Source organism: Methanothermobacter defluvii, assembly GCF_003385755.1.
Taxonomy (GTDB): Archaea; Methanobacteriota; Methanobacteria; order Methanobacteriales; family Methanothermobacteraceae; genus Methanothermobacter; species Methanothermobacter thermautotrophicus.
Window position 1 is genome coordinate 964,293 of the sequence record NZ_QREL01000001.1, and the last position, 57,671, is coordinate 1,021,963.

The 57,671-nt window shown below is 46.0% G+C and carries 51 protein-coding genes and 1 pseudogene (1 of these 52 only partly in view); 18 read left to right on the forward strand and 34 right to left on the reverse strand.

The genetic code is table 11. The features are described from left to right. Nucleotides 1-704: 704 nt before the first annotated feature. The 9 genes from C7452_RS05055 to C7452_RS05095 are packed head-to-tail and all read right to left on the reverse strand — an operon-like array spanning nucleotide 705 to nucleotide 10,299. The gene (locus C7452_RS05055; protein ID WP_115892425.1) at nucleotides 705-2,786 is read right to left on the reverse strand and encodes a DUF6541 family protein; all 2,082 of its coding nucleotides are present in this window, start codon (nucleotides 2,784-2,786) and stop codon (nucleotides 705-707) included. Next, nucleotides 2,783-3,970 (reverse strand): glycosyltransferase family 4 protein, encoded by a 1,188-nt coding sequence (locus tag C7452_RS05060; protein WP_170130296.1) that lies wholly within the window; start codon nucleotides 3,968-3,970, stop codon nucleotides 2,783-2,785. Before C7452_RS05060 ends, C7452_RS05055 begins: the two co-directional genes overlap by 4 nt. Nucleotides 3,971-3,975: 5 nt before the next feature. Next, the gene (locus tag C7452_RS05065) at nucleotides 3,976-5,412 is read right to left on the reverse strand and encodes an alkaline phosphatase family protein (protein ID WP_170130297.1); all 1,437 of its coding nucleotides are present in this window, start codon (nucleotides 5,410-5,412) and stop codon (nucleotides 3,976-3,978) included. Nucleotides 5,413-5,417: 5 nt separating this feature from the next. Then, entirely contained in the window at nucleotides 5,418-6,098 is a 681-nt protein-coding gene (locus C7452_RS05070) for a nucleoside/nucleotide kinase family protein (protein ID WP_115892428.1), read from the reverse strand. Beyond that, nucleotides 6,076-7,086, reverse strand: coding sequence for a glycosyltransferase family 4 protein (locus tag C7452_RS05075; protein WP_115892429.1), 1,011 nt, complete (start codon nucleotides 7,084-7,086; stop codon nucleotides 6,076-6,078). The genes C7452_RS05070 and C7452_RS05075 overlap by 23 nt, the downstream gene beginning before the upstream one ends. Then, the gene (locus C7452_RS05080) at nucleotides 7,083-8,210 is read right to left on the reverse strand and encodes a glycosyltransferase family 4 protein (RefSeq protein ID WP_115892430.1); all 1,128 of its coding nucleotides are present in this window, start codon (nucleotides 8,208-8,210) and stop codon (nucleotides 7,083-7,085) included. Before C7452_RS05080 ends, C7452_RS05075 begins: the two co-directional genes overlap by 4 nt. Before the next feature lie 12 nt (nucleotides 8,211-8,222). Continuing rightward, nucleotides 8,223-9,389 carry a glycosyltransferase family 4 protein gene (locus C7452_RS05085; RefSeq protein ID WP_115892431.1) on the reverse strand — a complete coding sequence of 389 codons (1,167 nt, stop codon included), beginning with the start codon at nucleotides 9,387-9,389 and terminating at the stop codon, nucleotides 8,223-8,225. 41 nt (nucleotides 9,390-9,430) lie between these two features. Next, on the reverse strand, nucleotides 9,431-9,613 hold the full coding sequence (locus C7452_RS09180; RefSeq protein WP_115892432.1) for a hypothetical protein: 183 nt from the start codon (nucleotides 9,611-9,613) through the stop codon (nucleotides 9,431-9,433). Next, nucleotides 9,610-10,299 (reverse strand): glycosyltransferase family 2 protein, encoded by a 690-nt coding sequence (locus C7452_RS05095; protein ID WP_115892433.1) that lies wholly within the window; start codon nucleotides 10,297-10,299, stop codon nucleotides 9,610-9,612. Before C7452_RS05095 ends, C7452_RS09180 begins: the two co-directional genes overlap by 4 nt. A gap of 217 nt (nucleotides 10,300-10,516) precedes the next feature. On the opposite strand from C7452_RS05095, the gene C7452_RS09185 reads away from it, so the two are divergent. The 3 genes and pseudogenes from C7452_RS09185 to C7452_RS09195 all read left to right on the forward strand — a co-directional run bounded on the left by C7452_RS09185 (nucleotide 10,517) and on the right by C7452_RS09195 (nucleotide 11,693). Further along, nucleotides 10,517-10,684, forward strand: a complete 168-nt coding sequence (locus C7452_RS09185) for a hypothetical protein (RefSeq protein ID WP_245942849.1) — start codon at nucleotides 10,517-10,519, stop codon at nucleotides 10,682-10,684. Nucleotides 10,685-10,789: 105 nt separating this feature from the next. Further along, nucleotides 10,790-11,104: a hypothetical protein gene (locus tag C7452_RS09190; protein ID WP_245942850.1), complete on the forward strand. Its 315-nt coding sequence runs from the start codon at nucleotides 10,790-10,792 to the stop codon at nucleotides 11,102-11,104. Between the two features lie 41 nt (nucleotides 11,105-11,145). Next, nucleotides 11,146-11,693: pseudogene (locus C7452_RS09195) on the forward strand (D-glucuronyl C5-epimerase family protein). 25 nt (nucleotides 11,694-11,718) lie between these two features. Here the strand turns inward: C7452_RS09195 and arsB are convergent. Beyond that, nucleotides 11,719-12,783 (reverse strand): ACR3 family arsenite efflux transporter, encoded by a 1,065-nt coding sequence (gene arsB, locus C7452_RS05105; protein WP_115892434.1) that lies wholly within the window; start codon nucleotides 12,781-12,783, stop codon nucleotides 11,719-11,721. Nucleotides 12,784-13,128: 345 nt separating this feature from the next. On the opposite strand from arsB, the gene cmr1 reads away from it, so the two are divergent. Genes cmr1 through C7452_RS05135 form a run of 6 tightly spaced genes read left to right on the forward strand, consistent with a single transcriptional unit; the run spans nucleotide 13,129 to nucleotide 19,589 of the window. Further along, the gene (gene cmr1 / locus C7452_RS05110; protein WP_115892435.1) at nucleotides 13,129-13,866 is read left to right on the forward strand and encodes a type III-B CRISPR module RAMP protein Cmr1; all 738 of its coding nucleotides are present in this window, start codon (nucleotides 13,129-13,131) and stop codon (nucleotides 13,864-13,866) included. Continuing rightward, nucleotides 13,863-14,648 carry an RAMP superfamily CRISPR-associated protein gene (locus C7452_RS05115; RefSeq protein WP_115892436.1) on the forward strand — a complete coding sequence of 262 codons (786 nt, stop codon included), beginning with the start codon at nucleotides 13,863-13,865 and terminating at the stop codon, nucleotides 14,646-14,648. The genes cmr1 and C7452_RS05115 overlap by 4 nt, the downstream gene beginning before the upstream one ends. Further along, nucleotides 14,623-17,478 carry a CRISPR-associated protein Csx11 gene (locus C7452_RS05120; RefSeq protein ID WP_245942851.1) on the forward strand — a complete coding sequence of 952 codons (2,856 nt, stop codon included), beginning with the start codon at nucleotides 14,623-14,625 and terminating at the stop codon, nucleotides 17,476-17,478. Before C7452_RS05115 ends, C7452_RS05120 begins: the two co-directional genes overlap by 26 nt. Beyond that, nucleotides 17,471-18,334 (forward strand): type III-B CRISPR module RAMP protein Cmr4, encoded by an 864-nt coding sequence (gene cmr4, locus C7452_RS05125; protein WP_010875964.1) that lies wholly within the window; start codon nucleotides 17,471-17,473, stop codon nucleotides 18,332-18,334. Before C7452_RS05120 ends, cmr4 begins: the two co-directional genes overlap by 8 nt. Next, nucleotides 18,321-18,686 carry a hypothetical protein gene (locus tag C7452_RS05130; RefSeq protein WP_202943319.1) on the forward strand — a complete coding sequence of 122 codons (366 nt, stop codon included), beginning with the start codon at nucleotides 18,321-18,323 and terminating at the stop codon, nucleotides 18,684-18,686. The genes cmr4 and C7452_RS05130 overlap by 14 nt, the downstream gene beginning before the upstream one ends. Before the next feature lie 3 nt (nucleotides 18,687-18,689). Continuing rightward, a complete protein-coding gene (locus tag C7452_RS05135) occupies nucleotides 18,690-19,589 on the forward strand; it encodes a hypothetical protein (RefSeq protein WP_115892437.1) in 900 nt (299 codons plus the stop codon). Nucleotides 19,590-20,054: 465 nt separating this feature from the next. Here the strand turns inward: C7452_RS05135 and C7452_RS05140 are convergent, their stop codons facing one another. Both C7452_RS05140 and C7452_RS05145 read right to left on the reverse strand, forming a co-directional pair. After that, nucleotides 20,055-20,255, reverse strand: coding sequence for a type II toxin-antitoxin system HicA family toxin (locus C7452_RS05140; protein ID WP_211305655.1), 201 nt, complete (start codon nucleotides 20,253-20,255; stop codon nucleotides 20,055-20,057). Beyond that, nucleotides 20,242-20,517, reverse strand: a complete 276-nt coding sequence (locus C7452_RS05145; protein ID WP_245942868.1) for a type II toxin-antitoxin system HicB family antitoxin — start codon at nucleotides 20,515-20,517, stop codon at nucleotides 20,242-20,244. Before C7452_RS05145 ends, C7452_RS05140 begins: the two co-directional genes overlap by 14 nt. Before the next feature lie 464 nt (nucleotides 20,518-20,981). Here C7452_RS05145 and C7452_RS05150 point away from each other — a divergent pair, with 464 nt between their 5' ends. Further along, nucleotides 20,982-25,067: a cobaltochelatase subunit CobN gene (locus C7452_RS05150; protein ID WP_115892440.1), complete on the forward strand. Its 4,086-nt coding sequence runs from the start codon at nucleotides 20,982-20,984 to the stop codon at nucleotides 25,065-25,067. A 215-nt stretch (nucleotides 25,068-25,282) separates the two neighbouring features. On the opposite strand, the gene C7452_RS05155 is transcribed toward C7452_RS05150, so the two are convergent. The 7 genes from C7452_RS05155 to C7452_RS05185 form a co-directional block, all read right to left on the reverse strand. After that, nucleotides 25,283-25,627 carry an STAS-like domain-containing protein gene (locus C7452_RS05155; protein ID WP_115892441.1) on the reverse strand — a complete coding sequence of 115 codons (345 nt, stop codon included), beginning with the start codon at nucleotides 25,625-25,627 and terminating at the stop codon, nucleotides 25,283-25,285. Nucleotides 25,628-25,720: 93 nt separating this feature from the next. After that, nucleotides 25,721-26,485 (reverse strand): ATP-binding protein, encoded by a 765-nt coding sequence (locus C7452_RS05160; RefSeq protein ID WP_115892442.1) that lies wholly within the window; start codon nucleotides 26,483-26,485, stop codon nucleotides 25,721-25,723. A 148-nt stretch (nucleotides 26,486-26,633) separates the two neighbouring features. Then, nucleotides 26,634-27,986 (reverse strand): MATE family efflux transporter, encoded by a 1,353-nt coding sequence (locus C7452_RS05165; RefSeq protein ID WP_115892443.1) that lies wholly within the window; start codon nucleotides 27,984-27,986, stop codon nucleotides 26,634-26,636. Then, the gene (locus tag C7452_RS05170) at nucleotides 27,983-28,423 is read right to left on the reverse strand and encodes a MarR family transcriptional regulator (protein WP_115892444.1); all 441 of its coding nucleotides are present in this window, start codon (nucleotides 28,421-28,423) and stop codon (nucleotides 27,983-27,985) included. The genes C7452_RS05165 and C7452_RS05170 overlap by 4 nt, the downstream gene beginning before the upstream one ends. Before the next feature lie 79 nt (nucleotides 28,424-28,502). Further along, entirely contained in the window at nucleotides 28,503-30,611 is a 2,109-nt protein-coding gene (locus C7452_RS05175) for a DEAD/DEAH box helicase (protein WP_115892445.1), read from the reverse strand. Nucleotides 30,612-30,661: 50 nt separating this feature from the next. Beyond that, on the reverse strand, nucleotides 30,662-31,897 hold the full coding sequence (locus tag C7452_RS05180) for a BREX system ATP-binding domain-containing protein (RefSeq protein WP_115892446.1): 1,236 nt from the start codon (nucleotides 31,895-31,897) through the stop codon (nucleotides 30,662-30,664). Between the two features lie 10 nt (nucleotides 31,898-31,907). Continuing rightward, nucleotides 31,908-32,621: a hypothetical protein gene (locus tag C7452_RS05185; RefSeq protein ID WP_115892447.1), complete on the reverse strand. Its 714-nt coding sequence runs from the start codon at nucleotides 32,619-32,621 to the stop codon at nucleotides 31,908-31,910. 196 nt (nucleotides 32,622-32,817) lie between these two features. Between C7452_RS05185 and C7452_RS05190 the strand changes: the two genes are divergently transcribed. Next, on the forward strand, nucleotides 32,818-35,007 hold the full coding sequence (locus C7452_RS05190) for a hypothetical protein (protein WP_245942852.1): 2,190 nt from the start codon (nucleotides 32,818-32,820) through the stop codon (nucleotides 35,005-35,007). Here the strand turns inward: C7452_RS05190 and C7452_RS05195 are convergent, their stop codons facing one another. From C7452_RS05195 to C7452_RS05205, 3 genes are all read right to left on the reverse strand, one after another. After that, nucleotides 35,008-35,433, reverse strand: a complete 426-nt coding sequence (locus C7452_RS05195; protein ID WP_048060792.1) for a YkvA family protein — start codon at nucleotides 35,431-35,433, stop codon at nucleotides 35,008-35,010. Nucleotides 35,434-35,509: 76 nt separating this feature from the next. Further along, a complete protein-coding gene (locus tag C7452_RS05200) occupies nucleotides 35,510-36,940 on the reverse strand; it encodes a helicase HerA-like domain-containing protein (RefSeq protein ID WP_238374269.1) in 1,431 nt (476 codons plus the stop codon). Nucleotides 36,941-36,968: 28 nt separating this feature from the next. Continuing rightward, on the reverse strand, nucleotides 36,969-37,988 hold the full coding sequence (locus tag C7452_RS05205) for a DNA double-strand break repair nuclease NurA (RefSeq protein WP_147299764.1): 1,020 nt from the start codon (nucleotides 37,986-37,988) through the stop codon (nucleotides 36,969-36,971). A 149-nt stretch (nucleotides 37,989-38,137) separates the two neighbouring features. Between C7452_RS05205 and C7452_RS05210 the strand changes: the two genes are divergently transcribed. From C7452_RS05210 to C7452_RS05225, 4 genes are all read left to right on the forward strand, one after another. Further along, nucleotides 38,138-38,527 carry a nucleotidyltransferase domain-containing protein gene (locus C7452_RS05210; protein WP_010875944.1) on the forward strand — a complete coding sequence of 130 codons (390 nt, stop codon included), beginning with the start codon at nucleotides 38,138-38,140 and terminating at the stop codon, nucleotides 38,525-38,527. A 10-nt stretch (nucleotides 38,528-38,537) separates the two neighbouring features. Continuing rightward, nucleotides 38,538-38,999: a type VII toxin-antitoxin system HepT family RNase toxin gene (gene hepT / locus C7452_RS05215; RefSeq protein ID WP_010875943.1), complete on the forward strand. Its 462-nt coding sequence runs from the start codon at nucleotides 38,538-38,540 to the stop codon at nucleotides 38,997-38,999. A gap of 228 nt (nucleotides 39,000-39,227) precedes the next feature. Further along, entirely contained in the window at nucleotides 39,228-40,187 is a 960-nt protein-coding gene (locus C7452_RS05220) for a M28 family metallopeptidase (protein ID WP_158296317.1), read from the forward strand. Nucleotides 40,188-40,255: 68 nt separating this feature from the next. Continuing rightward, entirely contained in the window at nucleotides 40,256-40,801 is a 546-nt protein-coding gene (locus tag C7452_RS05225; RefSeq protein WP_010875941.1) for a hypothetical protein, read from the forward strand. 89 nt (nucleotides 40,802-40,890) lie between these two features. Here the strand turns inward: C7452_RS05225 and C7452_RS05230 are convergent, their stop codons facing one another. The 4 genes from C7452_RS05230 to C7452_RS05245 form a co-directional block, all read right to left on the reverse strand. After that, entirely contained in the window at nucleotides 40,891-41,304 is a 414-nt protein-coding gene (locus tag C7452_RS05230) for a pseudomurein-binding repeat-containing protein (protein ID WP_245942853.1), read from the reverse strand. Nucleotides 41,305-41,684: 380 nt separating this feature from the next. After that, nucleotides 41,685-44,321, reverse strand: a complete 2,637-nt coding sequence (locus tag C7452_RS05235; protein ID WP_115892452.1) for a DNA-directed RNA polymerase subunit A' — start codon at nucleotides 44,319-44,321, stop codon at nucleotides 41,685-41,687. Nucleotides 44,322-44,350: 29 nt separating this feature from the next. After that, entirely contained in the window at nucleotides 44,351-45,670 is a 1,320-nt protein-coding gene (locus C7452_RS05240) for a zinc ribbon domain-containing protein (RefSeq protein ID WP_115892453.1), read from the reverse strand. A gap of 302 nt (nucleotides 45,671-45,972) precedes the next feature. Further along, nucleotides 45,973-46,338, reverse strand: coding sequence for a hypothetical protein (locus C7452_RS05245; RefSeq protein ID WP_115892454.1), 366 nt, complete (start codon nucleotides 46,336-46,338; stop codon nucleotides 45,973-45,975). 260 nt (nucleotides 46,339-46,598) lie between these two features. Between C7452_RS05245 and C7452_RS05250 the strand changes: the two genes are divergently transcribed. Continuing rightward, nucleotides 46,599-47,030, forward strand: coding sequence for a hypothetical protein (locus C7452_RS05250; protein WP_115892455.1), 432 nt, complete (start codon nucleotides 46,599-46,601; stop codon nucleotides 47,028-47,030). Between the two features lie 141 nt (nucleotides 47,031-47,171). Here the strand turns inward: C7452_RS05250 and C7452_RS05255 are convergent, their stop codons facing one another. Further along, nucleotides 47,172-47,696: a DUF6653 family protein gene (locus tag C7452_RS05255; RefSeq protein WP_245942869.1), complete on the reverse strand. Its 525-nt coding sequence runs from the start codon at nucleotides 47,694-47,696 to the stop codon at nucleotides 47,172-47,174. Between the two features lie 89 nt (nucleotides 47,697-47,785). Then, nucleotides 47,786-49,471, reverse strand: a complete 1,686-nt coding sequence (locus tag C7452_RS05260; protein ID WP_115892457.1) for a sensor histidine kinase — start codon at nucleotides 49,469-49,471, stop codon at nucleotides 47,786-47,788. Between the two features lie 542 nt (nucleotides 49,472-50,013). Here C7452_RS05260 and C7452_RS05265 point away from each other — a divergent pair. Continuing rightward, nucleotides 50,014-50,460: a hypothetical protein gene (locus tag C7452_RS05265; RefSeq protein WP_115892458.1), complete on the forward strand. Its 447-nt coding sequence runs from the start codon at nucleotides 50,014-50,016 to the stop codon at nucleotides 50,458-50,460. A gap of 37 nt (nucleotides 50,461-50,497) precedes the next feature. Next, entirely contained in the window at nucleotides 50,498-51,007 is a 510-nt protein-coding gene (locus tag C7452_RS05270; RefSeq protein ID WP_115892459.1) for a hypothetical protein, read from the forward strand. Between the two features lie 67 nt (nucleotides 51,008-51,074). On the opposite strand, the gene C7452_RS05275 is transcribed toward C7452_RS05270, so the two are convergent. From C7452_RS05275 to C7452_RS05300, 6 genes are all read right to left on the reverse strand, one after another. Further along, entirely contained in the window at nucleotides 51,075-52,568 is a 1,494-nt protein-coding gene (locus tag C7452_RS05275) for a hypothetical protein (protein WP_147299767.1), read from the reverse strand. A 6-nt stretch (nucleotides 52,569-52,574) separates the two neighbouring features. Further along, on the reverse strand, nucleotides 52,575-53,588 hold the full coding sequence (locus C7452_RS05280) for a hypothetical protein (RefSeq protein ID WP_010875927.1): 1,014 nt from the start codon (nucleotides 53,586-53,588) through the stop codon (nucleotides 52,575-52,577). Next, nucleotides 53,578-54,186 (reverse strand): 4Fe-4S single cluster domain-containing protein, encoded by a 609-nt coding sequence (locus tag C7452_RS05285; protein WP_115892461.1) that lies wholly within the window; start codon nucleotides 54,184-54,186, stop codon nucleotides 53,578-53,580. Before C7452_RS05285 ends, C7452_RS05280 begins: the two co-directional genes overlap by 11 nt. A gap of 67 nt (nucleotides 54,187-54,253) precedes the next feature. Then, nucleotides 54,254-54,853, reverse strand: coding sequence for a formylglycine-generating enzyme family protein (locus C7452_RS05290; RefSeq protein WP_147299768.1), 600 nt, complete (start codon nucleotides 54,851-54,853; stop codon nucleotides 54,254-54,256). Beyond that, nucleotides 54,819-55,874, reverse strand: coding sequence for a hypothetical protein (locus C7452_RS05295; RefSeq protein WP_170130298.1), 1,056 nt, complete (start codon nucleotides 55,872-55,874; stop codon nucleotides 54,819-54,821). The genes C7452_RS05290 and C7452_RS05295 overlap by 35 nt, the downstream gene beginning before the upstream one ends. Continuing rightward, on the reverse strand, nucleotides 55,871-57,671 hold the 3' portion of the coding sequence (locus C7452_RS05300; RefSeq protein WP_115892464.1) for an AAA family ATPase. 50 nt of this gene lie beyond the right edge of the window; the window shows 1,801 of its 1,851 coding nt (coding positions 51-1,851); its start codon lies off the right edge, out of view — the gene reads right to left on this strand; its stop codon occupies nucleotides 55,871-55,873. Before C7452_RS05300 ends, C7452_RS05295 begins: the two co-directional genes overlap by 4 nt.

Sequence of the window (57,671 nt, forward strand, 5' to 3'; positions counted from 1 at the left end):
CAAGCATAAAATCTAACAGGAGTGAAGGCAGCATCAATTAATGCCCTTTATTTGCTTGAAGACCTTCCGAACTCGGGTGGATCACTTCACTAATACGTCTAATGCATTTATTGTTCATGAACACCCGGCTTGAATGAAGTTACATATCACACTACGTTCCAGAGAATATTACTGACTGAAATGATAATCTGAAGTGTACGTCCACAAAGCTGAATCAAAGATTAAAGGTAGATGAAGGACTGCTCGGGGACTAGGAGAAGAGGAACCATATGAATAGGTTTATATTAACATAATAAGTAGCTAGGACCCCCAGACACGACAGAAAGAACGCAATATCCATCATAAAGAAACAAAAAAACAGGCAATAAGATTCTGCATAGACAAAGAATTCGACTAGAAGAAATACATGGAAATAACTAAAAAGCAAACATGAAACGCCAAAACGTAAAGAAAGGCAAATATGGAATTGAAATACTATATATATCAATAAAACCATTACAGCCCTAGAAAAATAGAACATTAGATCAGAAAAAAAGAAATATTCAGAGACAATAACAGCAGGATACAGACTAAACCTCAATAATTCAAAAACTAACCCATTTATCTCACAGGCACTTAAAAGCACCATATTAAGTAAAACATGATTTCTAAACCGTATAGACTAAAGTAATTTGACTATAAAATCTCCATGAAGTATTTGATAATCACATTACAATAAAAACTTTAGCACCCCTACTATCATAGATAAGGCTTTTACTATCAATCAAATAAATTTTTTTCATCGGTTCCACATTATGCATTTTGACGCTCCCTTTAACAAACTTTGGAGGTTCTGTAGGGCAATCCTTGAATACCAGACCTTCATATAAATTAACATGTCTTAGATATATGTAATCTCCAGTCTCGGTGTTTGTCCCATTAAAGAATTGTGGATCTCTCTTAGGAATGTCATTGAAACCATAGATTATCCTCGAAAATGTCAGGGCATCACCATGAATAACTGAACCTTCATTGTAATGGTAATTAAGCCACCTCGAAGCGGCGACTTCACTGTCATATATGAATGTCTCATAGTGTCTTTCACCGGAACCATCATAGGAGTAGGAGTAGGGTATACCATAGAAATGATAGTTGAGGTAGTTTGTGCATGAGAATAGAAGGATGAGCAGGACAATGACTGAGGGAATCCTCCATCTCTCTTTTCTTATAAAACCCGTCAACGCATCAACACCAATAATGAAAAGTGGCGCAAGTATTACAAGTAACTGTGTGAAGAGGCGTGTCCCCCCATAACCCCGGGATAAAAAGGGGAGAGCAATGAATGATACAAGAATAACCATGCAGATAATGACAGCGGCAAGGTATTCCCGTCCCTTACGGTATTCAGGTTTAAGTATAACTGCAAGTGCACCGACTCCAATTGTGGCAAAGATGATGTCATGGACAACTGTGCTCAGAAGGTTAGGGAGACTGGAAATCCCTATTCCAACAACTGCAAGTTCAGAGTTATTCCGCATATCTGCTGCGAAAAAGTCGGACATGCTCCTTATGGTCTCTGTGAAAAACGAGACCGCTGATTTGAATGGTGCACCTGTGACCTGCGCATACCATGCAAATAGAATAACGAAGAAAAGCACAGCAAGGGATGCTGCGAAGAATTCACGGGAATTATCAGGAACTTTAAATCTTTTCATTACCCTGACGAGGAGTGGTGTTATGGCTGCAATGAAAAAGAAAACATAGGCTGTTGTGTAATGTGAGAGAATCGTTCCAACCATAAAAATAACTAAAAGTAGTTTCTTATGGGTCCGCCTCATGTCCCCTGTGAGGACCATGATGGCTGCTGCGAAAAAAACAAGGGCTATGAGCTGCCTGACCCATCCGAGTATATAAATGAATGAAAACTGGAAGATGAATAGAAGGGCAGCATAGAATCCGTAATCACTCCTTTTGAGTATCCTCTCTGATATCAGATAGACTGCCAGTGCCATGAGGGTCCCTATGAAACCATAGTAAAACTTGAAGATGTAGACAGCAGGAACTTTAAGGAGGACCTTATAGACTACTGGGAGAACTGTGACGGAGAGACAGGCATTGTATGCATCATATAATCCGAGATGCATGTCCCAGTGACGGTTCATAAGGGCCATTTTAAACAGGACGAACTCGCCATGTATATCCCTCCCAATTAGATAATTTGATGGCAGACCATTCATCAGGAGCAGGGAGAGAGAGATGCTGAATAAAGCGACTGGATATGTGGCGGGCCCAATCCTTTTCTTGAAAACTTCTAAAAGGGTTATGTAGACTGGTATGGACAGGAGAACAAGTAAGAGTAATATGTTAACAGAGTATTTATTCATTAGATAGGATCCAGTAACCGTTAGGATAGGGAAAAAGAGGGATGAGAGCGCAGGAAATAGATTGCCCTGAGTTTTAAACTGTATTGGTTCCTCCCCCCTGAAATAATAGATTATCATCAGCACTAGGAGGAGAATATTGAGGGCTAAAGATATGGGCAGGAGTGAAAGTGGTCTCCTTATGAGGGGATAGAAGCTGTTTATGATGAGTCCCGTTATCATTAAGAGGAATATGCTGAGAGATGCTGCAATAACAGAACCCTCAATGAACTCAAGCCTTAGCCTTAAAATACCAATAAGAAGGTATCCAGGAATAAGTGTGAAGAATATGAAGGGTAATGACTGCCTTAAAATAGGAATATCTAAAATTATGGATAAGTCCGTGATTAACAGTAGAAGCAGTATATAAATTATGTCCTTTCTCATAGTAATCCCCTGTAGATCTCCTCTAGCCTCTTCACGTGATCCTCGATACTGTACTTCTGTGAAGATTCATATGCATTCCTTTCAAGTCCTTTAAGAATGGATGGATCCTCTGAAATCTTTTTAAGGATTCTGCTAAGTTCCACCACACTCCCAGGTTCAAAGAGGAAGCCATTGTATCCATCCCTTACAAGTTCAGGTATACCCCCGATCCTGCTTGCAATGACTGGTGTTGAATTCATTAAACTCTCATATATGACCATGGGTGAATTATCATACCATATGGAAGGAAGAACAGTCATGTTAGCCCTTTGATACATGTCCATAAGTTCATCACCGCTTAAAAACCCATGGAATATTATCCTATCATCACCCTCAGCGAGTTTCCTGAGTTCGTCCTCATCAGGGCCCTTACCGAGGATGTGAAGTTTGAGATTATCGTTTTCAAGTTCCCTGAAGGCCCTTATGAGTATATCAGGTCCCTTGTGCCCTGATAGTGAACCCACAAAGAGGATGTCCAGGGTATCATAGGACTTCTCAACTGGCTGGGTCTCGGTCTCCACGGGATTGTGAAGAACAATTTTTCTAGCATCATTGAAAAGTCCTGCATTCTCCAGCTGTTTCATGACGAATCCTGATGGTGCAGTTACAATGTCAGGTTTATCATCAATGATGTGCTTCTGTATCCTGTTGTACATTTTACAGGGTATTCGAGGATTCTCACATATTTCTCCTTTCCCGTTGAGGAGATTTGCCCGTATACACATTGTTGAATAGTCATGTGCTGTGAAGACCACTGGTATTTTAAGGTCCCTGGCGGCCTTGAAGGCGAGTGGTGACAGACCTTTATAATTGTTTATATGTACAATATCTGGATTTTTATCTTGCAATATACTTCTTATGAGAAGATATGCATGTAAATTAAATAAATCAAAAGAGTGATAAAGTATTCTCAACAACAGTGGTTTATTAATAGATTCATAAGCATTATAAATGTTAAGGGGCGATATTCTATATACCATTACATTGTTGATCTTTTCTGTATAACTTTGATTAGCTGGTGATGGTGTTATAACAAATACTTCATGGCCTTTCTCAGAGAATTTCTCAGCAATTGTGCCAACATAGATCTCCGCTCCTCCTCTTACAAAGGGCTTGTAAAAGCGACTTATAAAACAGACTCTCATATTAATCATTCCATTTCAAGGAAACTAAATATTAGAGGATATATGTCCATTAATTCTAAATTCTTTTTTAGATCAAATTTTATTTTCTTGTTATATACAATTAATACCGGAGTTTCTCCCCTATGATTCCCTGAATGTAGTTTATGCGACCTACTCCAAGAAAAAATTTTTTCGTTTATTTCAGTTCCAACACCCCATCCATCCTTTAATTTAAAAACTACATCCGGATATTTATTTATATATTTGCCATTGTAAAGTTCTTCTCTCCGTTTAGCCCATTCAACAAGATCATCATCGTTTTCGGGATCTTTTATCGACAATAATATTTTAATAATCTTGTCTCTTTGAGTTTCATAGGAGGAGTCATCTATAATTTCTTTGTTTATTTTTATTCCTGCATAGCTGTAGGCTTTTATACCTCCAGAGGGATCTGATAGATATGCGATACTCTCCTTATTTATTGGAGTCATTTTAGTATAAATTGATAATCCCTTAGGGAATATCCTCAAAAATGTAGATGCCATTTTTCCGATTGATCTGTGTTGATCTATAATTGACAGGAGCGACTTTTTGGTTTTATCTATGAAACTATTTTTTATGCTTCTTTTACCCCCCTCTGTTCTTAAAAATCCTTTTTTTCTTAATATTTCATTTATGTTAACAACTTTGACGGGCCTCATTGCGTGTCCATGATCGCTCAAAATGATCAACACAGTATCAGAATCGATGAGCTCAAGAAATCTCCCTATTACATTTTCATCATAAAATTTATAAAAATCAAGAATTACGTCTTCATAGGGGTTGCCCTCCACATAGAAAGGATCTTCTTTATCATTATACATCCAAAAAAGATGTTGTATATTATCCAGTGAAGAAGAATAAAAAAAGTAAATGTCCCAATTAAAGTCCTGGCATATTTGAACAGCTAATTCAACTTCATTTAAGATAACTTCTTTCGTTGGATCTATTATATCTCCAATATTGACAGGGTATGAAGTCATTGGCTTTAAACCAGAGAGATCATATTTCGTGGAAATCTCTTTAGGCCAGGTCTGAATGTCGAATTTCTTGATATCAACTTCTGTTGTTCTCCCTATCATTATACCATTTACAGGCCATACAGGATATCCAAGATGTGGAAATAGAACACATGTTTTTTTCCCTTTTTTTCCTGCAACGTCCCAAAAAGTTTTTCCGGAAATATCTTTACTCATATAATCTCCATAACGAGATTCGCTAAAGGGATCCTTAAAATAAACAATTCCATGTTCTGCAGGGGTTTTCCCTGTGTAAATTGATGTCCAAGCTGTTGGAGAATCAGGGGGAAAAACTGAAGTTAATTTAGTGTAAGGCGACTCTTCTCTTAGTTTTCTAAAATTAGGTAGTTCTTTTTCAAATTTGATTAATAGTTCATTATCTAATCCATCGATACCTATTATCATTACCTTCATTGAGAATCCGCCTTAAAAATTCTTTTTTCAATGAGCTTTTTTATTTTTTCTAGATCCTCACTACCATCCAGTGTTATCATATCATATTCTGAGGCCAAGAATCTATATTTTGCTGTCCTTTCTTCCAAATATTTCAATGATGGCGTGTCATTCTTTCTTTTGAATGCTATATCCTCAGGGACGTCTATGAAAAATGCAAGTGCCGGTTTTGGGAAGAAACGAAAAAACTTGTCAATTTTTTTTTTCATGTCATTAGTAGTATACTCCATGTCCACTGCAAAATCGTTTATTACAGTGTCAAAAATGTATCTATCACATATTATACTATTCCCTAGGAATAATTGGATTTTAATCCTCAAAAACAACTGTATTAAGTAATCCAGAACCATTATATAAAAATATATCTTGAATAAAAAAGAATGTTTCTTTATTCCCTTTCGTTTCTGATTGGAATAATCCTCATAATCATTAAACATGTCCTTATTTCTAAGAAATATTCTTCTGCCGATAAAAATGAAAGGCTTCAATAGACGAGGCTCTAATCTTCCATAAACATAATTACACTTAATTCCATGCCTCCTAAGTAGAGTTGTAACGTGCCTAGCCAGTGTGGTTTTACCAGAGCCATCGATTCCACTGAAAGATATTAAAAATTTACTGAAGTTTTTTGTAGACATCCTCGATTCTCCTTGATACTAGAGACCATGAATACATTTTAACCTTTTTATGGGTTTTAATTTCTTTATTGGAATCCTTGAGATACTTAACGGCTTCTAAAAACTCATTAAAATCCTCAACGAAAATTAAACCATCGCCCCCCTCGAAAATCTCAGGTAAACCTCCGAATTTGGTTGAAACTACTGGGAGATTGCAAGCCATAGCCTCAAAAACTGAAAGGGGCATATCTATACAGTCAGCTTTACTTTTACCTATCAGATTTTCCTTCGAGAGAACTGGAAAAACATAGCAATCAGCAAGAGCATAGATCATCTCTATATTCTTAAAATAGCTATCCCAAATAATGCAACCAGCATTTTTCAATTCAGTTAAAATCTTTTCTTCAATACCCTGTGAAACAGCCCCAACAATTAGAATCTGAACATCATCAAACTCCTCCTGTAATCTAATTAACCACTTAAGGTTCCTCCCCTCCTTTATTGACCCTACATGGAGAGCAATGAAGGCATCATTTCTCAGGTTAAAGTCAGATCTTAACATAGCTTTTTTCTGTTTTATTGCTGGACAGAATTTTTCAGTCTCAATACCTACCAGAGGAAAAAATAGTGTATTAAGTCCTAATCTTTTGAATTTTTTTTGATTTTCTAGGGATTGTACTATTACAAGGTCTGGCTTGAAGAATCTAATGAACTGTAAAGATAATTTTGAAAATGTGGGTCGCATTATGGAAATTACAGACTTAGCATTAAATAATTTGCTTATGAATTTTAGTATAATGAAACTCTTAAGGGAAGAGCCGCTCACATAATGGACAAGGGAAGGTCTAAAATCTCTTAGCGAACACCAAAATGAAAAGGAAAATATATTCCTGAGATTAAGTTTAAGGACATTATGATCTCTGGATAAATTTTTATAGAGGTAATAGGCTGTCTTGCGCATTGCCTCATCCAAGTCAACATCAAATTCACCAAGTAAACAGATTCTCATGAAACAACCTCTTCAAAAACATTCTCTGTCATTCCAGCGCCCCTTTCCCAAGTGTAATTTTTTTCTACCAGTTTCCTTCCATTTAAACCCAGTTTTCTGGCAAGTTCCTCATCATCTAGCAACTTCATGATCGCATCTGCAAGTGCACCGGGATCTCCTGGTGGCACGAGAAGCCCGGTTTCACCATCCTTTATAACATACTTTATTCCGCCAATCCTTGAACCTATAACTGGTTTGCCACATGCATTGGCCTCAATTAGGACCATCCCAAAACCTTCTGCAATGGTTTTGGTTGGAAGTACAAGGGCATATGAGTCCCTATAGATATCTATGAGTGTTTTTTCATCCACAGATCCTTTGAATGTAACAATTTCTGATATTTCAAGTTCCCTGGCCATTCCCTGGTAGTGGGTGACCATGTCCCCCGTACCTACAAGTACAAGACGCACGTCTTTATAAGTTTCAGAAACTTGCTTAAATGCCCTTAGAAGAACGTCAACTCCTTTATGGTCATGTCCCCTATTCATTGCACCTACAAAGAGTATTTTTTTCAGGATAGAATCCTCATCGCGAGGAGAGTAAGTTTCAATATCTACAGCGGGGGGTATCCATGTCATCTTTTCATGATAATCCTCTGTGAATGATGATTCGTTGTAAACATAGGGGGATGGTGTTATGATCCTACTGGAAAGTTTGAGAGTCAACCGAAGAAGTGTCTTGCTGTAAATCACAGATAATAATTTTAAATAGGATGAAAATTTCAGGGGATCATTATGATATGTTAATACAAATGGCCTGTGACTCATTTTAGATGCCAGTGCAGCCATGTCTGCGTAGAAAGGTACAGGAGTATGGGCATTCACAATATCAATGTTCCTTTCCCTGATTATCCTGGAAATTTTTGATATAATGTTGTATCTTACTGGAGTGTTAGATATCCTAAAATTGGGTTTAAGTCTTATAATATCCAAACCTGCAATGTTTTCTTCAGAGTTAACCTCACCCGATGTAAAAATTGTTATATCATGACCTCTTTCACTCAATATTTTTGCAATATTGTAAGCATAATTTTCAGCGCCACCCCTCCTCGGATAAAAATAGGGTGTGACAATCATTATATTCATTTTAATTCTCCTTTATTTTGTGAGATTTGAATAAATTTCAAGTAGTTCATCCACATTTTTGGACCAGCTATACTTTTCAGCATATTTTCTGCACTTCAGAGAAAGTTCATTCATCAAATCAGCTTCACCAGATAAATAAATAATTTTATCTGACATTTCATTAATTGTGGATACAGCATACCCTTTACCCTTTGAAATTAGATCAGCGTATGGTCCCGTTCTAAGTGCAACAATAGGGAGGCTTGAGGCCATTGCCTCCAAAAGGACGAGAGGCGCCGCCGCTTCGCCACCCCTTGATGTAAACAATAAGATATCCGCAGACCGATAGAATTTACTCAAAATCCTTTTATCAACCACATTACCAATTAATTTTATATTATTAATGTCATTGTTTTTAATATTTTTTTCGATTAGTTTTCTTCTCGGCCCGTCCCCTACAACTATTATCTCTACATCCTCATGATCCCTCAAATTTTTAGCCACTTCTACAAGGAGATCAGCACCTTTTTTGAATGTCAATCTCCCCACAAATAGTGCTATAAACTTTTCCTCAGGGAGTTTCATGTCAGCCCTTAATTTGATTTTTTCATATTCACTGACGGGTGAAAATGTATCTATATCAACGCCGTTCCATACTATCTCTGATTCACGCCCAAATCGTTCAAGTATATAATCATGCACCTCACTACCTAGTGATAAAATTGCGTCGGCCTTTTTGATTGAGTAAGATGAAATCATTTCATTTAATTGGAAAAGAAAATTGTATAATTTATTACCATATTTAACCCGAGGAGTATGCAATGTAAGAACAACTGGCTTTTTGTGCTTTTTAGCCATTAAAGATCCCATGAATGACGTCATGTAATGTCTATCATGGATGTGAACTACGTCTGCAGTTTTAATCAAATTATTCAATTTATTTCTAAGTTCAAATATATTAAAAACTGGTTGTGGGATGTCAAAATTTTTGTAGAGAAAATTCATGGCTGATATCCTGTAAATTTTCACACCATCAATCTCTTCTTCCTTTGGCAACTCCTCCAGTTCATTACTTATGTTACTCGTTATGACATTCACATCATGACCATTCATAGCAAGATGCCTTGCTTGCTGGAATGCAACTTCTTCCAGCCCTCCTATGAAAGGATAAAAATGATGAGATAAAATCAGAACATTCATTCCTACAATCCCCTCCACATAACCTTTTTATAAGTCCCTCATTAACGTAACCTTTCAATTACAAGTGTCCGGAATATTTTGAAGCCATCAGTGAGGGAGGAGAGTTTGGGTTCATCAGACCTCTTCCTGTAGGTTATGGGAACCTCAACTATCTCATAAATTCTTTTCTCAGCACCACCCTTAACCCAAGGATATGCACAATCATAAATAAACGCTACTTTCATTCTATAGCACCAATCTTTCTTTTTAGCATGTATTTTATGTGTCTCCACCCGTCTTTGAATGAGGAAAGTTTGGCTTCTCCTTCTCGTCTCCTGTATGGTATAGATATCTGTTTGATCTTCAAGTTTTTCTCTAGGGCTTCTATGACCATTTCTATGGCGAATTCCATCCCAGGCGCCTTCAAATCCAACTTTTCAAAGGCTTCTCTTTTAATGGATCTCATACCACAATGCGTATCTCTTATATTCCCCTTGAATAATATATTGAGCATTTTTGAAAGTAGGGGGTTTCCTATGTACTTGTGGAGGGCTGGCATTGCACCATCCTCCATCATGCCGTTCAAGAGGTCACCTATCACAAAGTCATACCCCCTCTCTATCTCAGCCACAAATTCGGGTATCATCTCAAAGGGGTATGTGAGGTCAGCGTCACCCATAACCAGGATGTCGCCCCGGGCCTCCCTGAAGCCCCTCTTATAGGCGTTACCATAACCCCTCTTATCCTCCCTCACGACCCTTGCACCGGCTTCCATCGCTTCATTGGCGGTGTTGTCCTCGGATGCGTTATCCACGACTAGTATCTCCACATCAAATCCCATGTCCCTGAGTTCATCCACAGGGACCGACCTGACTGTTTCACCAACAGCACCCTCCTCATTGAGGGCTGGTATGACAACGGATATAATCATGATTATCACTTAAAAGATGTTAAACTGTGAATTTAACTTTTATCTTGAGGTCCCTTAAATAAGTATCCGTTACATAAGAACATCAGACCTATGTAATAAACCCCAAATCTTAAAATTCCATTGATCTCCCATGACACATGCAAATCATGTGTAGTACAGAATCTATGAATAATATTAGGACGACCGAACATAGTGTGAGATATGAAAAGGAATCCACTTGCTGCTGATACTTGCAGTTATTCTCACATCACCGGCATATGCGGATGACCCAGCAGGAGTAAACAGCACCCAGCTACTGAAGAACAGCAGCCAGAATGCATCGGTGCCCATCGAAAACCACCTCAACAGGTCATACTACCTCGATAATTACAGAGAACTCCTCTAAGAGGCCCTCAGTAAGAACCGTGAGATCCGCAGCAGCCTCTATGCAAGCTACAAGCGTACCGGTGACAGGCGCTACCATGTTTCCTGCGTCGATGCCGGCTACGCTGTGGGTTTATTCCAGAGGATCAAATCCAGGAGACCCCTCAGTAGCCATGAGAAGATCATCGAGATAAAGACGATACAGGCCAACAACGCCTACTATTCACAGAGTCTGTCACCAGAAAAGAGTTACGTCGCCATCGTATTCGGGAACAGGTCATCATACTACAGGAACTTCCCCTCAGAGTACAGGAGCAGCCTCCCCTTCAGTTACTACAAGTACAGGGGGTGGAACATCTACCGGTCCTCACATCAAACCTTGCAGGTGCAGTCAATGAGAGCATGTTCCTGGAGATTCTGGATGAGCAGAAGCTCATGGTGAGCTTCAGGACCTGCAGGGATATGAGGTACGCTGTCTTCCCCATGTACTTTGACTACTGTGGATCAGGGACAGGGTGGCTTGACAGCTTCGCCCAGGGAAACCTGGCAGGCCACTACGGCCGGGCATACAGGCTCACAGGTAACCGTGAATACCTTGAAATCTCAGATGCACTCATAAACAGTTTCATGGCACCAGTGGGCCTTGTTAAATCAACGAAGTACGGGAACTTCTACCTGCACTACAACTTCCTTAGGAAGCACTACATCCTCAACGCCCACCTCATCTGCACCTAGGCTTCCAGAGGGCCTACAACTACACCGGTAATTCAAGGGCCCTCCTGCTCTTCAGGAATGGTGTTTCAACCTTCAGGGCGATGCACCGCAGGTTCGATAGTGGACGGTGGACCTACTATGCAGTGGATGGGGACTCCTACAGGCCGGCCTGGTCTGCCAGTGTATCATACCACAGGCTCCATGTCCAGCTTGCAAACAGTCTGTGGAAGGCAATCGGTGACAGCCACTACAGGATGATTGCAGTGAGGTGGAACAGTTATCTTAAGAGGAAGGGCCTCATACCCGAGAGAATCTAGTTTATATAATCCTTTTTTCAGGGAGTTAATACCGGCCCTCAAAAAAAAGGTTAATATCATTCAGTGAAGTATCCCGTGTGGCGTTGGCTATCCTCACAAGGGTTAGCATCACAGGGACCTCCACCAGGACGCCCACCACCGTTGCAAGGGCCGCCCCTGATTCCAGGCCGAAGAGTGATATGGCTACAGCCACAGCCAGTTCAAAGAAGTTGCTGGCCCCGATCATGGCTGCGGGTGCGGCGACATCGTGCCTCAGTCTCCAGGCCCTTGCCCAGAGGTATGCTATGGTGAAGATGAGGAAGGTCTGTATGATGAGCGGCACCGCTATGAGGCCTATGTGGAGGGGGTTATCGATTATAACAGCGCCCTGGAATGAGAATATTATTATGAGGGTCAGGAGCAGGCCTATAACCGTTATGTTCTCGAACTTCCTGAGGAAGCCCCTGAAGTACTCCTCCCCCCTCGTCCTGAGGAGCCTCCTCCTTGTCAGGTAACCCGCTGTGAGTGGTATGACAACGAAGAGGACCACCGAGAGTATGAGGGTATCATAGGGCACGGATATGTTACCTATTCCCAGGAGGAAGGCCACTATCGGTGCGTAGGCAAAGAGGAGTATGATGTCGTTTACAGCCACCTGGACGAGGGTGTAGGCGGGGTCACCCCTTGTGAGGCTGCTCCACACGAATACCATGGCTGTGCATGGAGCCGCGCCCAGGAGCACCGCCCCTGCAAGATACTCCCTTCCAAGGTCCGGGGGTACCAGCTGTGAAAAGACACCCAGGAAGAATAGGGAGGATATTAAGTACATGGTGAACGGTTTTATGAGCCAGTTGGTGCCACAGGTGACTGTAAGGCCCTTCAGGTTCCTGGTGGCCCTCAGGATACTTGAGAAGTCTATTTTTAGCATCATGGGGTATATCATGAGCCATATGAGAACTGCGACAGGTAATGAGACGCTGGCATACTGTAACCTGTTAAGGAGCTGGGGGAATGCCGGTATGAAGTGTCCCAGGGCAACTCCAGCCACTATGCATATGATTACCCAGAGTGAAAGGTATTTTTCGAATATTCCAAGTGATTCTTCTCCCACTGTTAATCACCACCATTTTACTTAAACTTCCATGAATATATCGAGATATGTTGATTTAATATAAATAGATTTGCAACATGAAGTTAAGTATAAATCCGTTAAGGACCCGGAACAGAAAGCGGCACAAAATTGATTCTCTGCATCCTCATGGGGCCCTGCAGTTGTCTCACCACACTGGTGCTGGTGGGCTGCAGTGTACGACTCCATCCAGGTCATAAGTCAGGTTCTCATACTGCCATCCCCCTGGATCTCCAGGCCGTCCACATCCGGCTTAAGTCATGTCATGACCTCTTCCATAGAAAATGTTAAATACTGATAAATAAATAATACAATGGGGGTTTGTTTATGGGTGGACCCAGAACATTCAATATTGAACTACAAATTCTAAGCAAGATATTCACGGGGGGCCCTGAAAGAGAATCAGAAGTTATAAGGGATACTGGACTCATAGGAAGCCTCAGATGGTGGTATGAGGCCCTTATCAGGGCTCTTGGAGGAACTGCCTGCGACCCTTCAGAGTCAGAATGTGAAGGAATAAGGCACTGTGATGCCTGTGAACTATTCGGATGCCGTGGCTGGTCCAGAAAATTCATATTCAGATCCTGTGAAGAATCAGATGAAACCCTCAAGATACAGATCACTGAACTTAGAAGAGTGGAAGATGTGGAGTTAGCCCTCCTCAACAGAACCTTGAGGATAATAGAAAATTATGGTGCCCTCGGAGCTAAACTTGCGCATAGAGATTATGGCATCATAAATATAAAAGAAAATGACCTTGATGATTTCAGACTTGAGAAATCAATGCTGCAGAGTTACCTCAAGAAACAGGGCTCCCACACTGATAATCCCAATTTAAAACGATTCATTTTTATTAAAAAGCCAGATCCCAGGTTTGTGAAGGGGCTAAAGAATGATTGCAGTTTCCTGAAGGGGTCCAAAAATAAGGGTAATCGTTATTTTTACAAAAAACCGCCAGGAAATCGCCTTTTTGCCTATGCAGCTGAAGATGAATATCCCAAACTACTTGAATGTGCAGGTGAAAAAGCAAAGACTGGGGAAGAAGTTTTAGGGGGACTTATTTGAATTCAGATGGAGTATATGACTTCTATCTTCATGAAAAGGATTGTGACATTGGAGAAATAAAAAGAAAGATTCTGGATGCTGTGAGTGATGATCATAAAGATGACTTTGAAAGGTTCTATCCATCCCCTGCGGATCTGAATTATCTTCCCCGGAACTCAGTTCTCATCAGGCTCCAGTTCACTCTTAAAAAACCTTACACCAGTAGAGGTGAAGATGCGTTTTCTACAAACCCCATTGTGAGAGACAAGTTCACATGCCTACCCATTGTGAGACCCTCCACCTGGAAGGGAAACCTTAGATTCGCAGCCACAAAATTGAAGGGCCCCAAAAATCCCATTATCATAAGACTTTTTGGTTCAAATCCTGATAGCGAGGACACAGTAAAAGGCAGACTTTATTTTTTCCCTACTTTTTTCAAAGACAGAGCAGGAAATGATGTGATAACGCCATTAAAAAGAGAGACCCGGACTCCGGCGAGGGGGCCAATACCTCTTGAGGTTATGAAACCCGGCACCAAAGGAGATTTCTACCTTCTCTACGTCCCTTATCCAGGGAAAGAAAATTTTAGAGATGAGATTAAAGAGGATCTAAAACTTATCGCGGAAGCTTTAAAATTAATGTTCTATACCTACGGGTTTTCGGCAAAGAGAACATCTGGATTTGGAGTAGTGGAAAAGCAACTGAAAGGGAATTTGTGGATGAGAGGAGGTGTCTCTAAGAATTTCTCAGACCTGCATAAGCTATCAGAGATTTTGGATGGTTATAGGTATGAGCAACATTAAAAATATAAAAAAGAATAAAGAAGCAATATTAACAGGCGAGATTGGAGCCCTGCTCCATGACATCGGCAAACTTAATCCATGTTTTATCGGGACCAACTCTATAGAGAACATCCCTCAGAGATTTCATCATGCAAATATTGATGGTTTTTTGAAAACAGAACTGATATCACTTCTAAAAGCGTTTGAGGAGCAGAAGATTAAGGGTGAATCAATAAGAATATACAACATTATCACCGAGCATCATAAAAGAGATAACATTTTACAAGGATGTGACCGTAAAGATTCCGCAGACGACAAGGGTATTGTAAGAAAAAAGCAAACCCTCGAAAACACCATTATATCATCACCATTTGGTTATCCAAAAGAAAAAGTTGATCTAAATTGCCTGCAAAAAAGCTTCGATGACCTGCAAACCATTCTAATAAAACTCCTCAAAGATTACATTTCCGGAATGGTGGACTTAAGTTATTTTAGAAGGACCCTAATGAAAGAACTTCAGGTGTTCTTTTCTTATGGCCTTGGAGAGACAAGAATTCCATCCAATGATGTCACTCTATGGGATCATTCATATTCAACTGCATCTCGGTTTAAGTCTCTTCTGGTAGCAAAGCTTTGCGGAGCAGATACAAAGGATCCAGAATTGAGGATATTCGGAATATTCTGGAATGGAATAGAATTCATAAACAAAGGGAGGAAAATTGCAGAAATTAAAGCAAGAAAGGAAATCATTGAGAGGATAAAAGAAAAACTAAAAGGAAAGTTTGAGGATGAGATTCCAGTTGGAAATTCAATCTATGAAGACATAAACGGGATCTGTTTCACCTTCCCGGAGTTTGAGCGGGCGGAAGAACTCGCAAATCAATGCGCGAAAGAAGCTTGTGAGATTGTTTTAGAAGAGAGTGAAAATGAATTGTGGCCTTTTTTCACTTTGAGTAAACCCTCAAAGACGCTTACAGTACTTGCCAGTGAACTTAAATTCGCATCCTCCAGAGGTGCTTACCCGAAAATAACCCCCGCCCTTTTTATCGATAAAAAACAAAAAAAGATAATAGCTGATAATCCAGAGATGCCAACCCCCCAGGAAGGAGAAGATATTTGCCCCCTTTGCAGGTTAAGGGCAAAAACCATTGAGAAAGAGAGATGTGAGATTTGCAGTGAAAGAATACAGGGAAGATTGGCAAACTGGACTAACAGAAAAGAAAACACTATCTGGATAGATGAGGTGGCAGATAAAAACAACAGGATTGCCTTAATTGCCTTAAACTTTGACCTTGATAAATGGTTTGACGGTACAATGGTCGGAACCATCTATTCACAGACATACAAGGACTGGAAAGACAGCAAAAAGTGGAACAAAGCGAATAATGTTCTAAGGGGTTCAATTGAACCCAATAGGGAGTCTGTTTACAGGATAGTGGATGATATATTAAATGATAGAAATTCAAATGAGGATAGAGCCAAATTATTGGATACCTTCTTCGAAGAAAGAATAGGTCTAAATAAAGATTCCCTTGAAACGCATCTTCAGAATATAGAAGAGAATATAGGAGCTGATCTGAATAAAGAAAACCTTGCCACTTATCTTTTCACACAGAACCCGTCTCCTGCTCGATTATACAGGATCTGGAAAGAAACAGAGGAATTCTTCGACCTGGTAATTAATGAGATAACTGACAAAATTTACGCTTACCGGTGGAAAAGGATAGGATTTTCCATAGATATCCCAGAATTAAAAAGCAGGTTAAAGAAAGAATATAAGGATATCAAGAACCTGGAAAAAAGTTCCCTGATCATTAAGATAAGTGGGTTAGATCCGGAAACTCTTCTTGTTTTTCACGACAGAAATGGAAAATTTTACACCATAGAATCACTTGAAAAGTTCAAATTCAACAATAAAACCGGAGAAGAAGCAGTTAAAGAAGCACTAAAACAGGGTATTAAACATCTGGCCTTAGAGGATGAACCAGAAAAAAACCTGATAGATGTCGGAAAAACAATAAAAACTGAGGAAAATCTTTATTTCGAAAAATATTATCCACTAATTGAAATAAACAGATCCCCCCTATCTCTTCGATTCATAGTCCCTGCTCTGGATTCAGTGAAAATCATAGAAATGATAGCAGAGTTATACAATGAAAGATTCAAAAAGGTGCTGGGAAAACTGCCATTGAATCTTAGACTTCTAGTGGCAAAAAGAAAGTTCCCACTTTACATTCTCCTCGAAGCAGAGAAAAGAATGCTCAAAGATGAAGAATTCAAAAAACAAACACCTATGGATCCTTGGTGGGATGTAGGTAGGCTGGATGAACATTATAGTTTTTATCCAACAAAAAAGATAGATGGAAAAAAGTACACGCTCGATGACCTATCACCACTATCCAAGAGTAAAATTTTCTATCTCTACCCTGGCTATTTTGACTTTGAACTGCTCTCAGCAACGACCGACAGGTACAACATATGCTATGAGGGTAAAAAGAGAGGTCATGAGGATCACAGATTGTTTTCAGGAAGACCCCTTTACTTCCATCAGATCCCACAAATACTTGAATTATGGGATTTATTATCCAGCAACCTTTCTAATTCTCAAATAAATTTCATTGAAAAGGCGCTCACCTCAAAATTAAGGGAATGGAAAAACGTTAAAGATGCGAATAAGGAAAATACATTCAGAATATTCGCAGAAACAACATTAAAGGATGCATTTGGACATAAATGGGATGGATTAAGAGAAGAAAACAGATTCTTCCTCATATCCTCCTCAATTAACATGCTTTTACTTGATACCATCAATCTCTTCACTCATGTTACGGGGTGCCTGAAAGATGAATAGATCTTTAGAGCCTGAGAAAGTATATGCAAGAGCCCTTGACCCCGTCCATATAGGGGCAGGTGGTTACAGACTGGGAAGAGCAGATAACACAATTGTAAGGGAACCATCGACGGATATTCCAAAAATACCTGGAACCTCGATTGCAGGAGTTACAAGAGAGTTCTACACAGCATACCTGGCGGAGAATGAGTTCGGAGATAAAAGTGCTGAAGAAAAGAGAAAACGTGCAGAAGAAAAGGCTAAATCTATCTTTGGCGATGAAAACAAAAAAGGCGTTCTACGATTCTATGATGGACAGATATTATTCTTCCCTGTCTCCTCAGTCAGGGGCACAGTATGGATCACAACAGAACAACTTTTTAACTACTGGTGTGTAAAAGACGAAAAAATAAGCTATGAAGATGAAAATAAGGTCTATGCGATCAGAGGGGAGCTGAACGGAAGATTGAATCTTGGCTGGTTACTTTTCGAAGTGAACTCAGAAAAAAAGGAAGATGTTGATTTACCAGATGAGATAAATGAATGGATAAAAAGGGCTGTCATAGTACCTGAAAATTTATTCTCTCCGATTGTAAATGATAATCTTGAAGTGAGAACATCCGTACGGATAGATCCCGAAACCGGAACGGCAGTGGAAGGGGCATTGTTCACTTATGAGGCGATACCCAGGGGGACCATCTTTGGATTTGAAATTGCCACTGAGAAAGATGAAAAGAGAAAGGAAGTATTAAATGCTGTCTCACCATACCTTAAATATCTCGGGATAGGTGGAATGGTTACAAGGGGATTCGGCAGGCTTGAATTAGCTGCAGAACATTCTGAAGATGAACAGGTGGGAACTGATGTTAAACCTTGACTATATATGCATGCAGTGCGCGCAGAAAATAGCTGTAAAAAGCGACAGAAATCTTGCAAACCATCTTAGGAAAGCCCTTGGAGTTTTGCAGGAAGATGGAGTTTATGCAATGTTTCTCTGGTTAGAGGACAAAGAAAAGAAGAGGGTAAGGAAAGAACTCACTGATATGTTAAACAGGCCAGAAATAAGAGAGTGCCTCTTGGAGGATTCATCCAGTTTTCCCGACAGTTTCAAAGAGTTCTGTGAAAGACTAAGAGATGTTGCCCGGGATATCTACAAATTACTGTTCATGAAGAGACTCATTGAACGCACCTTGATTTATTCTCTGTATCATGCAAAGGCAGGGGAATGAGGGATGTGGAGAACGATCAATGTTGTGTTTAAGTTAAAAACCCCACTCCATATTGGCTATCTACCATCTAAGAGCTCGGTGGTTTCACCCACAAGATATTATATTCCCGGAAGGAACCTGTGGGGTGCTGTGACAAAAAGGACAGCAGAAAATCTCTTCAAAAAACCTGCTGCCCATCATTATAAGAATACCGGTAAAGACATCATGAATAATTTTGTATTCTCATATTTCTATATCTATGATGGAAAGACGATCTATTCTCCATCCTACACAGATGAAGGGATTAAATACGGTCATGATATTAAGATAACCAGAGCAGAATTTGAACATAGATTTATAGGCAGTCAGATATCCACAGCCATTGAGCCCGGTTCTTCAACCGCAAAGGATCAGAGCCTTCACGAGATTGAATTCATAAATAACAAATCGTGCGACAAAACCGGGACCCCAGAAGACGTTAAAGTTACAGGATGGATCTGGATCAAAGAAGATGCAAAAATAAATAACAGGGAAGTGGATGTCGACGCCGGAATCTTTATCGATAACTTCAATATCATCCAGGAGCTCATTCTGGGGGGAGAGTCAAAATACGGCTTCGGGCACGTACTCCTTGATGGAGTTAACAAAATAGCTCCCCCATTTGAAGTGAAAGTCCAAGACAGCGTTACAGTATCCAGTGAGTTCTTAATCAGCCACTTAAAATATGATAAAAACCTGAATTTCAGGGGGGACCTTGAACTATTAGCAGGGAGAGGCTACTTTGACCCTGAAACTCAGAGGGGAGGTTCAGGGCCAGGAGCAACCATATCAAAACCACAATATTATTTCACACCCGGAACAAAATTAGAGGATAAGACCTATTTCCGGATGACATGGGACGGTAAATTGAGATTATCAGCCTAATTTTCACATATCATGTCAAATCTAGGAGCAGACTGAACATAGATCTGTTATGCTTGAAGAGCCATCTGAGGCATGAGTTACCGTGAATTAGTTTAATGTCTTCAGTGATCTGGCTTTATGATTCTCATACTACCAGGAAATTCTCAGATGCATCGAATATGGGTGAACTGCTGGGACGGTGCATTTACTGCATGGAGGTCCAGTGGATCACCATATGGAAAAGGACCAGTAAGTCTGCGCTTATAAAGCCATAGTGGGAAAAGTTACACAACTGCTCGTGGACACCTGGATAATATACTTGCTCAGTCTTCAATGAAGCCCCAAACACGATTTAAGGGATGTGATACCCAATAAACCGGAAAATATAAACAGTGGAGTATGTAGGGGACATTCAACGGCAAGAAAAATAAACACAAACATCATCTCAGGCAGGTGAAAACCGCAACTATGATTTCTACAGAGCCGTTATTTTAGAAGCTCCAGAAATCTTTCACGTGTTATCTTTGCCTGTTTGAGAATAGAATTCAGAGTCTTTGGTGCAATTTCGTCATGAAGTGGGACAATAACAACCCGGACCTCGTTATCTACTTTTTTAAGTTTCCTGTGACTTCCTTTTCCACCTGCATTCTTGAAACCATCCCTCTGGAGAGCTTTACAGACTTCCACTCCTGATAGGGGCGGTATCCTCCCAGTCATGTATTTCAACACTCACATACTGCTCCTTTTTTGGCACCACGAATTTTTTGATCTCGGTAGAATATTGTCTCAGAACATCCTCATCATTTAAAAATAACTCGAGGGCCTCTTTAAGATTTTCTACTGCACTTTCCTCACTTTTACCTTGACTGACCACATTAAATGGCTCGCAGATTGCAATGAACCAGTTTCCTTCTCTTTCAATTGATATGGGGAGTTCTAATTTGTACATAGCCACAAAAAATCACCTGCTCCTGCGGTCTTTTCTGCTACAACAGATTATATAATTTATAATATTTATTTATATGCTCTGTGTTGTGGAATCTCTACGGAGTATCCCTTATTAAGCTGATAGGAGCTCACTTCCACCAAAAATCAAGGAAGAGCCTGTTTAATTTTTTATTTTTTGAATTAAATTGGATATATATAATAAAGAGAAAAGTCTGGACCTCTCCAGTCTCCTCACTGAATGATTCAGATTAATCTCCTCAGAGCAGTTATTCAGTGCGCAAAAAAAGGAAGATACAGCTCCACATGTTTCAGCACGGGGGATCATTCCACAAGGAAGAGATGCACCTACCTGCAAGGCCACAGCTTGTAATAATATGAAATAAAAAATTGTTAACAAGTTTTATATACCTCCTTTTTTAAGCTTTACTTGAAATATTTTAAAATAAACCTGAAAAAGGTGAGCTTGTGAAGAAGCATATATTATACACTGCACTTGTGATCTGTCTATTTGCAGCAAGCGGGACATCATTCGCAGAGAACGGCACAGCGCAGAACCAGAGCATGCCAGAGATACTCATAGTAAGCTCAAGTCCCAATGAAATTGCACTGATAAACCGGGTGGCCAATGACAGCGACATCAGAAATATCATAAAGGTACGGGCAGAGAGCGGTAGAACAGAGACCAACCTCACTTACAATATAAGCGGCGACGTGATAATCTTCGGCACAAGGAGTGGTCTTTCCTCACCTGTATGGGAGGCCCTCAGCGATAAACTGAGAGCTGCCCGGAACAGGGGCTCAACGATAATGATATGCGTTGAACCCTCGGCAAGAAACAGTTACGCGCCGATCCTGGACCTCCAGACAGTGAGCACATCAGACCCCCGGTTCAATGAAAGCCTCAGATACCTCAACTATACCAGCGAGAGGAACCTGAAGAACCTCATCCTCTACCTGGCGGCGTCATTCTGCAACCTCAATGTGACCCCTGGAGAACCTGAACAGCGCCCACTCTGGGGCATATACCATCCAGATGCACCAAAGATATTCAGTAATCTCCCAGAATACCTGGACTGGTACATGGAGACAGGAAGATACCATGAAGGCTCCCCAACCGTCGGGATACTGAGCACAGAGTACACGGACATGGCAAGGGACGGTCCACTACTGGATGCACTTGTAAGGAGCTTCGAGTCAAAGAATGTCAACGTCATAGTCTCAACCTACACCTACAGGGACGCCAATTCAATGGAATATATCATGTTAAATGGAAAGGCCATCATAGATGCCGCGGTGTTAATCTCAAGGGGTGCCACTCTGAATTCACAGAACTGGACAGGAGGTGTTGAGGATCTTCAGAAACTCAACGTCACGGTTCTCAACGGTATCAGAATATTCTCAACCAGCATGAACCTCACATCCTGGGAGAACAGCGCCCAGGGCGTGCCCTGCTCTGAAGTCTACCAGTTATCCCTTGCAGAGATGGATGGGATAATAGAGCCCATAGTCATAAGCGTCAAGGAAACCGACCCTCTTACGGGTGTCATATACAACAGGCCCATAGAGTACCAGATAGAGTGGCTAGTGAAGAGGACCATCTCTTGGATGAACCTCAAAAAACTCAGCAACCATGACAAGAAGATTGTGATAACCTACTACAGTGAAGGTGGGGGGAAGGCGAATGTTGGTGCAGACATCGACTACTATCTCAATGCCCAGGCAAGCATAGCAGCGATACTGAAAGCAATGCAGGAGAGGGGATACAACGTCGGCAACAGAACACTGCCCGGAGAGGCAGAACTCGCACACCTCATGGCAGAAGTTGGAAGCAATGTGGGCACATGGGCGCCCGGTGAACTTGAAAACAGGGTGAAATCTGGAAGTGTCATACTGATACCGGAGGATGAATACCTCAACTGGTTCAGCGAACTGCCTCCGGATATGCAGAGGGAGGTCACAGATGCATGGGGCCCCGCCCCTGGAAACCTGATGGTCTATACGAACAGCACCGGAAAGTACATTGTCATACCAAAACTGGAATTCGGAAACATCCTACTCGCCCCTGAACCGGTGTGGGGCTGGCTGCAGGATAACACCACTCTCTACAATACAGGGAAACTTCCACCGACCCACAACCTGCTCGCATTCTACTGGTGGATGAGGAAGGTCTACCATGCAGACGCCATACTATCAGTGTTCAGTCTCGTGCCCCTGATGCCGGGAAAACAGGAGGGCCTATCAAGCAGGGACTGGGGCGCTGTTTTACTCCAGGACATGCCCATAATCCACGTGCTCCCCATGGACGCCCCCGCAATCTTTGACAAGCGAAGGGCAAACATGCTGATCATAAACTTCATGACACCTGTACTTATACCCTCCGGACTCTACGGAAACCTCTCTGAACTCTATGATAACATCAGACTATACATGGAAACCGTTGATGACACCCTGAAGAATGCTTACCGTGATAAAATCATAAACCAGAGCCGGACAGTGGGATTCAACTACACAGGCGACAGTTTCGATGAATTCCTCGCAGATGTCACAGCATACCTTGATGATATCAGAAAAAGCTACATACCCTATGGACCACATGTCCTTGGAAGGGCGCCCGAAGGCGAAGAACTCATACAGCTATTAATTGCGATGCTGCCCCCAATCAATGGGACAGCTACAGAGAGTCTGCTGAGGGATGTCGTGCTGAACAACCTCACACCCGAAGAGGCTCAGATCAGAACCACTGGTAGCTTAAATGCTACCATAACAGGCTACCTCCAGCTTGCCATTGAGTATACACAGAGAATCCGTAACTGCACCAGCGAGATAACAGCCATACTCACAGCCCTTGAAGGCGGATACATAACACCCGGTCCCAGAGGTGACCCTATAAGGAACCCTGATGCTCTCCCAACAGGAAGAAACCCATATCCACTGGATTCAAGGACAATTCCAACCAGAACTGCATGGGAAACTGCAGTGAAACTCGTTGACAGCTTCCTTGAGGATTACCTGAGTAAACATGGAACCTATCCCACAAAGGTTGCATTCGTCCTGTGGGCCTCAGAGACCATGAGGCACCAGGGAGTAATGGAGGCAGAGATACTCTACCTCATGGGTGTTAAACCTGTATGGGACTCAAAGGGCAGGGTCAAGGACGTTGAACTCATAACAAACCTTACAAGGCCTCGTATCGACATTACAGTGGTTACCTCAGGACTCTACAGGGACCTTCACATGGATATAATAACCCTCATTGACAGGGCAGTTAAACTCGCTGCTGGAGCCAGCGACACCCCCAACCATATCAGGAACAACTCAGAAACCATCTACCTGAAACTACTGGGAGAAGGTTTCAGTGAGACCGATGCAAGGAGATTATCCCTTCTCAGGATATTCTCTGAGGAACCGGGCGCCTATTCACCGGGCCTCCAGGAGGCAATACCTGCAAGTGAAACCTGGAATAACAGTGATCAGCTAGCCAGTTTCTACCTTGAGAGGGTCTCATCGGCCTACGGTGAAAATATCACTGGATTGAAGGTTCCCTCCATCTTCAGGGAGAACCTTATGGATGTGACTGTGGCCATGTTCAGCAGGAGCTCAAACCTCTACGGTGCCCTTGAGCACCCAATGGTAGCAGCCTACTTCGGAGGCCTCAGCCTTGCAGTGGAGAGAGTTTCAGGTTCAAAACCAGAGATGTACATAAATAACCTCCGCAGTGATGCAAAGATAGAAACGATGAGCCAGTTCCTCACAAGGGACCTCCTGACAAGATACCTCAACCCCAGATGGATTGAGGGTATGATGAAAGGCGGCTATGACGGTGCAAGGTATATTGATTCCTTTGTGGAGAACCTCTGGATGTGGCAGGTTACAAATCCAGAACTGGTATCTGAATCGACATGGGATATGGTGAACAGCATCTACGTGAGGGACAGTTATGGTATGGGTCTGAATGAATTCTTCAGCAAATCAAATCCCTATGCAAGGGCTTCAATTATTGCAAGGCTCATCGAAACAGTGCGTAAGGGCTACTGGAGCCCATCAGACCAGGTTAAGGCTTCCCTTGCCAATGAGTATATCAACATGGTGAATCAGTATGGTGTTGTCTGCTGCCATCATACATGCGCCAACATAGTGCTGAATCAGTGGATAGTCAGCCTCTCAACATTGAACAGTGCCGCGATTGAGAAGTTCAAACATACAATGGCTGCCGCATGGGGAGAGAATCTTCCAGCTACTGATACAGATAAACCCTCAAACGAGGGCAATGGAGAACATTCAGTGTCAGATGGTTCATCACGAGGTGAATCCGATGCCATGAGTGCAGCGACATCTTCAGGAACCTCAGGTTCGGCAGGAGTTTCACAATCTACCTCAGCATCCTCATCACCCACTGAAAATGGTGATGTAAAGGCTTATGAGGTAGCAGCATCAACAGAGGGTACTTCAGAGACAACACAGATGCCAGTTTACGCCCTCATTGGCATCATTGCAATAGTGGGTCTCATGGGTGCAGGTTACCTCCTCAGTGGACGTAGCAAGATAAAATAATCCCATTTATTCTTTTTTTGATTATAAGAGCATTTTAACGTCAAATTTTGCTTTTTGACCGAATTGCAGCTAATCTGTTTCAGACAGCACAACGCTGAATAATATAATGGGCAATTAAATGTATTGCAGAAGACAACCTTAAAGGGTAGCGTGAAAACACAGTTTCAAAAGTATCGTTAGCCCACACAAGATAAAAAATGATTTCTTTACTAAATTTAAGCGATTTTAATAGGATGCGATGTAGGCGTCACCCTAATTTTTCGAGGATTCTTAAAGGACCTTTCAACAACACTTAACATATTCTGAATTGAAGGACACTTATTTTTTTCATAAATATCCTTTTCTGACTTTGATTTTCGCATCAAGTACTCGTGAGCGAAGGATCGACTCATAAATTCCACGCCTTCGAAATCTAATTCTATTACATTCGCATCCAGTCTGTTTATCTCCTCAAAAAGATCATCCACATAATCCCTGAAAGCCAGCAGTGCACCGATGTGCTTTTCCAGCCGTATCTTTTCAATTTTATTTTTCATATCCACATCCCGTCCTTTTCCCACGGTAAGATGATTACCACCACATTAACATACATATATACTTTTCTAGAGAGCCACAAATGGTATTCAGCTAACAGTGCCTATGTTTATATTTTGTTAAATGTATTTATATATGTTAAGCTTCCCTTCATGTATGCGCAGGCTGACTAATGTCCCTTGAAACTCATTACCTAACTCATACATCTTAGCATCCTGAGATTTATAAAAAGCCCCCTTTCTAGACACCACTAATAGTTCGCCTTTCCCACCCTCAACAAATATTTTAAGTATGTTATTAAGACCATAACCTCTTTCAGGATCTCCAGGGTAAGTAACTTTAGTGGATTTTCCATTTATAGCTTGTATTATTGCTTCAGAGTCATATTCAAAGTAATAATCATGATTCTCAAAATTCTGAGGTATGCTTACACCATCATCAAGAAAACATATCTCAATGAAACCTTTCTTAGGATATTTTTGCGCCAGAATATAAGCTGAGGTGAACTTTGAATGCTGATAAATATTATCGGTCAACTCGGAGAGCAAAAAGCATAAAGCATCCTTCCCACCATAACTTTTATCTAACAAATCATATACGTATTTGAGAGGATCCCTTTCGGATCTGTCATGTAATAGTTCAACGAAGGGAATGTATGTTTTTCCTTTGCCAGGATTCCCCTGTTCCATAACCTCAAAATAATGCTTCACACGTGGATGTAACTCACACCTCAAAGATTTTGTTTTCTTCAAATGGAAAAGGGGAAGAAGAGTAGTCGGATAGAACCAGGAATACTGTCTTAGATCCAGCATTCTATTATCATTCACCCGAGAACGTATTTCAGAGTAGGTAACATAATTCTCAATCAATGGGGGATCATTCATAAATATATTTTTTATAAACTCATTGATAAGTATTCACCATAAGCTGATAAAAACCTCACACGCTGCCGTTGAAGAAAAAAGGCTTCTGAGACTAATTTATAATCCGCTTAGGAGAGTGGCTGAGATCTTCATATGAACTTTAAGATGATCAGACAGCGTACCTCCTGAGCCTCCCGATGAAGAGTCTGGCCCACAGGTAGGCCACCAGGCTACCCCCGATGTCACCTGCAACGACACCCCACCAGACACCGGCCTCACCGAGGCCCAGGGTCACAGCAAGGAGGTAGGCGAAGACAGCCACCAGGAGGACCTGCCTTATCACCGAGAGCAGGAGGGACGTCATCCCGCGCCCCGCACCCTGGAATATGGACCCTGACATTATACCCGGGGGCAGGAAGATGTAGAAGAGACATATGACCCTCAGGAACCCGGTTATCCTCGGTGCCAGATGGGATGAGGCCTGGGAGTAGGAGAATATCCAGGCTATCCATGGCGCCAGGACGAATGTGAGGGCCGCCGTGGCCCCAGCTATCAGGAGGCCCAATCTTATCGAGTAGCCGTGGGCCACCTCCAGGTTTTCAAAGTTCCTTGACCCGTATGCAACACCTGATACGCTCACAAGGGCTGTTGCCACCGATATCACAGGGACTATGGCGAGCATCACTATCCTCCACCCTGCAGAGTAGACAGCCACCGCCGAGGTCCCGGCCACAGATGTGAGTATCCAGTTGAGGAGGGCTGTTACCATGGACATGACCAGGAACTCGGCACTTGCGGGTATGGTGACCGAGAGGATGGACCAGGCGACCCTCCGGTCGGCCCTGAAGTGGCTCCAGCCTATGGAGGTGAAGGTCCTCCCTGCGAGGAACCAGTAGATTATGAGGAGCGACACAAGGAGCTGTGATATCACTGTGGCCCAGGCCGCCCCTGCTATCCCCCAGCCTGCCGTGTAGATGAGGATGGGGTCCAGGACCATGTTGAGGACGGCGGATAAACCCATGGCATACATGGGCCTCCTGGCATCACCCTCTGACCTCAGTATTCCGTAGGCCGCCCCCGGGAAGAGGGTGAAGAGGGTACCTGCAAAGACCACGCTACCGTACTCAATTGCCGGTTTCAGGGCCCCGGCGGCGCCCAGGGAGAGGAGGATGTCCCGGAGGAGGATCTCGATTATCACCGTCAGGATTATGGAGACCGTCAGTGTGATGAGGATGGTGTGTGATGCGCTGTTGTTCATGCCCTCCTCGTCACCGGCCCCCAGGCACCTTGATACCGATGACGCTGCACCGGCGCCGAGACCGTTGGAGAGTCCCACCAGGATCATGTAGATGGGTGTTACGAACCCTATGGCTGCTAAGGCCTCACCTCCGAGTCCGGCCACCCAGACTGCATCCACCAGGTTGTAGATGGATGTGAGGAGCATCGCCACTATGAGTGGCCCTGAGAGTTTGATGAGGGCCCTCCTGGGATCGCCCCTGATGATCCTGACTCCTTCACTCATGGTTCATCACCCCTTATCCTCAGTCCCTCCTCTGCCAGTCTCCTGCACATCTCCCTGAAGATCCTCCTCTCATCATCTGTGAAGTTCCTGAAGAGGAGGTCCTCCCAGCGCTCCTCAACCTTCAGTATGAGGGGGATGATTTCCTCACCCCTCCCGGTTACCTCCAGGATGTACCTGCGCCTGTTCTCCGGGTCCTGCTCTCTTTCAATGAATCCGCTCTCCTCCAGGCGCCTCAGGGTCCTTGCTATGGTTCCCTTGTCCACGTGGAAGAAGGTGGCGAGTTCATCCTGTTTTATCCCCGGTTCCCTGTGGATCCTCAGGAGGCATGCCACCTGGGCGTCTGTGAGGTTCAGGTGTCCCAGCTCCCTCCCGATGAAGACCCTGTGACTCCTGAGGATTATTGATAGGAGTCCCTTGAGTGGTATGTCCCTGTCCATGCTGATCTATCTGGTGGGAAAACATATATAAATGTTGTCATTGCAACTGTTGCATCTGCAACATAGTCCAGAAAAAAGACTAGAGTTTGAAGTCATGGACCTGCACGGGTCCATTATCCCTGAGGAGCCTGAGCAGTTCATCGGGCCTGTAGAGGAGGCTGTACCTCATATGTGCGGCCAAGTCCCCGGGGAGGTGCTCTATGAACTTGTTCTTAACAAACCTGTCAAGGTTATCCTGCAATCTGAGGGGGAAGTCCTCCTCTGAGATGATGGCGGGTATATCCCGGAGGGTGGATTCAATGTCATGGTAATCAAGTCTGGCCCTGAAGGATGAGGTGAAGGCACTGTTACTGATACCGTGGACCATGTGCTCAAGGCGGAACACATCGGAGATGAGGGCGTTAACCCTCTCCCCGGCGAAGGTGTTGATTTCTATCCTCTCCCCGATACGCACCGGGATCATGCCATGGTCCAGACCCTCAGCTGAGGCCATCTCCATGCACGACTGGACCCGGGCCTGTGATCCCGGGTCGAGCCAGCTCAGAAGTCCCCTGTCAAAGTCCCCGAGGAGTATATCATAGACGTGCCTTGCAACCTCAAAGGTGGTGGGGGCGCCTCCACTGCTCCAGTCAGGTATTTCAGCATCCCTGGTGCAGGGTTTGACCCTCACGATGAACCTTTCATGGTCTATATCCTTCACCACCCACTTCTCACCCCCCAGTATGAATCCCCTGCCCACCTTGAGGTAGGTAACGACAAAGAAGGAGTCAAGGGAGCCTATGACCTTTGTGCGGTGTTTAACTGTGAACTCGTAGTTGGGTGGGAAGACCGTGTAGAACTCCAGGAAGTTCATCTTACCGAAGGTCTTCTCGAAGTTGAATCCATGGTGAAGGTAGGGGCCATGGACCCTGAGGAAGTCGTTCTCCACCATGAATTCAACCAGGTGCCTGAAGTCGTCGGCATCCAGATCCGAGAATACGTGTGCCCTGCCAAGTCCCCTGTAGATATCCCCCCGCGTGGGCTTCTCAAGTTCAAATACCGAGCTGAGGATCTGGTGGAAGTATATGTCAAGGGGCCTCACCGGGATCCTCAGATCCTCAAGCCTCCCTGATAGGGCCAGGGACGCCACTGAGAGGGCTGTTAGAGCCTCATTCTCCTGGAATATTATGGTCCTCTGAAGGCCCCTCCTTCTGCCGCTCCTCCCGGTCCTCTGGAGGAACCTGTTCACGCTGGTGGGGCTCCTTATGTGGATCACCACGTCGATGTCCCCCACGTCTATACCCAGTTCGAGGGTGCTGGTGTTCACCATGAAGGCCGCTGATACTGACCTGAACCTCTCCTCGGCCTCCTCCCTTGAGTCCCGGTTAATGGATGAGTGGTGGATGAAGACATCAACATCCAGGCACTTCCTTATGATGTTGTAGTACTTCTCGGCGTCCCTGCGTGAGGGTACAAATATGAGGACCTTCTTCCCTGTGAACCTCCTCAGCACCTCAATCAGTTTATGGTCAGTGAACTCGAATATCCTGTACTGGAGCTTCCTCTCGGCAGTATCCCTCACAACAGCTCCGGATGGGCTCATCCAGTTCAGAACCTCTTCAGGGTTTCCTACGGTTGCAGAGAGACCTATCCGCTGGGGCCTCACCCAGGTGTACCTCTCAAGCCTTGCCATGAGGGAGTTCAGCTGAACACCCCTGTCAGCCTCTATGAACTGGTGTATCTCATCCACGATGATGTAGCGGAGGTTTCCGAGGATCCTCTCCTTCTCGGCCCGGCTCCTGTTGATCATCATGACCTCGAGGGACTCTGGTGTTATGAGGAGGATGTCTGATGGGTTCTCAATGAACCTCCTCTTCCTGTTTGCCGGTACGTCACCGTGCCACTTCATGACCTCCAGGTTGAAGTGGTTGCCCCACAGTTCAAGGCGGCTGTGCATGTCATTTATTAGGGCCTTGAGGGGTGATACATAGAGCATGCTGACCGGTGGAAGGCCCTCGCTGAGTATGGAGTTGAATACCGGGATTAAAGCCGCTTCTGTCTTACCTGACGCCGTGGGTGCCACTATGAGGGTGTCCTCGCCCCTCCCTATGGCTTCAAGGGCGGATTTCTGCACATCCCTCAGGCTCCTCCATCCGAGCCTGTTTGCGAGGAAGTGCCTGAGGCGGGGGTTCAGGGATTCTGCAGACATGAGAATGCTCCCGGCGTGTGCCTGACACGGTCAGATACTGGATGGGGGGACTAGACCCAGTCCTCATCCTCCTCAAATTCCATCTCCTTCTCCTCGAAGAGATCCAGGATTTCGGCCTCGCCATGGAGTTCAGGGTTCTGCTGTACAACATCCAGGACACTTATGAATGACTTGACAAAGTTCCTGGGGGAGATGTAACCTGTCAGCTCAGCGTTGGCCTCATGCCTTGAGATTATGCCATCGAGGGATTCCCTCACAGGGGTGGCCTCCCATCCATAGACCTCCTCGTGCATGGCTATGAGTCTCTCGGAGAGCTCATGGAGGTTCTCCCTCCTGAAACCGTCAAGTCTGATGATGGGTTTTCTGAGGTCCTTGAATTCTGTTTTGATGGCGTCCTCTATCCTCTCATTGAGGGCTGTGTAGGATGGCACTCCAAGCTTCGGGTCCTCGAAGAACTCGGGTGTGCCTGCAAATATGAAGAGGGTGTTCTGGAATCTTCCGATGCTGCACTCATCGTATATGAACCTCATGTAATCGTAGGCGGTGTCCCTGAGCTTCTTGGTGTGGAGGGTCATTATGTGCTCTGCCTCGTCGATGAGTATAATCAGCCCCGAATACTTCAGTGCCCTGAGGAATGATGAGAGGGCCTCCAGGTACTTGAAGGCGTTCTCCCTGTCAATGTCCCCCTTGACCCCGAACTGCCTCTTTATGGTGAATGGGATGTTCTTCTCTCCGCTGAGCCAGCCCATGGCGTACCTTGCTGTCTCCTTGTCACCCCTGGCTGAAAGTTTGTAGTAGTTCTCGATTGCAGCTGCGAAGGTGGTTGAATGTTTCCGGACCTCATTCAGGTCACTGCTGATGTTCTCAATCACAGCCCTCTCCTGCTGGTAGGGGTCCGTGGTCTCCCTGAGGGACATCATCCTGAGCTGTGTGATCCATTTTTCGATTATATGCTCAAGGGATACGCCGGTCTTGCAGCGGAGTGAAGCCACGATATTCCTGTATACCACCTCAAACTTGTTGAAGGGAACGTCACGGCTGAGGGTTACCTTCGCCACGACGAAGTTATCTGCCAGGGCCCTCTCTTCGAGTAATTTCAGGAAGAATGACTTCCCCGACCCGAACTCTCCATTGAGGAACCTTGTTATGGCAGCTCCCTCCTTCACCTTGCCGAGGATCTTGTCGAACTCCTCAATCTCCCTCTCACGACCAACGCATATCTCACCCACACCATCCGGGGGGACGTTACCATTTTTAAGGGCGTTTATAATCCTTTCTGCATCCATACTAAGCCTCCTATTCCAGGGATATCAGTCCAAAGTCTCTTCCAGCCCCTCTGCTGTTGTAGAGTGTCACTATCCTCTCGGGATCCCTTGAAGGGTAGTGTTTGATTCCGGTCCTCCAGGCGTTTACTGAGTAGAATTCCTCCAGCTCCTCATAGGACTTCCTGATACCGTACGTTCTGATGAACTCGTCGAGGAGTTTTATGAAGGACCTTATCTCCATCTGCTTCCTGCCATCGGTCCTCCTGAGTAAGCTGTGGAGGCCCATGATGGAGTTGATGAGGAATTCGTCCATGCTGAAGGATAGCTCCTCAAGGTAGGCAGGGAATCTGTCTATGAAGTTTGCCCGGGAGCGTATGATCCTGAAGTCACGCTCATCTATCCTTCTGTACTCTGATTTGAGTGTGGATGACCATTTTTTAGGTTCAACAGAAACAAGTTTGTCCCTGAACTTTATCAGTGGTAATGGTGGGTTGAAGAACTTTATCCCCCGGAGTTTCAGCTTCCTTGGGGATTCATAGTAATCATAGAGGGTCTCAGGGGAACTGTAGACCTCATCCACCATGGTGTAGGCGACGAATGAGAGCGTCCTCCTTCCATTCAGTGGTATGGCCCTGAAGATGAATATCCTGTCACCGGCACGTATTTCGTTTATTAGCTTCCCCCTCCTCTTCACCGACCCGATCACCAGGTTCTCTGATATATCTTCAAGAACATCATCATCCACCCTGTGAAGCCAGAATCCTGGCTTCCCTGTGGGAACCAGTCTCTTCTGTTTTATTTGAAAACCCCCTTCCCGGTATTAAACACATTTAAAGATTTCTGAGGATTGATAGATAAATTTTTTTATAACCCTATGAATGTGAATACTTTAAGTACATGAAAAAACATTAAATTGTACTGTATTGAGGGGAGTATGCCGTATGAATAACTGTGTCCTCTGCCGTAGAGAGTCCCGTGAACTCATATGTCCTTCATGTGGCAATGAATCATCTGATTCATCATGCGAAAACTGCAGTGTGGATGATATATGTGTCTGCAGTGAATGCTACGATAGATACCTGATTTTAAGGGCCATCGAATCACTGCAGGATATGGGGCCCTTCAGCCTCAAGGAATTCAATGAAAGGGGCCTTGAAACCGGACTATTCTGGAAACTCCTCAGGTGGGGGTTCATCAAAAGGCATGGATCTAAGGGACTCAGGGGCAGAAAATATGTCCTCACCGGGAAATGTGAAGAATTCATGGAACTCAACATGGGTTTCGGCTCAGCTGTTAAATCACTCCTCAGGAAATCCGGGACGCCCGGAGAGCCTCTGAGTGGATCAGAAGAGGAAGGAAGCACCCGGGAATCATTGAATTCAACTGAAGAAACAGGCCCCAGACCATATTCAACTGAAGAAGATGGTGAGAACCTGAATGAAAAATCGGGTGCTCCTGAAACTGACTATTACGCTTACATTGGACTGGGATCTCATAAATCAGAAAAAACCAGGGATGAGCCTGTTAAACTGGAAGATGATCCGAATGCGCCCCTGAAACCTGGCAGTGACTCTGAGCTCTGCCGTGGGTGCATGGCGGAACTTGAGACAGAAACCGAAAGGTGCCAGGGGATCTGCAGGGAATGCTCAAGGACCCTCTATGCCCTTGAGTCCCTTGAGGAGATCCTGCAAATCTTTAAACCCGGCGATGAGTTCAACGTGAATGAATACACATCCGGCATGGATGATCCCGACAGGACAAAATTCATCGCCATGACCTGGATACTCGATGAGTTCGGCCTCCTGGACTATGACCATGAATCAGGGATGTGCCGGCTGGGACCGGATGATAAGCTCCAGAGGTTCATCATAGAGAACGTGGAGCTAAAAAGGTGCAGACCTGAGACAGAGGAACCTGTGGCCCCAGGGGTGGAGGAGGCTCCTGAGGGTGGTGAACTGGAATGCTCAATATGTGGGGAGACCCTACCGGTCACAGAGTTCCAGCTGAAGGACGGAGAAGACCCCAGGTGCAGGGAATGCTCAAGGAAGTGCTGCGCCGCAGACGCCCTCGTAAGGATAAGGAGGCTGGTTGAACCGGGAGTGGAATTCACCGTCGATGATATAATAGATGATGAGAATGAAAGGATGGGGGTTATGGCTGACATCTGGATCCTGCAGGACTTTGACCTCATTGAGAACGACCCTGCCCTTGAAACCTACAGGTTGAAACCCGACGAGGAATTGAGGGCCTTCCATGACGCCTACGGTGAGGGGGAGCTTCCATCAGAATCCAAGATGATGAGGACATGCCCCCTATGTGGCAGGACACTGAAGAGGTCAGAGTTCCACAGTAACTCTGATGGGAAGCGGGAGGAATGCCGGGAATGCTATGCTAAAATAGTTGCATGGGAGATATTCACAGAGATCGGGAAAGTCGCAGGGAAGGGACCCTTCCGGGAGGAGGACCTCCTGGAATCCTTTGATGACCCTCAGCTCCTCCGCGCCAATATCTGGACCCTCCAGGACCACGACCTCCTGGAGGAAACCCCCGACGGATTCATCCTCAAACGCAACCCCGGGATCGAGGAGCTCTACCTCAGACACATTGAAACAGAAGGGGAAACCCTGAAACCGGGAACAGAACCAGAAAAAGAAATCACAGAAACAGAACAAACTATAACAGAAACCCTAGAAACAGAACCAGAAAAAGAAACCCCGGCAGAACAACCCACAACAGAGACCCTCGAAACAGAACAACCTATAACAGAAACCCCGGCAGAACAACCCACAAGAGAGACCATAGAAACAGAACTCCTGATAGAACCAGAGAAGGAAGCATTAAAGGAAGAACCTGAAGATAATGGTGTCCAGAGGAAGGAGATACTCTACATAAACCCTGACGGCGAAAACCTCAACCTCATGATGAACTGTATTGTGAGCGGTAACGTTGTCATTGAGACCATGAATGAACTGAGGGACCTCATACCCTCAATGAAGAAGTGCATGATCCTCAGGGATGATGAGTGCTTCGAACTTCTGATTGAAATCAGTGTAGAGAAGCAATCCCTTGGAAACGTCCTCGGAGTCCTTGAAGATATGAAATGGGAGAACAGGGTTCCTGAGAATAGCTGATCAGAGCAACCCCACATAATCCAGAACATCACTGGTTTTATCCCTCAGGACATCCTTTGACCTCTCATAGCAGAGCTCGACGACCTCCTCAAGGTCATCCTTCCCATCCCAGTACTCTGAGAGTAGATCATAGCCGTAAACGTCCGCCAGGATCCTTATAACGTATGCTGTTATGAATATGTCGTCGATGTAGCCATATGCACCGTATACTGTCTCCGGTATGATGTCCATGGGAACAACGTAGTAGGCTATTGCAGCGCTAATCTTAAGTTTAAGCTGGCCTTTAAGGTGCTCATAGCCCAGAAAATCCGTGAGTAACTTGAAGAGTTTCGGCCCGTAATCTATGAAGGATGCGTACTCCCCATTATATGATTCAAGGTTTTCAACAAGCACATCATAGAAATCCCTAAAATCTGACTCTGTCATGAATACCACTGTAGAATACTTTACACATCAAGATACTTATCCTTTACCCCCAAAGACATGGAGATGCGGCAGCAAACTACTCATCCCCTACCCGCATACCACTCCATATCCCGGCAACGTCAAGGTCACCGCCCGAGAGCTTACCCTCAAATTCCTCTATCCTCACAATGGCCGGTAAGGGTGCCATGAGGCCGACCACAACCGCCTCCCCGATGTTCAGTGAGGGGAGGTGTGAGAGGAGGTCATCACTGAGGGCCTCACTGGCCCTCTGGACATGCAGCTGGTCATTGGGTTCAATGAGGCGCATTACGATCATATTGTTGGCCTGGGAGAGGGCCTCATGGTCAAGGGACTTGGGGCTCTGGCTCACCAGACAGAGGCCGACCCCGAACTTCCTCCCCTCCCTGGCGACCCTGCCTATCCAGTACCTTGACTCGGTTGGCCGGTCAGAGGGTGCGAGGATGTGGGCCTCCTCAAGGACCATGAATACTGGTGTCTCAAGGCCAGTTCCATGCCTGAGATACTCCTTCCTGCTCTGGAGGACCTCCTGGAGCACATGACTCACAATGACATCGGAACCTGTCTCATCCACTGAGCCGAGGTCGATCACATTGACATGGTTTAATCTGAGCCTCTCAATTATCCCCTCAGACTCAAGGTCTATTATCTCCTCATAGGATTCACGCATGTGCTCCAGCTTGTTCTGGACATCGATTATGCTCCTCCTGTCGCTGCTGTTCTCTGAGAGAAGCTCATCCAGTTTCTCATCCATCCTCCTGAAGAATTCAGCTGGTGATGAGCTGCCATCCTTCATCCCGGACCTTACCCTCCTGTGGGCCCTTGCAAGGTACCTTTCCTGGACGTAGGCGTTATCCCTGACGTTGCTGAGTCTCTTAATCTCTCTGAGTGAGAGGTGGGCAGGGTTTATGGATGCCCCTATTCTGTTAACCCTTCCACCTGTGAACCTGGCGTTGACGTACTCTGAGTGCATGTCGAAGATTATGACGGTACCCCCTGCCCTGAGGAGCCCGTCCACTATCACCGCCACGGTGTTGGATTTACCCGCCCCTGTGACTGCAAGGACCGCCAGGTGCCTTGTGACCATGCGGTTGATGTCAACAGTGAATGGTGCGTCGGCTGTGAGCAGCCTCCCGAGGGTCAGGTTTCCGCGCCCGAATATCCTCCCGAGGGTCTCCGGGTCGGCTGACCTCACCTCCGTCCCTGGACCTGGCGGCACCCTTGGTATCTCCAGGGTTTCAACATCACCCAGTATCCTGACGGTGCCCCTGACGTACTGCCTCCCCCCTGTGACCCTGATTATCCTCTCAACCGTCTCAGGGTCATTCAGGTCCTCGGTGACGCCCGGGACGCCCCGTAGGAGCGACTCCACCATCCCCAGTATTCTCCGTCCATCATACTCCATCACAACGTACTCGCCAACCCCGGGCATCTCCCTTGATACGAAACTCACCCTCCAGGGTGATGTCTCACCATAGCACCTTCCCACGAATCCCAAGACCGAACCTCCAGTATCTTTAGATGAGGCCCTCAAGGACCATCCCGGCGATGATATCCATCTCAGAGGCTGTTATCCTTACATCCTCCTTCACCCTTCTGAGGATGTGGGGGTAGCCGTCCGCCGATGATGCCCTGAGACCCTCAAGGTATTCACCAATTTCAGCGGTGCCCAGACGTCGCGGTACCTCGAATTTAAGGACCCTGCCGTTCTCCTCGAGCCTGGCATAGAACACCGTGAATTCAAGGCTGCTGAAGAACGCATCAAGGACAGGGAACCTGCCCTTGAGACCTGATAGTTCTCTGTGAATCGGGACGGAGTGGCCGGGGCCAGCTGTGAGTGTATTGAATACAGAGAGATCAGACATATCCCCGAATATGTCTGACATGGTTGACCTCTCAGATACCGCCACGATGTCCCTGCTCTTCTTGAGTAGCTTCCATATGGATACCATCCTCTCAATGCCCTCAAGGTAAACCACGGGTCTTTCAGACCTTAGGGCGTCCCTGATGGTGTCCTCCATGGACCTTGAATGTACATGGACCCCATCCATTGATGCTGCCACCTCCCTCAGGCAGTGACTCCTTATCCATCCCTTAACATCATTCCCCAGAACCCCATCATACTTCACAGGCCTCAGGATGGTCCCTATGAGGGAGCCGTCCAGGATGAGGAGGTCGGGCTGGAGGTCCTCCATGGCGATTATGCTGTTCTTGAATTCACATATGGCTGTGAGGTTCCTCACCCGCTCCCTTATGCCTGACTGGGGTCCTAGGATGTCCAGGAAGCTCCCCTCAACAATCTCACCCGAGTCTGAGAGCACGGCGGTGTTGATGGCTGCGAGTATGAGGCCTGAAAATTCCTTAAAACCCGAGCCCCCATCAGCCGCTGCAGTTGAGAGTGAGTCATCCATGGACTCATGCCTGATCCAGTATTCACTGACATCAGGAAGTTCCTGGAGCCTGGATTCAGCTGAGGATTTCAGCATCCTCCCCCTGAGGGCCGCTTCTTCATAGAGGGATCCCAGCACATGAAACACCGGTAGATATCTTGACTGTATTCATTATTATCATTTACTATTATATTCAGAAGCCCCCAGAGAAGCATGATCATATACAATGGATGACTCTACTGTGATATCTGCTGCAAAGCAAAGGGATACTAAAAATGAAAGACAGAACATAAGGTATGGATGAAGTTATCAGAAAACACGTCGACAGGTTCCTGAGGGTAATCAGGAAAATTGAGGGCTCAGAGAGGATCCGTTTCATAATACTATACGGTTCCGCCCTCAGGGGCGGTGAATGGTCTGATATAGACCTGGCAATTTACTATGATGCTGAAGAGGATGAGGCATCATACTACAGGTTCCGGGTCCTGAGTGAGGTTGATGAGATTTTCGACGTCCAGATCTTCCAGCAATTACCACTCTACGTCCAGGTTGAGGTACTCAGGGGTGAGGTCATCTACTGTGATGATCAAAGATTCCTCTATGATACCGCCTGGAAGACCATCAGGGACTTCGATGACTTCAGACATAGATTCTATGATTACATTGGCCTTGAAAGGATGGGTTAGGGGGTGTGAGATGGTCAGAAAGGTCGTTGTACTCACCAAGATACGCGAAATTGAGGAGAGTGTGGGACTCATAGAGGAGAACCTTCCTGAAAGTTTCGGTGAATTCTCAGAACTTGGGCTCATAAGGGACGGGATGTATAAGAGACTTGAATTTGCAGTTGAAAACGTCTATGACATATGTTCAATCCTCAACTCTGACCTCAACCTTGGCGTGCCAGGTTCCGATGGCGAGGTCCTGGAGAACCTCCTCAGATCAGGCATAATCGATGAGGACACATTCAAAAAGATAAAGGCCATGAGGGGCTTCAGGAATATCGTGGTGCGCCGGTACGGGAAGATAGACGACCGTATAACATTCAGAATACTCCAGGAACACCTGAGTGACTTCCGTGAGTTTACAGAGAAAATTAAAGCCATCCTTGACTCATTGAATGATGAGGAACAGGATCAGGGCATGCAGCCGTCCGGTTAAGCTCCAACCTTTATCAGCCAGGTTCAGGACAGGAAATCCTTCAGCCCTCTGGTTTCTGCAGAAAGATCACAACTTTACCAGTATGGCGGGCAGAAGATCTGATCATGCCATGATTTAATTACCCGGGCGACATAATATCAGTGTGGTTGTATGAAGTTAAAGGCCCTGATCATTATCATTCTGATTTTTTCGATCCAGCCGGTTCACCCCGTGGATATGGTGGGGGAAGTGAAGCACCTTTCAGAGGATGTGGGTCCAAGACCCGCCGGTTCAGCCAGTGAAAGGATGGCCGCCGAGTACATTGCCTCACGGTTCCAGGCCATGGGGATAAAGACGGAGCTGGAGGAATTCAGGTACTACTCATTAACCTCTCCGGGGGTGAGGAGGTCATGCAATGTTATAGCCACCATTGAGGGTGATTCAGAGCGTGAAATCATAATCTGCGCCGATCTGGACACTCCTGTGGATCCCGTGAGCGGGAACTACTCATCCGGGGCCAACGATGATGCAACCGGACTTGCACTGCTCCTTGAAATTGCAGAGAGGTACCATGACCGGAGGCCACCATACACAATCAAACTCATCGCCTTCGGTGCCGGGGAGGATGGCTTCACCTTCCCCCTGGTAACCCCGAAAAGGACGTCCCTCTCCCCTGACGCATACCACCAGATAGTCTATCTGCCCTACCTGGTAGGTGCAAGGCACCACGTCCTTAACAGGCAGGAGGAGGTGAACAGAACCATTGCGGTTATCAGCCTGGAGGCCATGGGCATGGGGAGCCCCTGCATTGTGAGGAGGGACTACTACGCTGACAGCAGCCCAGCCCTTGTCGGCCTAATTGCCCTCAACGCCCGCCTTCACGGTATCAGGGCCGATGTGGTTGATTTCATGGCGGCCTCAACACCGGCGGGCGAGCAGGCCATAAGCCACGTTTACCTCCCATTCTCAGTTGCAGGTGTCCCCTCAACCTTCCTGGTCTCCATGAGGGACCCCTCCAGTGGGGGTGTCCACAGCACCATCACCGAGATACCGGGATACCTCTCAGACCGTGACACCTTCAGCAACCTCATTGAGGAGTCAGGTGGAAGGGAAGCCCTTGAAGGGCACATGGATGCCATGGCTGACATGGTCGAGTACAGTATTGAAGCCATTTTCCTTGTCAGAGGGATGTGGGACCTCCTCCAGTGACCTCCTTCAACCAAAAAAAGCAAAGAACTATATGCTTTTCATAACATAAATTATGAGGGAGGTGTTTTATGTACCTTAAGAACTTTGCAAAACTTCTATCCATATTAACCGTTCTGGTTTTTCTTGGAACGGTTTCTGCCGACTCCGGACCCATTATTGAGAGGGCCCAGGCAACGGCACTGGCACAGGACTACCTGGACTCAAAGGGTCTGCCCTACACGGCCATGACCCCTGCCTACAGTGACTGGAAGGCGAAGGTGAGGGTTAATAAGACCGGGGAGGTTAAATGGATACCCTTCGGGGAATATAAAGAGGATGCATTTGAGGGAACCGGTAAATACAAGTACATAGCTGATGCATGGGTTGTGAGGGTCCGCGACAGCTCAGGGAACATCGTCGGGACCATCTATGTTGATGCAGAAAGCGGAAAAATAATAAGTGCAAAAATAGATGGGAAGACTGAAACAGGATCCTCAGGCGGCAAACCCCTCACATATACCGGTAACGGGACCGGGACAGAGGAGGCCCAGGGAGGGGTCCTTGAAGCAATCCAGGGCTTCATAAACAGCATAATACAGTTCTTCCAGAATTTATTCGGGTCTGTCACTGGTTAGAGGAATCCCTTAAAGGCACAGAAGGTGGGCATATCACTGGTATTCTCTTCTATCATGGTGTCAGGGAGTTTACCCGATATTCTCTTCTATCATGGTACAGTAACCCTGTCAGGGAGTTTACCCGTGGACCTGTACTCTGTGAGGACCCTGACAAATGCCCTGAGCAGGATATCCGGTGAGAGGTCCCCTGCCCCCTCCTGCCTTATTCCAACATGATTCGGGACCCTTCCATTCTGATCCATCCACCTGTAGGTCCTGCCGGCCATGTCAACATACTCGGCCCTTGTTAATGTTGCGGAGCTTAACCGGCCATCAGGACTCTCAGGGTTGCCATATTCCCTTACCGGTATGTTACCCTTATCGTTACTGTCCAGCATGACTATGGCCCGGGCGAATATGTAGAGGCACTGGTTCATTGAAAGGTTGAGGCCCTTATATTCTATTGAATCTATGGTTCCACTGGCAACTGAAACCCTGTAGGCTATTTCAGGCACTTCGGCCACCGGCACACCTGTACTCTCAGATAAGGTGTTGTTACCTGTTTGTGTACAGCCAGAGATAGCTAAAGTGGAGCATATCATGGCCATCAAAATTAAAGCACGTCTCATATAGATTCCCAGCTATGTATCTGTATCTCAGGGTATATCTAGTTTATGTCAGCTGATGAAATCCCATCGAAGCCGCTTGTTGCGTTGCCTGGATGGTAGCCACTGAATAACTGGAAGCACTGCAAGGGCAGTGATGGCAGTGGTTTCATAATTAACGATGGCTGGTCCCGTTTAAACAATTCAAAAAAAATAAAGTCTTTAGATGCTGGTATGTATTTTTTAAGGAATTTCCTCTGATGGCTCTTAAATGGTCTGCTTCAGAATCAGAGATCAGTTCATGGGCTTTTTCTCCTGATCTCATAGACCAGCTGTTCCAGATCCACTATTTCGCCATTTTTCCCCCTCCAGGGGCTTACCCCGTCCTCGCCGTAGAGTATCTGAATCACGTTACCGCAGCTATCCCTTACCCTGCCATCCTCATCGACTGTGAGGTCCTGGAGAGCGTTTATGAGACGCCTCTGCATGTAACCGCTCTGGGCTGTGCGGACGGCTGTATCCACGAGGGCATCCCTTCCACCCATGGCGTGGAAGAAGAATTCAATGGGATCCAGACCTTCCCTGTAACTTGATTGTACGAATCCCCGGGACTTTGCCCCGAGCTCTCCCTTCCTGAAGTGAGGGAGTGTCCTGTTATCGTATCCCCTGCTGATACGCTCACCCCTGACGGACTGCTGCCCCAAACAGGCTGTTATCTGGGTGAAGTTAAGCAATGAACACTTCAGACCCGTCCGGGTTATCATATATCCCTGGTTTCCATCCACCCCAAGGTACTTCCTGGCTATTTCCCCTCCCCTCTCCCTTGCCCCGGCCAGGACCTTCATTATCGTAATCTCAAAGTTCTTCTCCGAACTCATTACTTGCACTGGTTCGACTCTCCCATCCTCCTTGTCCTCAGTGAGCCCTTCCACACGATCCATAACCATTCCAAGCACTGAATCTATCATTTGTCTAGCTTCTTCGGGCACGTCAAAGTCCATGATACTTGTCGTGAACCCTGTCCTCATGAGTACTGCTATGGCCAGCCTGCTGGCTGATTCCAAGAATTCACGGGCCTCATCAGTACCATATTCCCTGATTATATGTCCCAGCAATCTACCTGAAAATGCCCCGCATGTTTTTTTGTCAATAACGCCTGATTCGAGCCTTCCATTTTCTATTACTACATATGCATCATATTCACATCCATCTTCGATGCATTCCTGACATCTTCTGCATACATCTGCCCTGTAGGTCATGCTGAGGTCATCTGGGAGTATCAGGCTAAATATTTCTTTACCACTCCATTTAGTGCCCCTTCTAGATGGTAATGAAATTCCAGCGCTTCTAAGTAGCTGGAATACCTCTTCCTCTTCAAATTCTGCAAATTTTCTTGTGAGGAGATACAATCCAGATATCTGGTCATTTATACTACCTATTATAGGCCCCCCGAATCTGGGGGATATCATGTGTTCTTGGACGAGCATTAAGGTTTTTGCCTCTGCCCTGGACTCCTCTGTTTGCAGTACATGAATATTCATCTCGTCACCGTCAAAGTCGGCGTTGTAGGGTGGGCATACACACAGGTTGAGGCGGAAGGTCTTGTAGGGCAGTACACGGGCCCGGTGGGCCATGAGGGACATCCTGTGGAGGGATGGTTGACGGTTGAACAGTACGATGTCACCATCCTTGAGGTGTCTCTCAACCACGTATCCAGGTTTCAGGTTCTCAATGACAGTTTCCGTGTTTTTAGAGGAGATTCTTATCCTGCGTCCGTCGGGTCTTATGACGTAGTTGGCTCCCGGGTGGACGTCTGGCCCGTTTTCTATGTACTCCCTCATACGGTCTATGTTCCATTCTGTGACGTAGACCGGTACGGTAACCTCCCTGGCTATGATTTCAGGGACACCCACCTCGTTTATGCTGATGTTGGGATCCGGGGAGATGACAGTACGGGCAGAGAAGTTAACCCTCTTACCTGAAAGGTTGCCCCTAAACCGTCCTTTTGAAAGTTCACTGCTGAACATCCCCTTTTTGCTCTTTAAGCGCTGCATTAACGTCAGCAGCTGCCTTCCAGATCGTTGCCTTGCAGGGGTTACACCAGAGGCCTCGTTATCAAAGTAGGTGGTCACATGGTACTGGAGCAGTTCCCAGAGGTCCTTCACAATCAGCTGGGGAGCCCATGCCTCCATGTTCTCCTTGAGGCGCTGGTTTATCCTGAGTATATCGACCAGTTTGTGGGTCAGGTCGTCCTCTGACCTTTCACCGTTTTTGAGGGTGATTGAGGGCCTCATCGTTACGGGGGGGACCGGGAGGACTGTCAGGACCATCCATTCTGGCCTTGCAACCTCTGGGTTGACACCGAGGATGAGGGCGTCGTCATCGCTTATCCTCTCAAGACGCTCCCTCACTTCACTGGGTGTGAGCTTGTAGTCTCCCTCGAAGATTGAGACGGGCTTGTCAAGTTTGATCTCCTCTTGTTCTTCCTCACAGTGGGGGCACCTGTCCCTCCTTGCAAGGGAGTATACCCTGTTTACCAGTGGCGTGAAGTTTTCCTCCGTCTCCATGGCTTCCAGTATCCTCTGATAATATTCCTCGATTTCAGTCCCGGTGAGGAGGACCCTCCCACATTTTCTGCAGGTTGACCGCAGAATCTTGTGTATGGTGTCTGCGAATCCCACGTGTATGACCGGCCTTGCAAGGTTTATGCTCCCGAAGTGTCCCGGGCACTCCCATCCCCTTGCGCCGCAGGTCCAGCAGCGTAGGCTGGGGTCGGTCACACCGAGCCTGGGATCCATGAGTCCGTTCTCTATGGGGTACCCGTCCTCGTTGTAGGTGTCCGGGGTGACGATCTGGGCGACGGACATCTTCCTGATATCCTTGGGGGACATGAGACCAAATTCTATCCCCCCAATCTTCTTTAGAGTTCCTCTCAAGTTATTCTCTCCTCTGAGTTATTTTTTGGTCAGAGTTTCCTTATAAGTCCCTCAATCACTGCTTTCATCACCGCACCATCTGCGGGGACTGTGTGGGTCCTCCCGGAGTGGGTGATATTCAGCAGTGTTTTTTCCGTGTTGAGGAAGTGTTCAGTTCTCTTCTTGTTCTCCCTCTGGACCGCTATGCCATTGGTGTAGGGCTGGATGGCGAGGACCTTCCTGAGGTCTATGTTCGTTGTCCTCTTTGTCCCTGTGAATATCATCCTCCGTGTCGTCAGGGTCAGTGTGCCGGTGTCTATCCTCCGGAGTTCATCACGGGATTCGCTTATGGCATTGAGGGCCCCCATCCTGAATGAGAGATTCTTTGACACCCTTATGGTGGGGCCCCCGTATCCACCGGCAGTCCTTCTAACGGCCCTCGGTTCGTAGAGGTCAATGTTGTGGAGTACGAGGACCGCCCTCTCGTTCTTCCTGAGTATTATGGGAGTTTGGGGCTCTCTGAATGTGACATTCCCCTCTGCTGCACTTTTAAGCCATCCTTCAATGTCCCTCTTTCTCTCTTCAATATCCCTCTTTCTCTGGATCTCCCTCTGGAGTTCATTGGATACTCCGCCATTTGCTATCCTGGTCCATTCCTCCTCTGTGAGTGTCTTCCCACCGTACAGGCGCCAGGCCCTGGTGTTCCTGTCTGAGACCCTGCTGAGAAGGTACCCATTTCCCTTGTACATGAAGACTGCGCCGCAGTTACTGCAGCGCATATTCCTCTTAGACCCTCCAGGGATCCTCCTTTTGGGGAATGGTGTTAATGGTGCTTCCCTGCAGACAGGGCAGAGGTCCCTCCATGATGGGGTTGTCGGGGATCGGTCTGAGAGCTGCCTGCTCTTAATCTTCTCAAGGTAGCCTTCCATGCGGTCGTTGTCCAGGGATGTTGTGATCTTCACATCAGGTTTACTCCTGTCGATCTCCACCGTGACCCTTAGAAGCTGCGGACTCAGTGCCCTGAGCTCCCCACTCAGTGCCTCGAGTCTTGATCTTATCTCAGCCATGAGTTCCTCCATGGACCCCTCAAAGTCGCCTCTCCTGATCCTCCTTTTCTTCACGAGCTCCTTTATCTCATCGTTGCATTTCATGAGTGTGTCAGTGTCCATCCTGAGGATCTCAGGGGTCAGTCTGTCCAGGTTTTCAGTGTCGTCACTGGCCGTGAGTGTTATGGTCCTGGGACCCGCCTTCATCCGGGCCGGTTGAGGCCTGGTATCCTCCCCTTCAGTCCCCCTGAGGGGGCTGCCACATTTAAAACAGTAGTTTGCCCCATCACGATTAAGCTGCCCGCATTCACGACAGTAAACCATAGTATAACCCCCCTGGCTCAGGGATCAGATCCCCAAAGTGAACCATTATATGATCCCATGCAGTCATTCTGCACACTGTACAATATAAATGTATACCCTCATCTGGAAAAGGTTTAACGGTGGGTCCTCCGGCTTAAGCCTCAGGGAAGCCTGAAGGTGGAGGCCTAATGAGGATGATGAACTTCGTAATAGTTCTCTATTACGAACGTGTGGTCCTGGTACGCCATTTAATAATATTGAAATGAAGGTTTCTCCAGGATTATCCCTGTAAATAATAATTCACCTGGCGGCAGATTCTCTGGTTAATCATGGTAGCACCCTGCACTGGGGTCCCATGAGTCATATTCCGAGAAGTACTGTCCTGCATCCACATCATAGTACCAGGCCACCCATCCATGGGTGATTTCATCATCATATAAATAGTAGACCGGGCCCCGTATGCGATGGCCTGGTGCAGCCCCCGGTGGGCGGGCTGAGTCTGTCCCGGAATCCTCCCCCATATCCACCGAATAATCTACAGCAGGTTTCCTATTGAGGGTATCACTATCTGATGATATGGGTGAATCCCCTTTGTGTTGAACATCTTCGAAAAGTATTCCTGCAGTGAAGGCCAGAGCCCCCACCATGATGAAACATAACACAAGAAGAACCTTCGCTCCCCTATCCAAAAAATCACCCCGTATAACATAAACTGGGTTCATGGAGCAGTGCTGTTTGAGCAATTTATCCACGCATTCCTACCAGCAGATTCCCTGTCTTCACCAGGACGTCCCCTGATCCATTCACGGTCCTGATACCTGGTTTATGTATGTAGAATCCTCATTCAGCGCCTTCGATATAGTATTGATTATGGACTATTACTATATATTAAAGTTTTTTTATATTATCATCAGAGGTGCTTCAATATTTTGATTCAGGGGGAATATCAGTGGATAAACTCACAAAAATATTGATTGTAGTTTGTCTTGTTCTCTTTGGGGCGCTTTCATTTATGACGGGTATGATGCTCAACGTTGAGGTGGATTCACAGAATAATTCCTTCAGTTATGATGGTAACACAATAAAGAACCCGACCTCATCCAATAACGAAAGCATGTACAGAATCAAGCCAATGCCAGAGAACTGGGTGGATCAATCAAGGTGCCCCTACTGTGGGGCTCCCTTCTCGTACAGTTATGATGTTCCATGGTACGAGAAGGATGGAATAATGTACGAAAAAAGATACAGGGAATATGAGTGCGGGCATATTATTTTCATGGGAACTGATTATGTGCGGATATATCTATGGGACGAAGAGTCCCGGCAGGAAATCCGGGAAGAGGCCAGGAAGTATCGGGGAAGACCTCCTAAAGCCATCTAATCCAATATCAGATTTTTAAACTCCAGATCTCAGAGTTCCGGTTAGTTTTCTGTCCCGGATTCATGGAGAACTATTAAATTGGCTGCTCCGTATTCATGAAATATAAGAAAAAGCCAGAAAGTTGTGGAGAACAGGCAACCATCAATAGAGCCAGTCCCTGTATTCAGGGGTTTCCTTCATGTCCTGGTACAGCCAGACCATCCTGTCAAGGTACCAAAGCTTGCCAAGGTAGACCATTGCAAATCCCGGAAAGAGCGGCCACACCTCCAGGCGGTAGACACCCCAAACAATGGGAACCGTCCCGGTGGCTGCTATGAGGTTCAGTATGACCGGGACCCTCCTGTGATGCTCTGGTACAGGGATCCTATCACGGTTCAACCAGACCCTCTCACCGAGAACCGACCTGGATGCCCAGCTGTCCGTAGATTCCGGTCTTTTAAATATCCTGGGATTCAGATAGGTCCAGAGGACCGCTAGGGTTACCGGTATGATAGCCCACCAGCCCAGCCACTCCCTGCTCCAGAACGCTGCAACAAGAAGGGGCAGTGCCGTGAGCCTTGTCCAGACACTCCATGGATTTGCATGCCTCAACCATGTTTCCTCATCCATCCGGAAGGCCGAGGATATTCTCTCCTCAAGGGTCATATGGATCTCTATGGAGTTCATTCCTATCAAATGTTTCCCCCGCTCAGATACAGTTACAGTACATGTCAGATGCCAGCCACCGTATTCCATTCACCTCCATGATTTAACTGCTAGGTCCTCTCCCTGTACTGGAGTTCCCTGAAGGGCACCACTATCTCCGTCCCCCCTTTCTCCTCATCTACAAGTATCTTCAGGTCACCCTCAAGCTGCTCCACAAGGATCCTTACAAGTTTCAGGCCGGTGCCGTCCCCCTCCCCACTGAACCCAATGCCATCATCTGCAAAGCGCATGTGGTACCCTGATTCCCCCTCATCTATCTCAATGTGGACCTTTCCCTTCCCCTCAGGGAATGCATGTTTTATGGCATTTGTCACAAGCTCATTCACCATGAGGCAGAGGGGCATTGCTGTTTCAAGGTTGAGTCTGAGGTCAGCCCTGATATTGAATCCCACACCATGTGCACCCAGCAGGGATTTGAGGTGCTCTGTCATCCGGGAGATGCATGATTCAATGTGTACACTGCTGTAGCCATCAGTGCTGTAGAGTGACTCCTGTATTATGGTCATGGCCCTCACCCTGGTCTGGGTAGCCAGGAGCGCCTCCTTCACCGGGCCATCTGCATCCTGAAGCTGGATGTTTATGAGGCTTGTGATTATCTGAAGGTTGTTCCTGACCCTGTGCTGGAGTTCCCTCAGCAGCGCATCCTTCTCCCTGAGGGATGACCGCAGGTCCTCCTGTACCTCCACAAGCCCGCTTATATCCATCAGGGATATGATCCCACCATCATCCAGGGGTATGGCCCATCCCGTGAAGTACCTCCCACCTGACCTGATGGTTCCTATGGGCTGTGGAAGATCCTTACCATCCAGGTTTTCCCTCCACAGCCTCCTGAGGTCCAGTTCCAGGTTCTTCATCGCGGTGTTGCTGTGCAGGACTTCCCCGTTACGGTCCAGGACCGCCACCGCCTCCTCAAGGTTATCCACAACCTTCCTGAAGAACCTCCACATCCTCTGGCTTTTCCTCTGATTTTTTATTCTCTCATAATCCACCACGTTGAGTTTGTAGGCTGTGAAGGTTATTATTACAATTAAAAGTGCCAGGTTCAGGGTGGCCAGGAAGACATCAGCAGAGAATGGGATGTGGCTGCTGCCGCTGATTACTATGAATGACGTGAGGGTCAGGGACCCTATCATGACAGGTATCAGCATCCGCCCGGTGTAGCCCCCGATCCTCCCTGAATAGAGTGGCTCCACAACACCATGGGATGGGTGGGTGCTGAGGAGACCTATGGCCAGGAACACCATCATTGCAGCAGAGGTTATGCATGCCCTGAAATGTGGCTCTGTTTCCGTAATCCCTGTGATGTCTGATAGGAAGAGTGCATATGCCACTGTACCTGCAGTGTAACTGATTATCTGGGCAGCTGAGTATTTTTCAATGAAAAAAAGGATCACTGCAGTGGAGTATGATATGATTATCATGGATGTTACTGTCCATGCCTGAGGGTGGAGGGGTTGGCTACCTCCAGAGAACTGAATGGCCAGGACCATCAGTGATAGAACGAGGGATGTTACTTTCCTGGAAGCCTTCAGGGCGAGTATGGCGGCGGCCAGGAGAATGAAGCTTATGAATATGGTCGGGTCCCTATCAAGGAAGGGTCCAACCTGGGGTGTCTGGAGTGCCCCGGTTAACCATAGAATCAGTGCCATGACAGATATTGTGAGTACAGAAATGCTCATTGAAAGTGTTATCTTTTCATCGAGGGATTCTGGTCTTAATAAAGCTGCAGAGCCCATTTCAATCACCTTTCTGATCTATAAACATGATATAATAAATATTTTTTCGAAAAAATCTTTAAATGGAATATCTGGGGGAACTGCCAGGATAATAACCATTTTAAGGCCTGCCGGGCGGAGATCCGGTGTTTCATGTCCGGCGAGTACCTGCTTCTTATGTAACTCAAAGGTCACGGTTACATAAGAAACACGTTCAGCAGCAAAAAACCTGAGTTCATGGTCATTTAATTGTGATCTGACTGCAACCAGAAAGTTACTGCAGATGGACGGGCGGGAAAATAACGGATAAAGAATCTGAAGTCTCAAAGATAGAAACAGAAGAGAGAATGATTCCAGATAATGTAAGTTATTTTTTTAAATTTCAATTTATAAGTTAAAAACATTTTTTTGGATTAGTCAGATTCAATAATTAATTATGGGTTAATTAAATTGACATCTAAATTTCAAATAGAAACTTTTAATTATATAGACATTCAATTATACTGTAATTATAGAGCAAGTTAATAATAAAACAGAACAGTTAATGAATAAGGTGATATAATATGTCTTCAGATGATGACGGAAAAACTGGTAGATTACGTGGATGGTGGAGTAAAAGGAGCAGTTACAGCAGAAAGGGCATCATAATCCTCGGCATAATACTCTGGGCATACTTCACATATTCACTGGGTTACAGCGAGGGGGTGGACTCTGCCATAGAATTTGACGAAGAAAGATTTCAGCTGAATATCGTAAATTACACCATAAGTCCTGATCCTGACGGTTTTTGCACTATCACCGTTGAGATTCAGAACAACTATGAAGAACCCGTGTCTGTTGATGGTATCAGCATAACTGGTTTTAACTCAAGGGAAGATCCTTTGTATGGGTGGGCTTTTGGGGGTCCTGTACTCAAGCCCGGTGAGAAGACCAGAATCAAAGGGACCATCTTTGAGGAACATCCCCAAAATTTTACTGTTGGACTTGAAACACAAGCACACATTTTTTAGAGGACTTAAGATTTGATTGACTTAATAAGGTGATTTAATGTCTTCAGATGTTGATGATGGAAAAACTGGCAGATCAAGTGGATGGTGGAGTAGAAGGAGTACCTTTACAAAGGCAACCCTGATCATAATACCCTTACTAATAGTGGGATTCCTCAGTTTTATGTTGGGTGATATTAATGGGTCGTCAGATGTCTATGATGTCCTCCACGATAAAGCCCAGGCAGAGGTGCTCAACTACACGGTCCTCTCAGATTACAGCGGATACCCTGTTGTGAGAGGGGAGATCCAGAACAGATACAGCTCAGCCATGCAGATCGATTATGTCTGGGTCAAGGGATTTAACAGGGATGGAGATCTCATAGGCATGGGAAGGGCTCAGGTATTCAGAGGGTCATCCCGCATAGAAACCCTGGGACCAGGTGAAAGGGCCTATTTTGAAACAACAGACTGGGCCTTCGATGAGGGCTACGGACCTGAGGATGTGGTATTCTTTGGTATCACGGCCCGTGGTAACCTGTTAACTCCATCAGGAGAGCTCTGCACTTGAAATGGATGGTGAGCTGATATCCCTTTTTTTATTTTTCTTATATTGTCCATTCAGACTATGAAGACACTCAGTGCCTCCTGAATAACCCTGATATCATCATCTTCACTTTATTCAGATTTATGATGTCAGATCCATCTTCAAGATCATCTGCGGACTCACTTCCAGATACAGAGAATCCAGAGTTATTTAAAATATCAAAAAGATCCTCCCTCTCCTCCAGTAAAGCTTTAAAATCCTCATCATCCCTCAATAAGTCTTTAAGTGATTCATTTTTCATCAAAAGACCGGTTCCGATTAGATATGCGAATATATGGCGGCGTTCCTCAGAATCAGATTCCATGATTTCGTCACTGATATCAGCACCATCCCATAACCTCTGAATGATCCTCAGAATCCTGCTCCTCTCTGTGACCTCCCCTGGAAGTTTTATGTCCTCCTCAGTGAGATAACCATCAAGAACCAGTGACTCAATGAAACCTGCCATGGAATCACATGATGCGCCCTCAATGAGGAACTCCAGCATGGTCGCCGGAGGTAAATCAGGATCAGTGAGGGTCATGCCAAAGACTTCCTGGAATTTTCTCCTGAACTGCCCCTCAATGGGGTCCCTGTTGATGTAAGAAAAGTTTTCCAGCTGGGGCATTACCTCCTCAACTGAGGAGGGTGGTTCCATGGAATCAACCAGGAGCGACAGCCGGTAGGCTGCATTGATATCCTCCTTTGAAACTCTTTCATCACAGTTCTCCAGCCATCTCTCATAGGTTGAAACGGGATGTAAAAGCCCTGCTGATTCGCCCGGGCAATCAACTGTTCGGTTATACAGGTCAACAGAAACAGGGTTCCCTCCATAGGGCATTTCCTCCTGGAATCCGAGTATTTTAAGGGGATAATGGTAGAGGCTGCCCCCATCAAAGGCTGAATCCCATCCAAGGTTGACCTTCAGTTCATCCGGGATGTAGAAGAGAACCTCATCCAGCAGTTCTGATACATCAGAGGGTTCACCGGCTAAAAGCAGAGGTGGGCAGTCCCTGATCCCTGAAGCCATCTTAAAAAGGTATGATGTTATCTTCAGTTTAAGGTCATCGGACAGTGGGGGGCGCATATCCCCGGGGGGAGAATAACCTGAAATCTCTATAGCCTCAATGTTACCGCTATTCCTGTCAACGATTCCTGAGTTTAAAAGGTCTTCGATCCCATTAAATACATGGCCTTTCACGATATCAAAGAGTTCAAGGGGTGTTTGAGCCATCATCCAGATTTCAGGCGGGAATAAAAATCCATGGCACAGGAAGAGGCCTCCCCTCCCAAAGACATCCCTCTCCTCAGGAAGGTCAGTGAGGTAAAGGATTGCAAGATAATCCATATCATCTATCTTCCTGTAAAAAACCGTTAATTTATCTCTAAAGCCATCTATCTGTGGCTTGTGTATCATTCTCTCCATTTCATAAAGGTCTTCCCTTGAAATAAGATCCACAGGATAGAAGACTGTGTGAAAATCCCTTATATTCCATGGAGATTCTTCAGGTGGCACCTTGGTGTATACAAACTGGTATATTTCCATGAACACCTACCTCCTCCTGATTTTGCCAATAAAACTCCTGACACCCTGTGCTGATTCACGGGAGCATGCGCTCCTCATTGCAAAGACGAGTGGATTGATGACCCCCTTTGGGTGCTCCGGTTCAAGTTTCGTGACCAGGGTATCCCCCACTGGACTGGCACCTGTTGATGAGATCAGTGTATACTTAACACCTTTAAAATTGTTTTCAGCCAGATTAACAAATCCTCCACAGCCCTCACTTCTCAGCCATTCCCTTATCCTCTCAGAATAGTTATCAAGGGCACTGAATCTGGCCTCCAGGTCATCATTCATCCACCAGTTACATGAAGATTCGTTTAAAAATTTATGGAGGTCCTCAGGGAGGATGTCAATCTCATCGGCCTTTGTCAGAAGCACAACCATTTCCTGCTTATCTGAAAGGTCAACATGCATCTTCTCATAGACCCCCCTTATGTATATATCAAGGAGACGCTCCATTTCAAAACTCACATCACCCATATCACACTCACCAAGGCCGCTCTCACTGAGGCTTATGAGAAAGAACACCGTGTCGGCATGGGCAACGAATCTTCCCATATCGGTTATCTTTTCGGCGCTTTCATAAACCCTTCCCGCCGTATCATAGAAGCTGAGGAAGATGTCACCCATGGATGGAACATTCTGCAGATGTATGAGGGCGGGTCTGGGAAAATTTTCAGGTGTGCTCGCTGGAAGCCTTGAGTTTTCAAATTTCCTGACATCTGAATATTTTATTTTATGGGTGTGGTCATCACAGGTGCGCCATGAGAAGTTCCTCCATATATCCCTGTTTGAAAGGACCCTCAGGGTATAAAAGAGGCTTGTAAGATAAACCGTCTTTCCGTGACCCGTGAATCCGACAAGACCTATCCTGGCCCTTGAGTTAAGGGGGTCAACATAATCCTTTGGGAGTGCCTCCTGACATTCCCTGCAGCAGTAGCCGATCCCCGGTTTGAGTTCAGGTCTGGTCTCATTCAGGCAGTAGGGACATCTAAGATCCATCACCCAGCCTCCTTCTGAGTTCCTCCCAGAATTCAACATCAAAGATTCCGGTCATGTAAACACCATCTGCACCTACTTTGAGTTCAGCTTCCATTTCAGAACAGGCCATCACCCTGTCCCTGAATTCAGCATAGCGTTCTGTAAGAAAATAAACATCCTGATTTGTGCTTCCACGCCAGAGCAACGGCGCACTCTTTTCCTCAACGTAGGGGCCGTCTATGAGCACATCTACAAATTCAAGGAGCTCGAGCCCGCCCTCTATGTTCCCTTTAAGGATTTCATCCATTTCATATCCTGTGAAGCATACCACTGTGAGGCCCATCGACTTAACAGCCCCGGCAAGCTTCACCAGCTCCATGGCCTGGGCGAGGGGTTCGCCACCGGTGAAGGTCACCCCCTCTATTTCATCCCTGAGGTCCCTGATCATATCAACCAGCCGGGCAGTTTCAATGAGATGGCCGCCATCCTCATCATGGAACTCCGGATTCAGACACCCCCTGCAGCGAATGGGACACCCCTGAAACCATATGACAAACCTTCTTCCAGGACCATTAACCCTTGAGGATATAAGAAACCTGCCAACCCTCAGTTTACCCATAATATACCTCCATGATTCCAGTACAGATTCAGTACCTCCTCAACCATGACGTAGAGATGCACCACCATCATCCCCTTACAACCCTGAATCCAATCATGCCCTGAACCATGTCCATTTTAACCTCCTTGAGTTCTTCTGGGGCCCATGTATTTGGGAGAAGGCCGTGAAAGGGTTTTCCAGCGACTCTATTCTCAATTCCATGGATCCTCTCAAAAATTCCCTCCCTCATAAGGGGACAGAGACCGGCTTCCAGCCAGTGAAGAACCGGCTCCGGGGATCTACCATTGCAGATCATTTTAAGAGCAGGGGATACTTCAGCTATACCCTCAGATAGTTCAAGAAGGGCCTTCCATTCATCCAGGGTGGGCAGTCTGTATTCAGGTCCGAGGTAGCCGAGGAAGTCCTCAATAACATCAAGATCCAGACCCGTGATGAATAACTCCCAGACCCTATCACCCGGGTTCCTCCAGCTCCTGCGGGGATTCAATTCCAGGACCCCCCTGTACCACTCATCGGTGTAGTCAGAGCCCTCATCATCCACAAGGAAACGTTCAAACTGGTACTTGCTGACAGGGAACAGGCCGATGGAATGATCCCAGCTGTCCAGCTGGATTAATGGAAATCCTGTTCGATCAAATACTATAGAATAATCCGAATAGATCATCATCAACCCTCTCGTATGGTGCCACGTCCTTCAGGTACTCCCATCCACCATCATCCTTCAGACGGTAAATCTTACCCTCCGAGGTTATTATCTTCCCATCCTCCAGGGGATATGCATGGGCGTCTGCCAGTGAAATGTATTCATCTCCCCTGAAGAGGATGCATCTGCCTGCGGGAAGTCCCCTTAAAATCAGGTCCCCGGAGGGGCATGTCATGGTATCAAAGGCGTGTTTTTCACCGCAGCTGGGGCATTTGAAGTCCCTTTTCTCTGTGGCGGATCTGATGATGTCCCTCAGATCATCAGGGATCTTATTCCATTTCTGATCAAACCAGGGCCTTTCCTCCTTAAAACTTACCCTCTCTGTCAGTGACCCCCTCTGACGTCTTATATTGAGTTCTGGAACTTTGTCCTTACAGATTGCTGCAAGGTGGATTTTTAAAGGCTCAGATGATGGTTCAATATTCAGGAGGAAGTCCCCATCCCTGAACACTATCTCTGATGATCTGAATGGCTCAACACTGTAATGCAACGGGACAAAGCCATCACCGGAAACAAAAACCTCGGTAGGCTCATTGTTTAGGAGGGGAGCTATCTGGAGGTTGATGTTTGATCTGCCGATAACCCTGTAGGGGCCTTCAATGTCCCCATCACCCATGTTGATGAAGACCAGCCTCTCAGGGACATCTGTACCCTCCCAGTCCTCAATATCAATGGGGACCCGTGATGAAACAAGGATTATGATACCTGTGAATTTTTCCTCATTGAGTTTCTCAAGGACCGGGTTTATTAGAAGGGGTCTGTTCCTGCCCCTGCTGAGACATCGCGGACCATCTCTCCGGAGGTCCCCGGAGGTTCTGATGGCTTCGTGTTCCCTCTGGCCAGGGAAGTAGACCCTGTTAACCCTCCCCGGGAAGGAATCGATAATTTCAGCTGAAACCTTCATTATATCCTCCCAGAGGACCGGTGATGGCTCAAGCACAAGGACCAGGGGCGTTGTCAGGTTCACCTCACAGTAAAGGTTCATGATCTCCGGCATCTGATTACATCCCCATCAACATATACTTCGAAATTTATATCTGACATTCCCCTCTCCTCTGCAAGGAGCAGCTGGTCAGCCACTATGTTCCCTATTTCATCTTCAAGGGCATTTACAAGACCTCTGCCCCCGAACTCTGATATTGAATCTCCATACTTCTCAAGGAAATATCCTGTTAATCCTCCGGAGAGGTGGAGCCGGTGCCCCCTGCCTGCGAATTTGTCGCGGAAGTTCTCTGAAATGTCCTTGAGTTTGTTTTCAATTATGTTCACCTGGTAATCCGATTTTTTCAGGTAGTTGAAGGCTATTATATGTGAACCTATTCTGTTAAGAAGTTCTCTTCTTGATATCTCATGCATGAAGAACTCTCTAACACTGCGCGTGAAGTGTTCCCTCACCCTTCTCTCCCTTTCAGAGTCAGAGAGATCGCTGTCATTTATTATTTCATCAAGTTTCCTCTGTTCAGATGTGGTGTTTCCCCTGCTGTCCACGGTTCTGGTCCCGATGTTGGATGTGAATATTATCACGCTCTCTGTGAAGAAGACCGTCTGTCCCCTGCTGTCTGTGAGGCGTCCATCATCAAGGATCTGAAGGAATATATCCATTATCTTGGGGTGAGCCTTTTCGATCTCATCAAAGAGGATGACCGAGAATGGTCTGTTCTTTATGGCGTTGGTGAGCTGTCCTCCCTGTTCATATCCAACATAACCTGGAGGAGAACCTATGAGCTTTGATACTGTGTGTTCTTCCTTGAATTCACTCATGTCAAACCTTAAAAATGCTTCCTCTGTATCAAACAGGTACTCTGCCAGTTTTTTGGCCAGGAATGTTTTACCAACACCTGTAGGCCCTGCGAAGAAGAACGTTGCCTTTGGTTTTGATTGTCCCCCCGATGAAAGGCCCACGACACCTGAACGTGCCTTCTTTATTGCATTCACTATCTCCCTGACTGCATGATCCTGTCCGACAACCCTCTCCAGAAACCAGTTCTCTGCCGAGTCCAGAAGCCCCTTTGGAGGCCCTGTGAGTGGTATCCTGCTCCATGGATCCTCTTCGGTACCTATACGGTACCTGTTAACTATTTTTCTCAGCATTGAAGAGGAGACTTCCTGGTTCTCATCAATTTCTTCCAGGACGTCGCTGAGGATGTTTTCGAGGTCCTTCATGTAGAGGCCCTCTGTGATGTTGGAGAGTAAGTCTATCTGATCGGATGGGATGCTTGCTGAGGCCAGTGTTGTGGAATAGTAAAGGTGTCTCTCTGCTCTGTCAGGGAGGGGTATCTCCATCACTGCTACACGGGGCGAGTTTGTATAGTACTCAACCGGGATCATCGTGTCCCTGAGGGCGATCATTATGAGGCGGTTGTTTTCAGATATGTTCTCTATTATCTTCTGTATGAGCGTCACAAGTTCTGCTGTGGGTTCAGAGTACATTCCATCTGGAGCGTAGCCTGTGATCTTGTCGATGTAATTTATAATAAAGATCTTTTTCTCATCAATGGAGGTTATTTCGTCCTCCAGCCATCTGTGGAGTACGTCACTGACTCTGTCCTGGCTTTCGGTTTTCCGTATCTCTGGCTGGTCCCCATTGAGTGGTGTGATCCTTTCAAGTGACCATATGGGAGAGTGACCCCTCCCTTCATGGTCAAAGAATGAACCCCAGCTCACTGTCTTATCGTATCCAAGTTCCTTGCCGGTCCTGTTGATAAGGTCTGTGAGGCCCCTGACGAGGTTTCCTTCCTCGGTGAGGTATGCGGTGTCCCTTATGTTTCCGTGGATTATGAGT

Bases quoted from the DNA above. Each gene is read 5' to 3' on its own strand.
- C7452_RS05260 (WP_115892457.1), bottom strand. From the start codon at position 49,471: ATGGGCTCTGCAGCTTTATTAAGACCAGAATCCCTCGATGAAAAGATA.
- C7452_RS05275 (WP_147299767.1), bottom strand. From the start codon at position 52,568: ATGGAAATATACCAGTTTGTATACACCAAGGTGCCACCTGAAGAATCT.
- C7452_RS05120 (WP_245942851.1), top strand. From the start codon at position 14,623: ATGGTTATAGGTATGAGCAACATTAAAAATATAAAAAAGAATAAAGAA.
- C7452_RS05080 (WP_115892430.1), bottom strand. From the start codon at position 8,210: ATGAATATAATGATTGTCACACCCTATTTTTATCCGAGGAGGGGTGGC.
- hepT (WP_010875943.1), top strand. From the start codon at position 38,538: ATGGTCAGAAAGGTCGTTGTACTCACCAAGATACGCGAAATTGAGGAG.
- C7452_RS05255 (WP_245942869.1), bottom strand. From the start codon at position 47,696: ATGAACTCCATAGAGATCCATATGACCCTTGAGGAGAGAATATCCTCG.
- C7452_RS05225 (WP_010875941.1), top strand. From the start codon at position 40,256: ATGTACCTTAAGAACTTTGCAAAACTTCTATCCATATTAACCGTTCTG.
- C7452_RS09180 (WP_115892432.1), bottom strand. From the start codon at position 9,613: ATGAAAGTAGCGTTTATTTATGATTGTGCATATCCTTGGGTTAAGGGT.
- C7452_RS05160 (WP_115892442.1), bottom strand. From the start codon at position 26,485: ATGAATGATCCCCCATTGATTGAGAATTATGTTACCTACTCTGAAATA.
- C7452_RS05280 (WP_010875927.1), bottom strand. From the start codon at position 53,588: ATGGATCTTAGATGTCCCTACTGCCTGAATGAGACCAGACCTGAACTC.
- C7452_RS05070 (WP_115892428.1), bottom strand. From the start codon at position 6,098: ATGTCTACAAAAAACTTCAGTAAATTTTTAATATCTTTCAGTGGAATC.
- C7452_RS05135 (WP_115892437.1), top strand. From the start codon at position 18,690: ATGTGGAGAACGATCAATGTTGTGTTTAAGTTAAAAACCCCACTCCAT.
- C7452_RS05060 (WP_170130296.1), bottom strand. From the start codon at position 3,970: ATGAGAGTCTGTTTTATAAGTCGCTTTTACAAGCCCTTTGTAAGAGGA.
- C7452_RS05285 (WP_115892461.1), bottom strand. From the start codon at position 54,186: ATGGGTAAACTGAGGGTTGGCAGGTTTCTTATATCCTCAAGGGTTAAT.
- C7452_RS05170 (WP_115892444.1), bottom strand. From the start codon at position 28,423: ATGGACAGGGACATACCACTCAAGGGACTCCTATCAATAATCCTCAGG.
- C7452_RS05075 (WP_115892429.1), bottom strand. From the start codon at position 7,086: ATGAGAATCTGTTTACTTGGTGAATTTGATGTTGACTTGGATGAGGCA.
- C7452_RS05095 (WP_115892433.1), bottom strand. From the start codon at position 10,299: ATGATTATATCCGTTGTCATACCAGCCCTCAATGAGGAGGGTGCTGTT.
- C7452_RS05145 (WP_245942868.1), bottom strand. From the start codon at position 20,517: ATGTACAAATTAGAACTCCCCATATCAATTGAAAGAGAAGGAAACTGG.
- C7452_RS05290 (WP_147299768.1), bottom strand. From the start codon at position 54,853: ATGATGATCTATTCGGATTATTCTATAGTATTTGATCGAACAGGATTT.
- C7452_RS05175 (WP_115892445.1), bottom strand. From the start codon at position 30,611: ATGTCTGCAGAATCCCTGAACCCCCGCCTCAGGCACTTCCTCGCAAAC.
- C7452_RS05055 (WP_115892425.1), bottom strand. From the start codon at position 2,786: ATGAGAAAGGACATAATTTATATACTGCTTCTACTGTTAATCACGGAC.
- C7452_RS05210 (WP_010875944.1), top strand. From the start codon at position 38,138: ATGGATGAAGTTATCAGAAAACACGTCGACAGGTTCCTGAGGGTAATC.
- C7452_RS05240 (WP_115892453.1), bottom strand. From the start codon at position 45,670: ATGGTTTACTGTCGTGAATGCGGGCAGCTTAATCGTGATGGGGCAAAC.
- C7452_RS05195 (WP_048060792.1), bottom strand. From the start codon at position 35,433: ATGACAGAGTCAGATTTTAGGGATTTCTATGATGTGCTTGTTGAAAAC.
- C7452_RS05265 (WP_115892458.1), top strand. From the start codon at position 50,014: ATGTCTTCAGATGATGACGGAAAAACTGGTAGATTACGTGGATGGTGG.
- C7452_RS05270 (WP_115892459.1), top strand. From the start codon at position 50,498: ATGTCTTCAGATGTTGATGATGGAAAAACTGGCAGATCAAGTGGATGG.
- cmr1 (WP_115892435.1), top strand. From the start codon at position 13,129: ATGGGTGGACCCAGAACATTCAATATTGAACTACAAATTCTAAGCAAG.
- C7452_RS05295 (WP_170130298.1), bottom strand. From the start codon at position 55,874: ATGAACCTTTACTGTGAGGTGAACCTGACAACGCCCCTGGTCCTTGTG.
- C7452_RS05130 (WP_202943319.1), top strand. From the start codon at position 18,321: ATGTTAAACCTTGACTATATATGCATGCAGTGCGCGCAGAAAATAGCT.
- C7452_RS05180 (WP_115892446.1), bottom strand. From the start codon at position 31,897: ATGGATGCAGAAAGGATTATAAACGCCCTTAAAAATGGTAACGTCCCC.
- C7452_RS05190 (WP_245942852.1), top strand. From the start codon at position 32,818: ATGAATAACTGTGTCCTCTGCCGTAGAGAGTCCCGTGAACTCATATGT.
- C7452_RS05065 (WP_170130297.1), bottom strand. From the start codon at position 5,412: ATGATAATAGGTATCGATGGATTAGATAATGAACTATTAATCAAATTT.
- cmr4 (WP_010875964.1), top strand. From the start codon at position 17,471: ATGAATAGATCTTTAGAGCCTGAGAAAGTATATGCAAGAGCCCTTGAC.
- C7452_RS05085 (WP_115892431.1), bottom strand. From the start codon at position 9,389: ATGAATGTTCTGATTTTATCTCATCATTTTTATCCTTTCATAGGAGGG.
- C7452_RS05165 (WP_115892443.1), bottom strand. From the start codon at position 27,986: ATGAGTGAAGGAGTCAGGATCATCAGGGGCGATCCCAGGAGGGCCCTC.